This is a genomic window from Streptomyces sp. ISL-66, assembly GCF_018614135.1.
Lineage (GTDB): Bacteria > Actinomycetota > Actinomycetes > Streptomycetales > Streptomycetaceae > Streptomyces.
Genome location: NZ_JAGGOW010000065.1, coordinates 57,424 through 115,094, shown reverse-complemented (window position 1 = coordinate 115,094; position 57,671 = coordinate 57,424). Strand labels below are relative to the sequence as shown.

At 70.8% G+C, this 57,671-nt stretch carries 45 protein-coding genes and 4 pseudogenes (1 of these 49 running past the window's edge); 33 read left to right on the top strand and 16 right to left on the bottom strand.

Translation table 11 applies throughout. From position 1 onward, the window contains the following. Nucleotides 1–122 precede the first annotated feature (122 nt). The 13 genes and pseudogenes from J7E97_RS13760 to J7E97_RS13700 form a co-directional block, all read left to right on the top strand. The gene (locus tag J7E97_RS13760) at nucleotides 123–908 is read left to right on the top strand and encodes a hypothetical protein (RefSeq protein WP_251054417.1); all 786 of its coding nucleotides are present in this window, start codon (nucleotides 123–125) and stop codon (nucleotides 906–908) included. Nucleotides 909–1,006: 98 nt separating this feature from the next. Next, nucleotides 1,007–1,656: pseudogene (locus J7E97_RS13755) on the top strand (thymidine kinase). 987 nt (nucleotides 1,657–2,643) lie between these two features. Then, nucleotides 2,644–3,261, top strand: a complete 618-nt coding sequence (locus J7E97_RS13750; protein WP_374224151.1) for a hypothetical protein — start codon at nucleotides 2,644–2,646, stop codon at nucleotides 3,259–3,261. Between the two features lie 667 nt (nucleotides 3,262–3,928). Further along, complete coding sequence (locus J7E97_RS13745) at nucleotides 3,929–4,087, top strand: hypothetical protein (RefSeq protein WP_215026539.1); 159 nt, start codon at nucleotides 3,929–3,931, stop codon at nucleotides 4,085–4,087. Between the two features lie 179 nt (nucleotides 4,088–4,266). Next, entirely contained in the window at nucleotides 4,267–5,427 is a 1,161-nt protein-coding gene (locus J7E97_RS13740) for a cytochrome P450 (protein ID WP_215026536.1), read from the top strand. 94 nt (nucleotides 5,428–5,521) lie between these two features. Beyond that, nucleotides 5,522–6,823, top strand: a complete 1,302-nt coding sequence (locus J7E97_RS13735; protein ID WP_215026533.1) for an MFS transporter — start codon at nucleotides 5,522–5,524, stop codon at nucleotides 6,821–6,823. 1 nt (nucleotide 6,824) lies between these two features. Then, a complete protein-coding gene (locus J7E97_RS13730; protein WP_215026530.1) occupies nucleotides 6,825–8,090 on the top strand; it encodes a glycine amidinotransferase in 1,266 nt (421 codons plus the stop codon). A 13-nt stretch (nucleotides 8,091–8,103) separates the two neighbouring features. Beyond that, nucleotides 8,104–9,420 carry an acetyl-CoA carboxylase biotin carboxylase subunit family protein gene (locus J7E97_RS13725; protein WP_215026527.1) on the top strand — a complete coding sequence of 439 codons (1,317 nt, stop codon included), beginning with the start codon at nucleotides 8,104–8,106 and terminating at the stop codon, nucleotides 9,418–9,420. Next, nucleotides 9,417–10,724, top strand: coding sequence for a hypothetical protein (locus J7E97_RS13720; protein ID WP_215026522.1), 1,308 nt, complete (start codon nucleotides 9,417–9,419; stop codon nucleotides 10,722–10,724). The genes J7E97_RS13725 and J7E97_RS13720 overlap by 4 nt, the downstream gene beginning before the upstream one ends. Then, a complete protein-coding gene (locus tag J7E97_RS13715) occupies nucleotides 10,714–11,793 on the top strand; it encodes a serine O-acetyltransferase (RefSeq protein WP_215026521.1) in 1,080 nt (359 codons plus the stop codon). Before J7E97_RS13720 ends, J7E97_RS13715 begins: the two co-directional genes overlap by 11 nt. Nucleotides 11,794–11,798: 5 nt before the next feature. Continuing rightward, nucleotides 11,799–12,761, top strand: coding sequence for a PLP-dependent cysteine synthase family protein (locus J7E97_RS13710; RefSeq protein ID WP_215026518.1), 963 nt, complete (start codon nucleotides 11,799–11,801; stop codon nucleotides 12,759–12,761). After that, nucleotides 12,758–13,546, top strand: a complete 789-nt coding sequence (locus tag J7E97_RS13705; RefSeq protein WP_215026516.1) for a methyltransferase domain-containing protein — start codon at nucleotides 12,758–12,760, stop codon at nucleotides 13,544–13,546. Before J7E97_RS13710 ends, J7E97_RS13705 begins: the two co-directional genes overlap by 4 nt. Nucleotides 13,547–13,725: 179 nt before the next feature. Further along, a pseudogene (locus J7E97_RS13700) lies at nucleotides 13,726–14,103 on the top strand (thymidine kinase); the annotation flags it as partial. Nucleotides 14,104–14,130: 27 nt separating this feature from the next. On the opposite strand, the gene J7E97_RS13695 reads toward J7E97_RS13700, so the two are convergent. Beyond that, complete coding sequence (locus tag J7E97_RS13695) at nucleotides 14,131–15,261, bottom strand: hypothetical protein (RefSeq protein WP_215026513.1); 1,131 nt, start codon at nucleotides 15,259–15,261, stop codon at nucleotides 14,131–14,133. 109 nt (nucleotides 15,262–15,370) lie between these two features. Between J7E97_RS13695 and J7E97_RS13690 the strand changes: the two genes are divergently transcribed. The 8 genes and pseudogenes from J7E97_RS13690 to J7E97_RS13655 all read left to right on the top strand — a co-directional run bounded on the left by J7E97_RS13690 (nucleotide 15,371) and on the right by J7E97_RS13655 (nucleotide 25,660). Continuing rightward, a complete protein-coding gene (locus J7E97_RS13690; protein ID WP_308346491.1) occupies nucleotides 15,371–16,228 on the top strand; it encodes a hypothetical protein in 858 nt (285 codons plus the stop codon). A gap of 22 nt (nucleotides 16,229–16,250) precedes the next feature. Next, a pseudogene (locus J7E97_RS13685) lies at nucleotides 16,251–16,528 on the top strand (thymidine kinase); the annotation flags it as partial. Nucleotides 16,529–17,002: 474 nt separating this feature from the next. Further along, entirely contained in the window at nucleotides 17,003–18,166 is a 1,164-nt protein-coding gene (locus tag J7E97_RS13680; RefSeq protein WP_215026509.1) for a hypothetical protein, read from the top strand. A gap of 172 nt (nucleotides 18,167–18,338) precedes the next feature. Then, nucleotides 18,339–19,388 carry a nucleoside-diphosphate kinase gene (locus J7E97_RS13675; RefSeq protein ID WP_215026507.1) on the top strand — a complete coding sequence of 350 codons (1,050 nt, stop codon included), beginning with the start codon at nucleotides 18,339–18,341 and terminating at the stop codon, nucleotides 19,386–19,388. Continuing rightward, nucleotides 19,378–21,858, top strand: a complete 2,481-nt coding sequence (locus J7E97_RS13670; RefSeq protein WP_215026504.1) for an aminotransferase class I/II-fold pyridoxal phosphate-dependent enzyme — start codon at nucleotides 19,378–19,380, stop codon at nucleotides 21,856–21,858. The genes J7E97_RS13675 and J7E97_RS13670 overlap by 11 nt, the downstream gene beginning before the upstream one ends. Beyond that, nucleotides 21,855–22,454 (top strand): hypothetical protein, encoded by a 600-nt coding sequence (locus J7E97_RS36980; protein ID WP_215026501.1) that lies wholly within the window; start codon nucleotides 21,855–21,857, stop codon nucleotides 22,452–22,454. The genes J7E97_RS13670 and J7E97_RS36980 overlap by 4 nt, the downstream gene beginning before the upstream one ends. 384 nt (nucleotides 22,455–22,838) lie before the next feature. Next, a complete protein-coding gene (locus J7E97_RS13660; protein WP_215026498.1) occupies nucleotides 22,839–23,885 on the top strand; it encodes a M4 family metallopeptidase in 1,047 nt (348 codons plus the stop codon). Between the two features lie 272 nt (nucleotides 23,886–24,157). Next, entirely contained in the window at nucleotides 24,158–25,660 is a 1,503-nt protein-coding gene (locus tag J7E97_RS13655) for a M4 family metallopeptidase (protein WP_251054450.1), read from the top strand. A 559-nt stretch (nucleotides 25,661–26,219) separates the two neighbouring features. Here J7E97_RS13655 and J7E97_RS13650 read toward each other — a convergent pair. Genes J7E97_RS13650 through J7E97_RS13620 form a run of 7 tightly spaced genes read right to left on the bottom strand, consistent with a single transcriptional unit; the run spans nucleotide 26,220 to nucleotide 33,056 of the window. Continuing rightward, nucleotides 26,220–27,200, bottom strand: a complete 981-nt coding sequence (locus J7E97_RS13650; RefSeq protein ID WP_215026495.1) for an SIS domain-containing protein — start codon at nucleotides 27,198–27,200, stop codon at nucleotides 26,220–26,222. 55 nt (nucleotides 27,201–27,255) lie between these two features. After that, the gene (locus J7E97_RS13645; protein ID WP_215026492.1) at nucleotides 27,256–28,050 is read right to left on the bottom strand and encodes a methyltransferase domain-containing protein; all 795 of its coding nucleotides are present in this window, start codon (nucleotides 28,048–28,050) and stop codon (nucleotides 27,256–27,258) included. Beyond that, nucleotides 28,043–28,618, bottom strand: coding sequence for a DUF4178 domain-containing protein (locus J7E97_RS13640; RefSeq protein WP_215026489.1), 576 nt, complete (start codon nucleotides 28,616–28,618; stop codon nucleotides 28,043–28,045). Before J7E97_RS13640 ends, J7E97_RS13645 begins: the two co-directional genes overlap by 8 nt. Then, nucleotides 28,618–29,856, bottom strand: a complete 1,239-nt coding sequence (locus J7E97_RS13635) for a hypothetical protein (RefSeq protein WP_215026486.1) — start codon at nucleotides 29,854–29,856, stop codon at nucleotides 28,618–28,620. Before J7E97_RS13635 ends, J7E97_RS13640 begins: the two co-directional genes overlap by 1 nt. Continuing rightward, complete coding sequence (locus tag J7E97_RS13630; protein ID WP_215026484.1) at nucleotides 29,841–31,013, bottom strand: FAD-dependent oxidoreductase; 1,173 nt, start codon at nucleotides 31,011–31,013, stop codon at nucleotides 29,841–29,843. Before J7E97_RS13630 ends, J7E97_RS13635 begins: the two co-directional genes overlap by 16 nt. A gap of 19 nt (nucleotides 31,014–31,032) precedes the next feature. Continuing rightward, entirely contained in the window at nucleotides 31,033–32,691 is a 1,659-nt protein-coding gene (locus J7E97_RS13625) for a methionine--tRNA ligase (RefSeq protein ID WP_215026481.1), read from the bottom strand. Between the two features lie 14 nt (nucleotides 32,692–32,705). Continuing rightward, nucleotides 32,706–33,056 carry a cupin domain-containing protein gene (locus tag J7E97_RS13620; protein WP_215026478.1) on the bottom strand — a complete coding sequence of 117 codons (351 nt, stop codon included), beginning with the start codon at nucleotides 33,054–33,056 and terminating at the stop codon, nucleotides 32,706–32,708. 356 nt (nucleotides 33,057–33,412) lie between these two features. On the opposite strand from J7E97_RS13620, the gene J7E97_RS13615 reads away from it, so the two are divergent. Then, nucleotides 33,413–35,374 (top strand): NAD(P)/FAD-dependent oxidoreductase, encoded by a 1,962-nt coding sequence (locus J7E97_RS13615; protein ID WP_215026589.1) that lies wholly within the window; start codon nucleotides 33,413–33,415, stop codon nucleotides 35,372–35,374. Between the two features lie 25 nt (nucleotides 35,375–35,399). Here J7E97_RS13615 and J7E97_RS13610 read toward each other — a convergent pair whose 3' ends face one another. The 3 genes from J7E97_RS13610 to J7E97_RS13600 form a co-directional block, all read right to left on the bottom strand. After that, nucleotides 35,400–37,340, bottom strand: coding sequence for an NAD-binding lipoprotein (locus J7E97_RS13610; protein ID WP_215026475.1), 1,941 nt, complete (start codon nucleotides 37,338–37,340; stop codon nucleotides 35,400–35,402). Between the two features lie 285 nt (nucleotides 37,341–37,625). After that, on the bottom strand, nucleotides 37,626–38,075 hold the full coding sequence (locus tag J7E97_RS13605; RefSeq protein ID WP_374224150.1) for a hypothetical protein: 450 nt from the start codon (nucleotides 38,073–38,075) through the stop codon (nucleotides 37,626–37,628). 118 nt (nucleotides 38,076–38,193) lie between these two features. Beyond that, complete coding sequence (locus tag J7E97_RS13600) at nucleotides 38,194–38,697, bottom strand: hypothetical protein (protein WP_215026472.1); 504 nt, start codon at nucleotides 38,695–38,697, stop codon at nucleotides 38,194–38,196. 276 nt (nucleotides 38,698–38,973) lie between these two features. Here J7E97_RS13600 and J7E97_RS13595 point away from each other — a divergent pair, with 276 nt between their 5' ends. From J7E97_RS13595 to J7E97_RS36600, 3 genes and pseudogenes are all read left to right on the top strand, one after another. Continuing rightward, nucleotides 38,974–41,631: a tetratricopeptide repeat protein gene (locus J7E97_RS13595; protein ID WP_251054440.1), complete on the top strand. Its 2,658-nt coding sequence runs from the start codon at nucleotides 38,974–38,976 to the stop codon at nucleotides 41,629–41,631. Between the two features lie 58 nt (nucleotides 41,632–41,689). Next, a pseudogene (locus J7E97_RS13590) lies at nucleotides 41,690–42,072 on the top strand (6-pyruvoyl tetrahydropterin synthase family protein). Nucleotides 42,073–42,139: 67 nt separating this feature from the next. Beyond that, nucleotides 42,140–44,647, top strand: a complete 2,508-nt coding sequence (locus J7E97_RS36600; protein WP_215026466.1) for an MDR family MFS transporter — start codon at nucleotides 42,140–42,142, stop codon at nucleotides 44,645–44,647. Nucleotides 44,648–44,690: 43 nt separating this feature from the next. Here the strand turns inward: J7E97_RS36600 and J7E97_RS13580 are convergent, their stop codons facing one another. Beyond that, nucleotides 44,691–45,476 (bottom strand): VOC family protein, encoded by a 786-nt coding sequence (locus J7E97_RS13580; RefSeq protein WP_215026464.1) that lies wholly within the window; start codon nucleotides 45,474–45,476, stop codon nucleotides 44,691–44,693. Between the two features lie 185 nt (nucleotides 45,477–45,661). Between J7E97_RS13580 and J7E97_RS13575 the strand changes: the two genes are divergently transcribed. After that, nucleotides 45,662–46,513 (top strand): sulfurtransferase, encoded by an 852-nt coding sequence (locus J7E97_RS13575; RefSeq protein ID WP_215026461.1) that lies wholly within the window; start codon nucleotides 45,662–45,664, stop codon nucleotides 46,511–46,513. A gap of 220 nt (nucleotides 46,514–46,733) precedes the next feature. On the opposite strand, the gene sepH is transcribed toward J7E97_RS13575, so the two are convergent. Next, nucleotides 46,734–47,747, bottom strand: a complete 1,014-nt coding sequence (sepH, locus tag J7E97_RS13570) for a septation protein SepH (RefSeq protein WP_215026459.1) — start codon at nucleotides 47,745–47,747, stop codon at nucleotides 46,734–46,736. A gap of 532 nt (nucleotides 47,748–48,279) precedes the next feature. Here sepH and J7E97_RS13565 point away from each other — a divergent pair. Further along, on the top strand, nucleotides 48,280–49,155 hold the full coding sequence (locus tag J7E97_RS13565; RefSeq protein WP_215026456.1) for a hypothetical protein: 876 nt from the start codon (nucleotides 48,280–48,282) through the stop codon (nucleotides 49,153–49,155). Between the two features lie 12 nt (nucleotides 49,156–49,167). Here J7E97_RS13565 and J7E97_RS13560 read toward each other — a convergent pair whose 3' ends face one another. Both J7E97_RS13560 and J7E97_RS13555 read right to left on the bottom strand, forming a co-directional pair. After that, a complete protein-coding gene (locus tag J7E97_RS13560) occupies nucleotides 49,168–50,502 on the bottom strand; it encodes a D-arabinono-1,4-lactone oxidase (RefSeq protein WP_215026453.1) in 1,335 nt (444 codons plus the stop codon). Continuing rightward, entirely contained in the window at nucleotides 50,447–51,709 is a 1,263-nt protein-coding gene (locus tag J7E97_RS13555) for an MFS transporter (protein WP_215026585.1), read from the bottom strand. The genes J7E97_RS13560 and J7E97_RS13555 overlap by 56 nt, the downstream gene beginning before the upstream one ends. A gap of 169 nt (nucleotides 51,710–51,878) precedes the next feature. On the opposite strand from J7E97_RS13555, the gene J7E97_RS13550 reads away from it, so the two are divergent. Continuing rightward, nucleotides 51,879–53,054, top strand: coding sequence for a ferrochelatase (locus J7E97_RS13550; protein ID WP_215026451.1), 1,176 nt, complete (start codon nucleotides 51,879–51,881; stop codon nucleotides 53,052–53,054). An 18-nt stretch (nucleotides 53,055–53,072) separates the two neighbouring features. Further along, nucleotides 53,073–53,882, top strand: coding sequence for an inositol monophosphatase family protein (locus J7E97_RS13545; RefSeq protein WP_215026449.1), 810 nt, complete (start codon nucleotides 53,073–53,075; stop codon nucleotides 53,880–53,882). A 193-nt stretch (nucleotides 53,883–54,075) separates the two neighbouring features. Here J7E97_RS13545 and J7E97_RS13540 read toward each other — a convergent pair whose 3' ends face one another. Next, nucleotides 54,076–54,249 carry a hypothetical protein gene (locus J7E97_RS13540; RefSeq protein ID WP_215026447.1) on the bottom strand — a complete coding sequence of 58 codons (174 nt, stop codon included), beginning with the start codon at nucleotides 54,247–54,249 and terminating at the stop codon, nucleotides 54,076–54,078. 245 nt (nucleotides 54,250–54,494) lie between these two features. Between J7E97_RS13540 and J7E97_RS13535 the strand changes: the two genes are divergently transcribed. From J7E97_RS13535 to J7E97_RS13520, 4 genes are all read left to right on the top strand, one after another. Then, nucleotides 54,495–55,148, top strand: coding sequence for a response regulator transcription factor (locus J7E97_RS13535; protein ID WP_030008767.1), 654 nt, complete (start codon nucleotides 54,495–54,497; stop codon nucleotides 55,146–55,148). A 5-nt stretch (nucleotides 55,149–55,153) separates the two neighbouring features. Continuing rightward, nucleotides 55,154–56,401, top strand: a complete 1,248-nt coding sequence (locus J7E97_RS13530; RefSeq protein WP_215026445.1) for a HAMP domain-containing sensor histidine kinase — start codon at nucleotides 55,154–55,156, stop codon at nucleotides 56,399–56,401. A gap of 384 nt (nucleotides 56,402–56,785) precedes the next feature. After that, a complete protein-coding gene (locus J7E97_RS13525; protein ID WP_215026443.1) occupies nucleotides 56,786–57,082 on the top strand; it encodes a DUF4193 domain-containing protein in 297 nt (98 codons plus the stop codon). 12 nt (nucleotides 57,083–57,094) lie between these two features. After that, nucleotides 57,095–57,671, top strand: partial view of an EcsC family protein gene (locus J7E97_RS13520; RefSeq protein ID WP_215026441.1) — the 5' portion only. 341 nt of this gene lie beyond the right edge of the window; the window shows 577 of its 918 coding nt (coding positions 1–577); the start codon lies at nucleotides 57,095–57,097; the stop codon falls past the right edge of the window.

Sequence of the window (57,671 nt, the reverse complement as noted above, 5' to 3'; positions counted from 1 at the left end):
GCCAACCTTGGCAGGGCGCCACGCCCGGTACGCACCAGCAGTACCCGTCCGGCGCGCCGACTCCGCCTCCCGGACCGGCGCCGCGTTCCGCGCCCCGGCGTAAGGCCGTCGTGGCGATATCGGTGACGGTGGCTGCGGGGGTGGCCGTCGCGGTGACCGCCGCGGTCCTCTTCCGGGACGGCGGCAGGGCGGACGGCGCCGGGGGGTCGGCTTCCCCTGCACCCGCCTCCGGTTCCCCGTCCGCCTCCGTGACCTCGGGCGCCCCGGGCACCGTGAAGTCGACGGTCAAGGGCTGGAAGGTCGTGGTGAATCCGGCGCACGGCACCGCCTTCGACGTACCGCCGGACTGGGAAGTCCTGGGGCCGCAGATCTTCAGCGGCTTCTCGGACGACAAGGACCCCGACAAGCCGGTGATCGGGCACACCGCGCCCGCCTTCTTCAAGAAGAAGTGGTGCAGTCTGGATGCCAACGGCGACGGCTACGTCAACGACATCGCGCTCGCGTCCACCGGTACCAAGGGCGCCGACGGCGCAAAGACCACCGACGAGGTCGCCGAGAAGACGGCGACGGCCTGGGCATACTCCGCGTTCGCGTCCCCGGACAAGGAGGTCGTCAGGTGGGACAAGCCGGTGGCCTACACAACCAAGGCCGGAGTCAAGGGGAGTTACGTGAAGGCCCGCACCGAGGGCGCCAAGAAGGACCACAAGTGCGCGGGGGACGGATGGGCGATCGCCTTCGGCTTCAAGAATTCCAAGGGCGACTTCGTCGCCTGGGACTTCTACGGCCGGTCGGGCGTCCAGGGAGCCGTCCGCGACGACCTGGTCATGCGCATCCTCAGCACGGTCCGCCTCTCCGGCGACCCGGTCCCAGACCCCCTCCGCAAAGAGGCCTCCCCTTCGTCTCCGTGAGTCTGGAGGCAACCCCGGCGCTGGACCTCTACGCATGTGTGGTGGAGTGCCTGTCGCGGGCACGGCAAGGTCGACTACGTGGTCGCGGAGTGCTGGATGTGGTCCCGCCGGCAGGGGATGGTGGACCCGGACATGGTGGATGGCCGAGCAAAAGGACACTGGCGCTCCAGATCGCCCACAACCGCGACGCGCGGGGGGCTTCAGGGCGTCATCTTCCCCCGTGACGACCGTGCGGGGGAGGGCAAGCTGTCCTCCCGCCTGGGCCTGGTGACGGAGGCGGTGGAGGCACCGGAGGGCATGGACCTGTACGCGTACCTGGTGGCGCAGCTCTCCAAGGGCGGTAAGGCGGACTACGTGATCGTGGACGAGGCCCAGTTCCTCGCGCCGGAGCAGATCGACCAGTGGGCTCGGATCGTCGATGACCTGGGCCTGGACGTCTTCGCCTTCGGCATCACCACGGACTTCCGTACGAAGCTCTTCCCGGGCTCGCAGCGCCTGATCGAGCTGGCGGACCGCCTGGAACAGCTCCAAGTCGAGGCCCTGTGCTGGTGCGGCGCCCGCGCCACGCACGGTGGGCGGGGAGATGGTGGTCGAGGGCGAGCAGGTCGTCGTCGGTGACGTCAACCGCTCCCCGGAGGAAGTCGGCTACGAGGTCCTCGGCCGCCGTCACCACCGCCGCCACATGACCAGCGCCGCCGCCCACGCCGCCGCCATCTCCCCGGACGTCCTCCCAGTCAACCACGCCTGACACAACCCCTGCGCCCTTGGTTGTGTCAGGGAAGGGGCGCTTTACGCGGAAACTCTGGGGGACCGGCGCGGGAGATCGGCTTCGGTATCGGTGCATCAGATACCTTCCGGGCCGGTGCCCACTGGCCGTCGCAGGTATTCGGCCGTCCGCTGTCGTTCCGTGCATCGGACCGCGCGTCCCCGAGCCTCAGCCCGGCGTCCCATCCCGGGCGCCAAGTCCGGCAACGCCGTGGGCTCCCCCTTCGGCCTGGGCGCCTTCTTCGGCTTCGCGTCGAACCCCGGGCACTGACCCGCAGGTGCACTACGACGCCGGGTCGAGCCGCTTCCATGCCTACTTCGAAGATCGGCGATCTCGCCGCCGGCGGCACCCCGCTGACCGCGAACGTAGCGCCCGCAGGGGCAGGGCACGGTGGACGTCACCGTGACCACCCCGAACGGCACCAGCCCCATCTCCGCCGCGGAAAAGTTCACCTATGACGCGGGCGTTTCCGCGCCGACTGTCAGCGCGAGCACCCCGCCCCCGCCGAACGGCGCCGGATGGAACCCGCCGCGCGGCGGGAACAGCACGAGTCCGATCAGGCTGCGGATCTGCGACGCGTTCCCACCAGGGGGCTGCGGGCCGGCGGCTACAACCTGCGGTTCACCATCAGCGGTGCCAGCGCCTTGTTACAGGTCCTTGGGCTGTCACTCATCGGTCGGACGCCGTGCGGTGCCCGGTGTGCTGTGATGCCAAGGCCCTCTCCCTGAGGCGAAGTCAAGGCTGCTGTCGAGGGGCGCCGAGTGTCGCCGACGCGTAGCCTTGAAGTGGATATCACCCCAATTATTTCTTTCGTGCAGGGTGTGGTCGACAACCGACTGCCGAGGAACAGTGACCCGTCTTATGCCTCGCACGCCTGACAGTGATCGGCCGCAGGGCCGTCGTGCCCAAGGTTCCGCGCTGAGTGAGCAGGCGGCGCGTGCCGAACGCCGCCGCCGACTGCGGTTCGCAATGATCGTGAGCATCGTGGTGGCCGCGGTCATCGCCGGGCTCACGATCGCGGTGCTCTCCACAGGAGGCGGGCCGTCCCGGTCCACGGCTCCCGAGGCGGGCATACCGGTCACTCCGATGAAGACCGCCTCGGGCCGTGTGACCAGCCCGCCGTGGCCCGCGCCAAACGATGCTTCCGCGCGGGCCGCGGCAGCGGGGCTGCTGATGCTGGGCGAGGAGGGCAACGTCGAGCACATCCACACCCACCTGGACGTCATCGTGAACGGCAAAGCGGTGGTTGTCCCCGCGGACATCGGCATCGACCACAAGGCGCAGCAGATCAGCCCGCTGCACACCCACGCGGAGAACGGCGTGATCCATGTCGAGTCCCCGGTCAAGGCCACTTTCTCCCTCGGCCAGTTCATGACCGAATGGGACCTCGCCCTCACGTCGGACTCCATCGGCGGGCTGAAGGCCGGCGGCGCCAACGAATTCCACGCCTACGTGAACGGCAAGGAGCGCCCCGGCAACCCGGCCGCGATCGAGCTTCGGGACCACGACGAGATCGCGCTCGTATTCGGACCGGCAGACGTGAAGGTCGACGTGCCCAGCAGCTACGACTGGCCGAAGGGCAAGTGAGCAGCGGCTACCGGTAGGGGGCCAGGGCGGCGGCGGTGATGCGGGGGCCGTACCGGGCGAGCGCCGTGATACGCGGGTCAGGGCGGCCCGGCCGCCGCGGAGCCGACCGCTCCAGCCGCAGAGGGGTCTCCCTCGCCACCTGCCGCACGCAGCGCGCCGCCGGGCGCCAGCAGGCCGGAGCGAAGCCAGGAGGCCGTCCGCGCCGGCAAGGCGGGCGCGCCCGCGTCGTGCGCGGGCCTTGGTGGGGCAGGGAAGGCCTCAGCCTGGCAGAAGGCGGGCTTGGCTCGCCCTGACGGCGAGGCCGTCGTGCACAACCGGGAAGACGAGTCGGCAGAACGCCATGCGGAACGACGGCGTGCCCCGTACCGAGATCTGCGATCTGCGATCTGGCCACGTTCGTTCTCGCTGGAGGCAAGGCCGAAGGGGTCGGCCGCGCGATATCCGGTCCCGTCCCGCGTTCGCAGCGTGATCCATGGCTCATATCCGGATTCCGCAAGGGTGTCAAGTCACGCTTTTCAGTGGCGTGACCCGTCTTGCCCGGTCGGGTTTATTTGAAGCCATGGCCTCACCACACCAACTCCTACTCATAACGAATGCGAGGCCGAGCTTTCATCTCATTTCTGGCGGGCCAAAAGAGAAAGCCCCGCATAACTCAAGGGAGAGTCTGATGAATGGGTATTCCTGGACACGTCGTCTGTTGTTCATGGCCACGGCCACCGTGGCCCTGGCCGGCACCGTCGTGCTGGTCCCGGCGGCGGCCTTCGCATCGCAGGTAGAACACACCAAGGCGATTCCGTCCCTCTCCTGCCGCTACGCCGCAAGGTAGGCCGGGGCTTTCTGCGCCCCGGTCGCGCGAGTCCGCGGCCGATGTTTCCCACCGGAAAGGAGGGGTTGCCATGCGGTACGACCACTGCCTCTAGTTCGAGCAGGTCGGGCCCGGGTGACGCCGGGCCCGACCTCGCTTCACGCATGATCCGCCGTGACCTAAGACAGGAACGAAGGCCAATGACGACATCCATCAGCTACAACCCATTGGACTGGGCCACGATTGTCGACCCGTATCCGGTCTATGCCGAGTTGCGCGCCCGTGCGCCGGTGTTCTGGCACGAGCAGATGCAGTCCTGGGTGCTCACTCGATACCGCGATTGCCGAGAGGTGTTGCGCAACCACGAGTTGTGGGCTCGGGACTTGCGCCGCGTCGGGGCCGACGTTCCCGAGGGGCGAATGAACATCCAATACCAGGACCCGCCGGAGCAGGCGAAGTTGCGTGCTCTGATCGTCAACGCCATGCGGGCACCGGACACCCGGGACATCTGCCGGCGCGCCCGACCCGATCTCGAGGGGCATTTCGAACGGCTCCGCGATCGCGACGAGTTCGACCTCATGAGCGAGGTCGCGGCCCCACTCGCGCTGCAGATCACCTGTGACCTGGTTGGCGTGGAACCGCCGGCGCTGGAAACCTACGTGAGGATCTTCGAAGGGCTGACCCGGCGGATGGACAGCGGGCTCGAGCCGAGCCACACCGAGCCCGGGGAGGAAGTGGGACTCGAACTTCACGCGATGATGAAGGCGTGGTTCGTGAAGACCCGGCTTCCGGGAATGATCGCGAGCCTGCGGGAGAGTCCGCACACGAAAACGATGCCGGACGCATACGTCCGGAACACGGTGAGTGCGGTTTTCAACGCCAGTTACAGCACGGTCTATGCATCGACCGGAGCCGTCGTCCTGGCTCTGCTGCAGCATCCACACGTACTCGATCAGCTGCGCGATCGCAGTCTGATGGCTACGGGGGTGGCGGAGCTGATCCGCTTCTGCAGCCCGGCCCAGGGCACGAGCCGGGTGGCGACCGAGCGAACGAAGATCGGCGACACCACGATCGAGCAGGGTGAGGCCGTCGTGACCCTTTTCGCCGCTGCCAACCGGGATCCGGAGTACTTCGCCCAGCCGGATGAGCTCATTCTCGACCGTTCACCCAACCAACATCTGGGATTCGGATGGGGTCCGCACATCTGTGCCGGCGCACAACTCGCAACGGACTGGCTGTATGAGCTCATCGACTTCCTGAACGAGCGGCCGTCGGAATTGACCTTGGCAGGCGAGCCCAGATATATGCGCTCCGCGACGCTTCGCAATCTGAAAGCGCTGCCCGTGAGCCTTCGCCATTGATCCCAAGCGGGCGCGCAGGCGTGGTGTCGAGAATGCATTGCGTCTGCTCGACGCAACCGACCCCTATTCACGAGCGAGGAAGGATCTGGACGGCATGGACAGGAAGCTGACGCTCGACGTGACGCCACTGCGGCAGTCGCCGGAATTCCGCCGGCTCTGGTTCGGGCAAGCCGTTTCCGGTGTTGGCGGGCAGATGACCGTTTTCGCCGTGGCGCTCCAGGTCTATCTGCTCACGAAGAGCACTCTGGCGGTCGGCGTCATCGGTTTGTGCACCGTGATTCCCATGCTGTCCATGGCGCTCGTCGGAGGCACGCTCGGCGACACGTACGACCGCAGGAAGATCGTCCTTTTCGCCGGTGGCGGCCAGGTGGCGGTGTCGCTGGCATTCGCCGTGCAGGCCATCGCCGGGAACGACCGGCTCTGGCTGCTGTACGTCCTGTGCATCGCGCAGTCGACCCTCGGCGCCGTCAGCGTCCCGGCCAAACGGACCTTCATGGCGCACCTGCTGCCCAAGGACCAGATCCCGGCAGGCGCCGCCCTCACCATGCTCACCATGCATTTCGCCGGGATCGCAGGTCCGATCCTCGCCGGTGCGGTCGCCGGGGTCTGGGGACTGCAGGTGTGTTACGCCGTGGACGCTCTCAGCTTCATCGTTGCGATCTACGTCGTCGCGAAGCTCCCGGCCATGCCGCCGCAAGGATTGATCGCCCGCCCCGGTGCCAAGGCGATCGTCGCCGCCCTGCGCTACATCCGCGTGAACAACGTCCTCAGGGGTGCGTTCCTCACCGATCTGAGCCTGACTCTGCTCGCGACCCCGACCGCTCTGCTTCCGGCGATCAATGATCTGAATCTGGGGGGCAAAGCCGAGACGCTCGGCATGCTGATGGCGGCGCCGGCCGTCGGAGGCGTCCTGGGATCGCTGTTCTCCGGGCGGGCCTGTCGGGCCACCCACAAGGGCCGGGGCATGCTGCTCGCGGCTGGCGCATGGGGAACCTGCATCGCGATCTTCGGGCTGGTCCAGGTTCCGGTACTCGCGATCGCGCTCCTGGTTGTCGCAGGTATGGCGGACGTCATCAGCGCCGTCTACCTCACGACGATCGTCCAGACCACGGTGGACGACAACTACCGGAGCAGGGTGAGCGCGGTCGAATTCGTCGTGGGCGCCGGAGGTCCACAGCTCGGCGGTATGCGCGCCGGCGCGCTCGGCGCGATCACCTCACCCGGCCTGTCCGCCGTCATCGGCGGCGCGACATCCGTTCTCGCGGCAGCGTTGCTGGCCGTTGCCTTGCCGAAGTTCGTTCGGTGGCAATCCGAGTCCTCGGACCGGGCGACCACCGAGGAACTCGCCAGGGAGCCATCTGAAATCAAGGCACATGCCGACTCGGAGAGGGATTGACATGACTTTGGAGATCTTTTCGCCGCAGCAGGCGGACATCGACGCCGACGTGTCGAGGGTGACCCGGCCAGGCGCGTCTGCCGGCCCGATCGTCAATTCGTGGAACGAATGGGACCCGCTCGAGGAGATCCTCATCGGCCGCGCGGACGGAGCCTGCTTCGAACCGACCGAATCCGGGTACCGCCCCCAACTCCGCGGGACCCCCAGCGGTCAGCGCTTTCCCACCGGGCCGAAGTCGCCCGATGTGACAGCCCGCGCGAACGAGGAGCTCGAAGGGCTTGCCGAGCTCCTGCGCACGCTCGGGGTGACGGTTCGCCGTCCCGACGCCGCTGATTTCACAGCGGCCGTGAAGACGCCGTCCTTCGAGGTCGCGAACCAGTACTGCTCTGTCTGTCCTCGCGACGTCCTCATCACGGTGGGAAACCAGATCATCGAGGCCACGATGTCGCGGCGGGCCAGGTTCTTCGAGTACCTGCCGTACCGGAGCCTTGTCTACCGCTACTGGACCGCCGACGAGCGCGTGGTGTGGACCGCGGCGCCGAAGCCCTCCATGAGCGACACGATGTACCGCCCGGAATTCTGGGAGCTGACCCTGGCCGAGCGGCACGCGAGGATGCACGACTTCGAGTTCTGCGTCACGCAGGACGAAGTGCTCTTCGATGCGGCTGACATCACCAGGGCGGGCCGCGACATCTTCGTCCAGGAATCCATGACGACCAACCGGGCGGGTATCCGCTGGCTGCGAAGAGAACTCGAACCTCGCGGTTTCCGCGTCCATGTGCTGCATTTCCCGCTCGATCTCTTCCCCTCCCACATCGACTGCACATTCGTCCCGCTGCGACCAGGGCTGGTGCTCACGAACCCGGACCGGCCGCTCGAGGCCGACGAGCGGGAGTTCTTCGTCCGCAATGGATGGCGACTCGTCGACGCGCCGACGCCGGCGTATGGCAATGACGAGATGCCCCGCTACAGCCAGTCCTCCAAATGGCTGTCGATGAACCTGCTGAGCGTCGCTCCGGACGTGGTCGTCTGCGAAGCGAGCGAGAAGAACCTGCACGAGCTGCTGCGCGGGCTGGGGTTCGAGGTCCTCACGGTCCCGTTCCGCAACGTCTACGAGTTCGGCGGCTCGCTGCACTGCGCGACCTGGGACGTCCGCCGGACCGGCGAGTGCCAGGAGTACTTCGCCGTTGCGGATCGCACCCCGCCGCACGCGCCCGGTGGCGACCTGGGCGTCCGCACTCACCACGACCCGATCACCCACTCTTGACGGAGGAAAGACCATGCATGTTCTACACATCGGCGCACATCCCAAGGCGATCCGCGGGCTCTACCGCGGCGGCCACGAGATCACGGTGCTGTACGAGGCGGCGGACGGGGACCGGATGTACCGCACCCCCGGGCTCAGGGAACTCGCGACGCGCGCCTGCGCGGTCGATTCCTACCGCCATGTGGAAGCGCTGTGGTCGGCTCTGCACCACCTCGGACCGATACCGAAGGTGGACGCCGTACTGACGACCAACGAGTACGGCGTCGTCGGTTCCGCCTTCCTCGGCAAGCAGCTCGACGCCATAGCCCTGGACCCCGCCGTCGCACTCGCCTGCCGGGACAAGGCCCTGCAGAAGACCAAGTGGCGCGAGGCAGACGTCCCGACGGCAAAGTTCGTGGTCCTACCGGAGGCGGCGACGCAGTCCGTCGACGCCGTGCGGACGCTGCTGGCCGCGGCCGGCCTCGAGTTCCCGGTCGTCGTCAAGCCCCCGGCCGCCGGCGGCGCGGAGTCGGTGTCCGTCGCAGAGACCGCCCACGACATCGTGCGGGTCGCGAGGCACAACCCTCAGCTGCGCAGGGTTCTCGTGGAGGAGTTCATCGACGGCCCGGAATGGCACTTCGACGGCATCATCCAGAACGGATCGATCGGCAGGTTGATGGTCTCCCGGTACGGCGAACCATTGCTGTGCACCAAGCAGGGCGAGCCGACCCGGTCGATGGGCCTGCCTCCCGCCAGGCATCGCGGCACGTACGCCGCCGCGAACGAGTTCGCGACGCGCGCGCTCAAGGCGCTCGGCCTGGAGACCGGCGTCTTCCATTTCGAGGCGTTCGGCCACCCGGGCGAGTTCGTCGCCAACGAACTCGCCTGCCGACCCGGCGGCAGCGGGTTGTGGACGGTGGCTGAGAAGACGATCGGCCTCGACCTGTTCGCTGCCGCCACGCAGCTGTTCACCGGAGACGAGGTGGAAACGCTCACGGCGTCGCCGGACAAGGTCCACGGATGGGTTCACCTGCCGTCGGTGGCCGGGTTCCCGAACACCGTGCACGAGGCCGACATCAGGGCCATCCCGGGCGTCGACGGCGTCGTTCTCGTTCCCCTGGGCGTGCCGATGCGGGACATGTCCGAGACCTCGTCTGCCGGGATCGGGTACGCGACCGTCGCCGCGGCGGACGAAGCCGAGTGCTGGCACGTCATGGCCGAGGCCGTGGCCCGGGTACGAGCGATCCACGACGAGCGCGGCCGCGCCGCACTCCAGGCCAGGAGCACGGTCGCCTCGGTCGGCGCGCCCCTCCGCCTCACGCACCGAGCACCGGCGATGGGAATGCGATGAGACTCTTGATTGCGAACGACATCGACGACACCCTCTTTCTCCGGCCGGACCCCCGAGCCTGGGCGCAACGCGTGTTCTGGTTCGCGGAGGAAGGCGATCTCGTCCTCGTCTCAGACACGCCGGATCCGGCCTTCGTCCAGCACGTCGGCAGGATCAAAGGCACCGACATGTCCCGGGTAGACGTCCGTCTGTGTCCCGAGGGCCTGCACGGCAGGCGAAGGATCGACTTCCTCGCGCTGTTCGACCGGCGGTTCCTCGACTCGATCGCCCGGGACGTCGCCTGCGTCACCGAGGTGTTCAGCCTGTTCCCGTCCGCCCAGTTGAGCGAGTTCGCATCAAAGCTCGGCATCCGGGATCGCCTGCCGGGAGTCGACTTCTTGGCCCAGGGCGGCGGTGAGCTGGCCAACAGTAAGTCGACCTTCCGAGCTTTGGCCGCAGGTAGCGGGGTGCGCATCGCGGCGGGGTCGGTGTGCCGCAGCCGGCTCGAGGCGACTGCGGCGACCCAGTGGCTGCTGGATGCCGGCCACGACGTGATGGTGAAGATGGCGCACCACGGGGCCGGGTCCGGCAACGAGATGGTCCTGCGGCCAGGCAGGCACGCACCCCATCACGTCGGCGCCCGGACCGTGCACGAGTTGGACAGCCGGCAGGACGCCGTGGCGGGGTACTGGCGTGACCGGTGGGACTGGGCATCCGCGGACGGCAGGTACGCAGTCGTGGTCGAGCAACTGCTCGATTCCACCGATAGCTACTACGCCGAGTACGCCGTGACCGATGCAGGGGTCAAGCTGGGGGGCGTCGGCTGCCTGTCCTTCGTCGACCGGAGGCTTGCCTTCGAGACGTTCCCGGCGCGCTCGCTGACCGAGTCACAACATCTGGAGCTGGTCTCCGGGGCCGAGACCCTTGCCCGTACCTACCACGGCATCGGATACCGAGGGCAGCTCTGTGCCGACGCGGTGGCCACCCGGGACGGGCGGATCGCCTTCACCGAGGTCAACGCCCGGACGACGACGTCCACTCACCTCTACGACATCATGGCGGGCCTGTCGCCCGACGAGATGACGATGCTCAGCCAGCGGCTCACCCCCGCGACCTGGAAGCCGATCTCCACCGTGGGCTTCCTGGAGACCGTGGCCGATGCCGGCCTCCTGTTCGACCGTGATCGACGGCGCGGCGTTCTCATGACGATGCCCGTCTCGCAGGCATCCGGGAAGGGCGGGTTCCTGTACGTGATCGTCTGCGGGGGCCCGGCGGAGGAAGCGGCATACCAACGTGAGCTGGGGAGGTTGTTCGATGAGACGTAGCCGTTCGTTGACGAGAAGTAGCCGTTCGCCGGGCGAGGCCGCCGCGACCCGGCTTCCGCACCTGATCACCGTGGGCGATGTGGAAGCCCGGCAGCGGCACGCGGCGCTGGCTGCCGCGCTGCGGGACGTCGCGCGTCCGCGGATGCGCCAGATCCGCTCGATGCTCGGGGCGTGGAAGCCGTGCTCACCGGAGCTCGTCGACCTGGTGGAAGGCGACCTGCTCGCCTTCACGCAGCGAGATCCCGCAGCCCACGGCTCATGGCGTGAGGTCGTGGGTTCCTACCGATGCTTCCGGGCAGTGCTGAGCCATCGGCTGGCACATTCCATCCTCGGCGCGCCCCTGCGCTCCGATGCCGACGGCAGTCGCCTGCGGATGCTCGCGCGCTCCATTGCCGAGCAGGCCACGGTGGAGACGGGGGTCGAAATCCACCCGGCGGCCGTGATCGGCAGGAGATTCGTGGTTGATCACGGCATGGGGACGGTCATCGGCGAGACAGCGAGCCTGGGCGACGACTGCTACGTCCTGCAGGGTGTCGTCCTGGGATCGACGGGAATCGCGGACAATCCGCGAGGCCGGCGGCACCCGGCCATCGGCTCGCGAGTCGAGATCGGCGCGTTCGCACGCATTCTCGGCCCGGTCGAGATCGGTGACGATGTCGTGGTCGGATGCCATGCCCTCGTGCAGTGCGACATCCCGGCAGGCGCCCGGGTGAGCGTGTTGAACCAGTATCAGGAGATCCGGGGCGGAACCACCATCGGCGTCACCGCCATCGAAGTGATCGGCGAAGGCCTCCTCCTGGTGCGCGGCAGCGGTCTGGCCCATCCCGGCCTCCGCGTGGAGGGACTGTCCGGACGCTACCGGAACGCCACGCCGGTGGTGGTACTCGACCGCGGCAACCGGCATCTGCTGCTCGGGCTGGACGCAACGGCCGGCAAGCCCCCTGCGCATGTCCGGCTGACCGTGCCCGACGGCACCAGTGTGTCGATCCTGGTACCCCGCGCCGCCGGTGTCCGGCGAACGCGCGACGATGGAGTCGGCTCCACCGCGTCACAGGCCGGGTCGAGGTGATGGACATGGTCACGCCCGTGATCGCCTCGTCGGTGCTGGATCTCATCGGCCGGACGCCGCTGCTCGAACTCCGACGGCTGACCGCAGACCTGGACCGGACCGTGTACCTGAAGCTGGAGATGCTGAACCCGGGCGGAAGCCACAAGGTACGGATCGCGCTCAACATGGTGCTGGCCGCCGAACACGAGGGGTTCCTCGTTCGCGGCTCCGGGCAGACCATCCTCGAACCCACCGGTGGCAACACCGGCATCGGGCTCGCGATGGTCACCGCATCGCTCGGATACCGCCTGGTCCTCGTCATCCCGGACAACTACAGCCCGGCCAAGCAGCGGCTCCTGCGAGCGTACGGTGCCGAGATCGTGCTGTCCGACCACCGTCTGGGCGGCAACTCGCACGGTGAGAAGGCGCTGGAGCTGCAGTTCGAGCACCCGGACTGGATCCTGCTCAACCAGCAGGCCAACCCCGCGAACCCGGCCGTGCACGACCGGACCACCGCCATCGAGCTGTTGGAGGCATTCTCCGGCGAGCTGCCGGACGTGATGATCGCCGGGGTCGGGACCGGCGGGCATCTCACCGGAATCGGCCGGACTTTGCGCCGACACCGACCGGATCTGCGGATCGTCGCGGTCACGCCTCCAGGATGCTCCTTCACGCAGAACAGGTTCACCACGCACCGATTGCAAGGTCTGGCCGTCGGACTGGTGCCCGCCAATCTCGACGTCGCGCTCATCGACGAGGAGATCGTCGTCACCGAGGACGAGGCCGCGACGATGATGCGGACACTGATGCGGGTCGAAGGCCTTGCGGTCGGTTTGTCCTCCGCGGCGAACGTCGTCGCCGCACTCACCTGTGCGCGGACCTGCCGCCCCGGCACACGGATTCTGACCTTCGCCTACGACTCTGCCCAGGACTACCTCGCCGAGCTCGCGGAGCCCGGCGAGACCACTCACCCGAGGAGCACATCATGACCGACATGCTCACCTTCAACGCGGAAGCGGCACGTAGGATCGAGCGGACCTACCGCACACCGGATGTCGTCGCGCAGCGCCGCACAGTCCTCGACACCCTCGAGCTGCGGCCCGGCGAGCGGGTGCTCGACATCGGGTGCGGACCAGGTCTGCTGGCCGCGGAGATGGCCACGGCCGTCGGCGCACACGGTCACGTCATCGGTGTCGACGTGAGCGAAAGCATGCTGGCGCTGGCTCGATCCCGGGCTGTCGTGCCGGGCGGGGCCAAGGTCGACCTGCGACCCGCGGCGGCGGATCGCTTGCCGTGCGCCGATGCGAGCGTCGACGTGGCAGTGTCGACGCAGGTCCTGGAATACGTCGTGGACGTGGCAGGCGCGCTCGCCGAGATCCACCGGGTGCTCGTGCCGGGCGGGCGCGTCGCGGTGCTGGACACCGACTGGGACTCCCTCGTGTGGCACTGCACCGATCGGCCACGGATGGCCCGGATGCTCGCGGCATGGGATCAGCATCTCGCTGATCCGCACCTCCCCCGCACCCTTCTCCCGGCGTTGCGCCGGGCTGGTTTCGAGACGTCCCCACCACTTGTCATACCGCTCCTCAACGTCGGCTACCGGCGCGACACATACAGCGCCGGTCTGATCGACATCGTCGCCTCGTACGTCGTCGGGCGCAACGGACTGACCGATGACGAGGTCGCCGCCTGGTCGAACGACCTGCGTCGACTCGGCGACGACTATTTCTGCAGCCTGAACAGGTACCTCTTCACCGCCACGAAGCCTTCCTGAGACGGGGATTGCGCCTCCGGCCGGGGCAACCGGCAAGGGCTCGGCACGGGTTGGCTTCCGAAAGGAAGGGAGGGATCCCCATACGCGCAGTGACACCCTGGTGCGCTACCCACACATGGCAAATGCCCAAGCAAAAGGACCTTGGCGCTCCAGATCGGACACAACCGATCTGCGCGCGGGCTCCCGAGCAGATCGACCAGCTGGCCCGGATCGTCGACGACCTCGACATGGACGTCTTCGCCTTCGGCATCACGACGGACTTCCGCACGAAGCTCTTCCCCGGCTCGCAGCGGCTGATCGAGCTGGCGGACCGGCTGGAGCAGCTCCAGGTGGAGGCCCTCTGCTGGTGCGGGGCCCGCGCCACGCACAACGCCCGCACGGTGGGAGGGGAGATGGTCGTGGAAGGCGCCCAGGTGGTGGTCGGTGACGTGAACCGCCCGGCGGAGGAGATCGGCTACGAGGTTCTCTGCCGCCGCCATCACCGCCACCGCATGACCTCGGCCGCGGCCCACGCCGGCGCACTCTCCCCGGACGTCCTCCCGGTCAACCACGCCTGACCGTCTTCTTCCATGCCGGCGGCCGAGTTACCGGAGACCGTGACTGTCGAGACGGTGGATGAGGCCGGGCCGGCTCCGGTAGGTGTCGCGCAGGAGCCCCAGACGCTGCTGGAAATCGACACCGTGTCCGGCGTGAGCGCAGGCATCGCGCAGGTCACGAAGGAGGGCGACAGCCGCGTCGTAGGCACTGGTCTTCTTGGAGGCGATGTGTGCTTCGGCCTGGTTCCAGATGACGTCCGCTTCGGCGGCGAGTGCGGTCAGGCGCGTGGCGCGGGCTCGCAACCGGTCGCGTTCGGCGTGCCCGTGGCGCTCGGCGCGGCGGGTGTGCGCCGCATCCAGCAGCCGGGCGGCGGTCCGGCGACCGGGTGCGGTCGCCGGGGCGCAAGTTTCCCGCAGACGGTGCACGAGTTCGCTGTGCAAGTGGGGTTCCGGGCCGAGGGCGAGGCGCACCAGTAGGGCGTCCTTCTCGTCGTCCGGGAGGGCGGAGACGAGTCGCGCGAGCTCCTTCCGTGTCAGACGGGCCGCGGGTTCCGGCGCCGCGGTGCTGCTCTGTGCGGCGACAGTGAGCAGGTCGGTGTCGACGCGCAGGAAGTCCGCGAGCGCGCTTTGCGGAGCCGTGAGTTCGCCCAGGCCGGCGGGGACGGGAGGCTCCAGGGAGGACTGGTACTCCTCTTCGTCGTCGTCCTCGGCTTCCCGGGCAGAGAGGGCGGAGAGCCACGCCAGATAGAGGGGCCGCATATCGCCGGTGGCGAGTTCCTCGCGTACTCCGATGACCGAGGCCAGGGAATCGTCGGCTCCCTCGACCCAGTCGCCGCCCTCGTCCTCGCTGGTCAGGTCGAGGAGAAGGTGGGTTCGGGTGGCCCAGGTTTCGACGTGGTGGCAGAGACCGTACGGTTGGACGCTGCGCAGGGCCAGGCGCTGTAGAGGCAGGCGAAGCATCAGCCGGCGTGTGCCCCAGCTGGCGACGTACAGATGGGCGTCGAAGTACCGCTCCACCAGGGTTCGCGGATTCCCCCGCAGGTCGCCCCAGTGGTATTCGTTGGTGAAGCTGGTGGCGGTGATCCTGGCACGGCTGGAGACGCTCCGCAGTGCTTCCCGCTGGTCGCCGCTCAGCGGCCGGTCGAGGGCCTGAAACTCGTAGTACTGGTACTCGCTCACCGGAAGCACCCTACTGCTGACGGTGGTGCGAGAGGGTAGGTTCGGCGAGGCGGCGAGGGCACGGAACGGAGCGGTTGTGGACGAGTCTCATGGAAAGACAGTGGGACAGGTGCGGGAGTTGGTCGGGTGGATCGGCGCCGGACGGAAATTGACGCAGACCGGCCGCATCACTCTCGCGGACGCCCGGACCTTGGTGGAGCTGCTGGGCACCGGCGACCAGATGGACCCGGTGATCGGTGACCGGAGGTTCAAGACGAAGTCCAGCGAGGAGCTGTACCACCTCAACCTGCTGGCGGAATGGGCCAAGGCCGCCCGACTGCTGAGGGTTGCCGGTGGCCGTCTGCTCCCGGTGAAGAAGAACGCCCGGCTGCTCGACCGGCCCGACGGCCTGTGGAACGCCCTCTTCGAAGCGGTACCGCGCATCGGGAGTGCCGTACTGGTCTCGGGGTGGCTTGAGTCGGTCTTCTCCCAGGAGTATGCCGCCGGCCTGCGGACGCTGCTGCATCGGCTGTACGCGGCTCGCGGCCCGGTCGCCGGCGACGCACTGCGCAGAGCGGTGTGGCAGGCGGTGACCGCTCCCTACATTCTCGACGATGTGCCGCCCGAGCGGCTGTGGGCCTGGCGCGGTAGCAACGACCGTGACGTGCGGCTGTTGCTCGAAGCCCTCGCGGCCCTCGGGGCCGTCCGAAGCGATGACGACACCGTGGAGCTGACCGGTCAGGGCAGGCGGGCCGTGGCCGCCGAGGCGGACCGGAGCTATCCCGTCTGCGTAGCCGGTTCCGGCGCCTGCCCTCCTGAGGACTGCGGAGGCGCCGGGGCCTATGAAGACCTCAAGCGGACGCTCGCCGATCCGACGCGGACGGAGCACGCCGACCTCGTGCGGTGGCTTGGCCTTGACTCCGGGGTGGGGTTCGACCCGGCCCGGTTCACCCCCGGCGAAGCCAATGACAGACTCCAGCAGATGTGACCCACCCGTCCCGGGGGCAACCCCCGGCTCGCAGCGGCTGATCGAGCTGGCGGACCGGATCGAGCAGCTCCAGGTCGAGGCCTTGTGCTGGTGCGGCGCCCGCGCCACCCACAACGCCCGAACGATAGACGGCGAGATGGTGGTCGGGGCGCCCAGGTCGTGGTCGGCGACGTGAACCGCCCGGCGGGGGAGATCGGCTACGAGGTCCTGTGCCGCCGCCACCACCGCAAGCGCATGACCTCGGCGTCCGCCCACGCCGGCGCCCTCTCCCCGGACGTCCTCCCGGTCAACCACGTCTGAACCTCTCTACTTTCTTTGCAACGTGTCCGTCCCGTGGTCGTCTCTGGGAACGAGCACCTCTGGCGCACTCAGCCGCTGAACCGAGCCACAGTCTCGGGGAATACCCGTGCTTGTCCTGCGGTGTACTCGTCTGGCCTGTGGGGGCCAGGACGGCATACGCGCCGCGTGAACTGAGGGCAGGGTGCCGTCGCTGCGGTAGTTCCGTACGTCCGCTACCACTCGACCACCTGGTCTCCGCCCGCCGACCCGAGATGACGGTGACCGGGCCCCGGTTCCCCCGGCGAACCTGAAACGCCGCGCGGGCCACGTACCGCAGTCCCGCCCCTGCAGCCGCCCGCCGCGAGCGCGCCGGTCCGGCGATACACGCCCTCGTGTATCGGGTGAGTACGGGCTGTGGATCGCCCGTTCCTAATGTTCGGTTCATGCCCCGGTCGCACACGGAGGGGGCGGAATCGGACAGGGAAGGGACGCGAGATGCAGACGGTGGAGCGGGACGCGACGAGCGCGGAGACACCCCCCGGAGGGAACGGGGTCCGGGCAGTGCCGGACGTCCACCTGAGCGAGGCACACCTGGCCGCGGCACGGGCCGTGCTGGACGAAGCGGTGGGCCGGGACAACGTCCGGCTCGCCTTCGTCAGCGGATCGCTGGCCGCGGGCCTGGGCCACGGCCTGTCGGACGTCGACCTCTACGTGGTGACGACCGACGACGCCCCGCGCCCCGAAGTGTCGTACGAACGCGACGGGTTCGTCGTACAGCTGACGCCGGTGTCACACGCGGAACTCGACCGCATCGTGCGGATCTGCCGCGGCTACACCGACACCGCGACCGACCGGTGGCAGACGGGTCTGAGTGATGTGGAGCTCCAGCGCGCCGTGCGGTTCTCGATCGGCACCGTGCTGGCCGACAACGGCAGCGGGGTGCCGGAAGCCGCGCAGGCCCGGCTGACGGTCCGGCGGGTCCTCATGAACCGCAGCGCCTACCAGCTCAACAGCTACGCCGAGGACGCGTTGGGGGCACTGCAGGTGGGCGACACGCTCACCGCGCTGCAAACCTCGCTGATCGCGGTGGAGCTCTCTCTGGAGTGCGTCCTGAGCGGCGTGGGCGACGTGTACCTGGGCCGCAAGTTTCACCTGCGGCGCGCTGCCCGCTCCGCAGCGCTGCGTGAGGTACTGAACGACGTGTGGGAGTCCCTGCGCCAGCCCGCCGACCTGGGATGCGCGCAGACCGCCCGGCAGATCGTGGTCCGCCGACTGCTGCTGGTCTCGCACCTCGTGGCCCACGCCCTCCTCGGTGGTTGGGAGGCCCCGCTCGAACGGGTTCCCGGGTTCGCCGACCGCCGTGCCGAGGGCGGTCCGGTGCGCAGCCCTTGGGTGACCCCCGTTCGCTTCTCCGACTCGTGGGGGATGTCGGGCCCGGACATCGGCTACCGCGTGACGGAGGCCATGGTGCGCGTGTGGGCGGCCCTGGACGGGCGCCCCCGCGAAGAGCTGTCCACCGCGGCGCAGGACACGTTCCTCCAGGACGTTCCCCAAGAACTTCTCGACGCCGCGGTGACGCGGCTCGTCGAGAGCGGTGCCGCCGTACCCGATGGCGCACCGATCCGGATCGAGAACAAGGAAGGAGGTGTCCGACTGTGAAGAACCAGCTCGAGATCGTCGTCGACAAGTCGTACGCGGCGCACCGCGTCACCTGAGGTCCCTGACGCACCACGCGTCCGAGGTCGCACACCCGCCGGGACCGGCCCCGTGCCGGTCCCGGCGGGAAGCCCGCGCACGGCACCCCAGCACCGAAGAAGAGGAGGAAGTGCGCATGCCCCCGCACATGTCCGTGCCGACCACCGCGCCGACAACCGTGCCGGCACCCGGTACGACGCCCCGCGCCCGCGACTGGCCGCGGCTGACCACCGTGCCGGAGAAGATCCACTACTACATCGACGACCTAGCCTTCCGGGACGGATGGGCGACCGCCCGCAAGGCTCTCGGCGACCAGTGGGCAACGGCCCTCCAACGGACCGCACTGCTCACCCTGCGGCCCGACGGCATCGCGCACGAAGCCCTCGACGGCACTCTGGCCTTCCTCGCCGGCCAGGGGTTCGACGTCATTGCCGCGCACTCCGTGCGCTACGGGGCGAACCGGGCCCGCGAACTGTGGCGCTACCAGTGGAACGCGGCCACCGCCGACCGCCTCGCGGTGACCCGCGAGGTGCTGGACGCGGGCGACGGGCTGCTGATCGTGTGCTTCGCCGCCGGACCTCTGACCACGCCCGCGAGCTCGCTGTTCGCCCGGACCAAGGGCTCCGCCCTGCCCGAGGCACGCCTTCCCGGCGACCTGCGGACCCTCCTGGGCGCTCCCAACCGCGTGCTCACCCTGGTGCACGCCGCCGACGAACCCGCCGACGTGCTGCGCGAGCTGCCCATCGTCCTGTCCCGCACCGACCAGGCCGCGACCTGGCGCGCCGTCCGCGCAGCCGACGACGCCCGGCGCGCCGGGCGGCCGCCGCGGACCGTGCGTCCCGTGGGGCCCCCGGCCCGGGGGCCGCTGCCCGAGCTGCCGGCCGCCGTACGCACCCTGCTCCGCCACACCACGGAGCACCACCACTGCGCGGCCCGACGGCTGGGCGCCCTGCTGGACGCGCTGGTCCGCACCCCCCACGACGCCCCGCAGCACTGGCGGGAACACGGCATCGACTGGGAGCTCTGGGCCACCGCGCTCCACTCCTGCGGAGCCGACCACCGGAGCTGGGAGTCGCTGGTGGTGGCGAGCCACGCCGTGGTGTCCAACCTCGCGGCGGACTCCCTGATCCGGGGAGCCGGCCGGAGCCGGTGGCTGAACGGGGAAGGAGACTTCGTTGCTGCCTGAGCCGAGCGGCGCCCGTGCCGTACTCCTGTCCGACCCCCCGCGCCCGGTCCTCGTTCCCGACGCCGGGTCGCTCGAACGGAGCGTTCACGACGCGGCCGCGGCCGACCGGATGCGACTGCCCCTCAACGCCAACGAGAACGGCCTGACCGCACGTACCGCGCGCGTCCTGGCCACTCCGCTGGGCCAGCGGTACCTGATGGACGTCGAACGCGAGGTCTGCGTCTTCGGGCGCAACGCCGCCTTCGCCGGGATGCCCGCAGTGGGTGGCCCCGTGAAGGCCGGACGCGACGCGCTGCGGCGGATGCTGGGCGCGGACCGGGTCACGCTGGACTGCCTGTCCGGCGTGCACGCCATGACCAGCGTGGTGCTCGCCGCCACCCGGCCCGGAGACACCGTGATGACGGTCCCCTCCGATCAGGGGGGCCACCACTCGACGGTGCCGATCCTGGCCAGTGCCGGACGCCGCCACGCGGTCACCCGCTACGACCGGGCGGCCGGCGCCTTCGACGTGGCCGGTACCGCCAGGGCCGCCGCGCAGGAGGGCGTCACGGCGCTGTACCTGGACACCTCGGTGCTGGTGGAACCGGTTCCGGTACGGGCGCTGCGGGCCGCGCTCCCGCCGCACGTCACGATCGTGGTGGACGCCAGCCACCTGCTCGGTCTCGTCCTCGGGGGAGCCTGCCCCAACCCCCTGGACGAGGGCGCCGACATCCTGTGCGGCAGCACCCACAAGACGTTCCCCGGACCGCAGAAGGGCATCGTCGCGGTGCGGGACGGCCGGCGGTTCGGTGCCGCCATGGACCTCATCGAGGGCGCCTTGGTGTCGTCCGTACACACCGCGTCGACGTTGGCGCTCGCGATCGCGCTGGTGGAGTTCGAGGAGGGGGCTGGCCGTGCGCACCACCGCGGGGGGCCGGTTCTCGCGCACGCACCAGGTGCACTGCCGCATCGAGGACGACCGCGCCACCGCCTTGCACCGGTGCCTGGCCAACGGCATCACCACCAGTGTGAGCGGCGCCCTCGGCGACCACCGCTTCCTGCGCCTCGGAGTGCAGGAAGTCACCCTGCGCGGCATGCGCGAGGACGCCATGGAAGACCTTGCCCGACTGATACGCACCGCACTGGACGGCGGCGACTGCCGCGCGGACGTCGAACGGACCGTGCGGCGGTTCCCGGCAGCGACTTACGGAGCATCATGAGCACCACCGTGACCCTGGGCGGTACCGACACCCTCGGCACCGCCGCATACGGAGCGTTCCGCTCCTACCTCGACTCCACGTACGGGATCAAGGCCGAGCGGACCGTCGCCGGGCTCTCCGTGGGATATCCCACCGCCCGCGCGCTGGACCTGCCGCACGCGGCACTCTCCACCCTCGCCCCGTTCAGGGACGGCCAGGCCGTCCCGCGGCCCGGCTACGGCTGGGAGCAGGGGTCGGCCGAACTCCGTGCCGACCTGCTGGAACTGGAGAACCTGCGCACCGGATTCGGCTACCGGCCCGAGAACATCGCGGTCTGCGCGGGTGCCACGTACGCGGTGAACCGGGTGGTGGAGCACATCTTCGAGACCTCCGGACCCGGTCACGTGCTGGCGATCGCACCGACCTTCTACCGGATGCTGGGCCGTCTGGTGCAACGCGGCGAGCTGCGTTCGGTCATCGGCGGCCCCGAGGACGGCTACGTACCCGACCCGGTGCGGATCGAGGCCGCGCTGACCGCGGAAACCCGGGCGCTATTCCTGGTCAACCCCTCCAACCCGTTCTTCCAGTACTACGGGGACGACTGGCTGACCGAGGTGGTGGCGCTCGCGGGTCGGCACGGCGTGCCGGTCGTGGTCGACGAATCCGGCGACGTCTTCCCGCGTGACGGCCGCTTCCACCGCAACCCGCCCGCGCTCGGCGCCGACCACGTCATCCGGATCGTCACCGCCTCCAAGCGGTACCTGATGGCGGAGTACCGCCTGGGCTACGTCCTCGCGTCGGCCCGCGTCATGGGCTCCAAGCTCCACGGCCTGGTGCGGACCCTGGGCGACGACATGGGCAACCCGCCGCTGGCCGGGAACACCCTGTGGTCGCACCTGGTGCGGCACGAGGCGCTGCACGACAGGGGCGGGTCCTGCCCGGAGCCCGGGTGCGACGAGGCCGAGGTGTGGCGGCGCAACCGGAGCTGGCTGGCCGACCGGGCGGCCCAGGTCGCCGAGTTCTGCGCCCGCAACGCGGACCTGGTCGACCAGATTCCCGCGGACTGCAACTACAACACCACGGTCAAGCTGCACGCTCCCGGATTCGCCACCGACCTCGCCCTGCAGGAAGAGCTGCTGCAAGGCCACGGCGTCGCCCTGTGCCCCGGCTCGGGTTTCGGACTGCCCGCCGCAACCCTGCACTTCCGTATCACCCACGCCATCGACGAGGGCGAACTGACCACCGGACTCCGCGGGCTGGAGTCCTTCTTGCGAAAGGAACGCACGTCGTGACCAGTGAGCTGCTTCAGCTGCACACCCAGGTCAGCACCGAGCTGCAGACCCCGTTCGGAGGCTTCACCGTCTCGGTGCCACCGGGGGAGCCCGGCCTGTCCGACCGGACGTGCGTGGCCCTGCACCGCGGGCCCCTGGACCAGCCGGGCACCCTGGTGCGGATCCACTCCGCCTGTCTGTTCAGCGAGACCTTCTCCTCGATGGACTGCGACTGCGCCGACCAGCTGCGCAGCTCGATGGAGCTGATCGCCCGCGAGGGGCGCGGCGTGATCGTCTACCAGTACCAGGAGGGCCGGGGCCAGGGCCTGGAGGCGAAGATCCGCGGCATGGCGGTGATGGACCGGCAGAACCTGACCACCGCCGGTGGGTGGAACGGTCCACTTCGAGGGTCTGGCGCAACCGCCAGGCGTACGTGCGGAGATTGGCCAGAGCGGAATCGGGGGCATCGTCTCCCCAGATGGCCCCGATCAGCTCGTGGGCCGCCGCGCCGCGCCCCGAACGCAGGAGCAGCGCGCACAAGAGGGCTTGCTGCTGAGGTGAATTGCCCCCGGCCGGAATGCCGTCGCGCTCGATCCGAACCTCACCGAGGAGAGTGAAATAGAGCTCTTCCACGACACCACCACTATTCCGTATCGCGAGCCGAGGACCCTGCACGGAAGGATTACGGATGCCCTGACGGGAGGTGGCGACTGCGATGATCGAACTGAGTTACGTAGATTAACCGATCGGCGGAAGAAGCCGAGCATCTCCACCGCACCCCCGCCGAGCAGGGAAGACGCTGCTCCCGGGCTCGATGATCGGGGCATGGACAGGAGTCCCGGACGGCCTGGGCGGAGCACGGGGACGCTTCTGAACTTCCCCGCGAGCGAGATGCCGCGGGCCGGGGTCTGGTCAAAGTCCGCCCGGTTGAGCAAAGATCGCGTCCGCACCGCGCCACTTACGAATCTTCGGTACATCACATCCATCACAGGAGGATGTTCATGCTCCGCCGTTCCCCTCGCGGCCTGACCGCTGCCGCCACCGCCGCCGTCGCACTGTTCACCCTGGCCGGACCGGCCTCGGCGTCCGGGCCCGCCCCCGCCGCCGCACCCCTGCCTCAGGGCCGCGTCTTCATGGTCAACCCCGTGCAGTCCTCGGGCGATCAGACGCTCACCGATGCCAAGGACGCCGTTGACGCCGTGCCCGCCTCGGCCTACACCACGGCCGCCTTGCGCAACCTGGACGGCAGCGGCGGGCTCTCCGGGAAGTGGGCGTACGTCAGATCGGAGACGGGTGCCTCCGCGAAGGTCGCGGAGGCGGCCGGGTACAACCGCTCCGACGACCAGTTCGAGCAGGTCATGGCCTACTTCTGGGTCAACGAGGCGCAGGAGTACCTGCAGGGCTTGGGCTTTGGCAGCGAGCTCCCCGGGGCCAACGACAGGGCCCAGCCGGTCCGCCTCAATCAATACGGCGCCGACAACTCCTTCTTCACCGACAAGAAGGCCGAGATCCGCTTCGGCAAGGGAAGCGTCGACGACGCCGAGGACGCCGAGGTGATCGTCCACGAGTACGGACACGCGGTGCACAACGCGCAGGTCCCCGGCTTCGGCACCTCCCCGGAGGCCGGCGCGATAGGCGAGGCCTTCGGCGACTACCTGGCCGTCGAGGTCGGTGCCCACGCGGACGCCGTCTACGGCTGGCCGCGGAAGGCGGACCTGGCGTGCGTCGCCGACTGGGATTCGGTCTCCTACAGCGCCGCCCCGCACTGCCTGCGCCGGATCGACGGGACCAAGGTGTACGCGGACAAGGTGGGCGAGGTCCACGCGGACGGTGAGATCTGGTCCCGCGCCCTCTTCGACATCCGGGGTGCCCTGGGGGCCCGCGCCGCCGACCGCGTCATCGTGAACGCGCAGTTCGGCTTCGCGCCCGGCACGAGCTTCCAGGACGCGGCGCTGACGACGATCGCCACCGCTCAGCGCATGTACGGCGGAACCGCGGCGGACGCCGTCCGCGCCGCCTTCAAGGCCCGTCAGATCCCCGGCGTTTGACCGGTGTCCGCTTGGTCCCGGATGTCAACTGGCCCGGGGCCAAGCGGAATGTTCCGTTTTTGACCGTTGAGCGGACACGAAAGTCCTCTCTCCGGACAACAACAGGTAAATTCTTGTTGCATACCTGTCAAACACTCGCTCCTTCCTGGCAATCTCGCAGCCGCCCCCACGGCAACGAAGGAGAACGAGTGATCCGCCACATCTCTTCATCCCCCACCTCCCGCAGCCGGACCCGTGTGCTGCGCACCGCTGCTGTCGTCGCATCGGCGGCGATGGTCGTGCTCGCCGTCCAGAGCGGTTCCGCCAACGCGGCGGCCGAGCGCGAGGCGGGAGCCACCGCCCTCACGCTGTCGACCACCGCACGCGCCCAGGCGATCTCCGCCGCGCAGACCGAAGCGGCCGGCACCGCGCGCGCCATCGGCCTCTCCGACCAGGAACGGCTCGTCGCCCGCGATGTGATCAAGGACGCCGACGGCACGGTCCACACCCGCTACGAGCGCACCTACGCCGGCCTGCCCGTCCTCGGCGGCGACCTGGTCGTCCATCAGAAGAAGGACGGCAGCCGGAAGGCCACCAAGGGCACCGAGGCGCGAATAGCCCCGTCCGCCGCCCGCTCCCCGAAGGCCGCGCCCGCCGGCTCCCGCCAGGTGGTCTGGGCCGCGTCCGGCACCCCGGTCTTCGCCTACGAGGCCGTCGTCACCGGCACCCAGCCCGACGGCACCCCCAGTGAGCGCCACGTCATCACCGACGCCGCCACCGGCGCGGAGATCTACTCGTACGAGGCCATCGACACCGGCACCGGCACCAGCGAGTACTCCGGCCCCGTCACGCTCGGCACCACCCTGAGCGGATCGACGTACAGCCTGGCCGACGCGGGCCGCGGCGGCCACAAGACCTACGACCTGAACGGCGCGACGTCCACCGCGACCGGCACGCTCTTCACCGACGCCGACGACAAGTGGGGTGACGGTTCACCGACGAACCGCCAGACCGCCGCCGTCGACGCCCATTACGGCGCTGCCGTGACCTGGGACTTCTATCGGGCCGAGCTCGGCCGCAACGGCATCGCCGGTGACGGCAAGGCCGCGTATTCCCGTGTCCACTACGGCAATGCCTACGTCAACGCCTTCTGGTCCGACAGCTGCTTCTGCATGACGTACGGCGACGGCGCCAACAACCTCAAGCCGCTGACCTCACTGGACGTCGCGGGCCACGAGATGAGCCACGGCCTGACCGCCGCCACCGCCAAGCTGAACTACAGCCGCGAGTCCGGCGGCCTCAACGAGGCCACCAGCGACATCTTCGGCACCTCGGTGGAGTTCTTCGCGAACAACTCCTCCGACATCGGTGACTACCTCATCGGCGAGAAGATCGACATCCGCGGCAACGGCACCCCGCTGCGCTACATGGACAAGCCCAGCAAGGACGGAGCCTCCGCCGACTACTGGTCGAAGACCGTCGGCCGGCTCGACGTGCACAACTCCTCGGGCGTCGCCAACCACTTCTTCTACCTGCTCTCCGAGGGCAGTGGCGCGAAGACCATCAACGGCGTGTCCTACAGCTCGCCCACCTACGACGGCTCCACCGTCACCGGGATCGGGCGGACCAAGGCCTACAAGATCTGGTACAAGGCGCTCTCGACCTACATGACGTCGACCACCGACTATGCGGGGGCGCGCACCGCGACCCTGCAGGCGACGGCCGACCTGTACGGCTCGACCGGCACCGAATACCAGCAGGTGGCGGCCGCGTGGAAGGGCGTCAACGTCAACTGACGCGCTGACAGGTACCCGAAACGCAGGCAGGGGGCCTGATCCGCTGAGTGGATCAGGCCCTCGCCCCGACGGAACGAACGAAGGCCATCCAGCTCTCCGTGGACCGTTGCCAGGTCGGTGCGGGTGTACAAGGTGTGGGAGTGCTCGAGGCCGAGCACGGACTCGGGCGCCGCGATGACGTGGCGGCGCAACTCCTCGGCCTCCTGCCATCCGTGCAGCCGGAGCAGGACCGTCGCCCGCAGGTGACGGGCCGCGAGGGTCCGGGAATGCTCTGGCCCGAACACCTCCCCGGCGGCCAGGGCTGTTTCCCGGTCGAGGGGCTCCGCCTCGTTCCCATCGCTCCTCGCCGGCCACGGCCCAGGCATGGGCGAGGCGGCTGAGCACGGTGTCTCCAGCTCGGCCGGGGAGGCACCGCGATCCGCCGCGATACCGATCGGTTACGGCGGGCTCGTCACGGGCGGTCCGCGCCGTCCTGATGCTGGTGGCGGCCGGCAAGGGGGGCGCCCTCACTGCCCCGCCCGCGCAGCCACTCGTACTCCGGCCGCTTGCCGATGGCGGGTCAGACCGTGGGGGCGCCCAGGGTCCACAGGTGCTTCTCCGCCCAGGCGCCCACGATGGCCACGTCGGGGTCCTGGCGCCGTATCCCGGCGAACCGGTCCGCGAGGAGCTGGAGCCGGGCGGTCATCGGCAGCTGGGCCAGGACCGGCGGCAGGTCCTCCGTGCCGTCGGCGAGGGTGCTGACGGTGATGCCCTCCAGGCGCGCGGCCTCGCCGAGCGCGGCGACCAGCCCGTCCGGGTCCCGCGCGGGCTCCAGCAGGACCAGCCCGTCGGAGGTGCCGAACGGGACCGCCGAGCCGTGGAGGTAGTTCTCCGCTTCGAAGCCCTCCGCGAGGGTCCGCGACGCCTCTCGGATCTTGAGGGCGCCCTCGCGTGCCGTGACGCCCCACGGGCCGGCACCGATCACGGCCAGGGAGCGGGCCGGGAAGGCGATCTCGTCGATCCCCGGGCCGGCCACCGCCGCCCGTACCGCCTCGGCCGTACGCCGCAGGGCCTGGGGGCCGTACTCCTCGGCACCCAGACGGGCGGCGATGCCGGCGAGGACGGCGAGCGCGGCGGTGTAACTGGCGGTGTACGTCTCGGATCGTTCGCGCTCGACGGTCTCGACGGCATCGGGCCAGCCGGACCCGTTGCCGGTGACGGAGACGACCGGCACTCCGGCGGCCAGGGCCTGTTCCCGGCAGGTGAGGGCGAAGGCGGTCTCGGCGGTGTGGGTGATCACCACCATGGCGTCACCCTTTCGCAGCGGTGCCCCCCAGCGGGCGAACTGGGCGGCGGAGGACCAGCGGGCGTCGATCCCGGCGTGGCCGAGCATCATGGCGCCGAGTTCGGCGGCGTGCTGGCTGGTGCCGGTGCCGATGAGCAGGACGCGCCGCGCTCCGGCCAGCCTCTCCGCGGGACCGGACAGGTCGGTGTCGGCCAGCCGTGTGAGGGCGTCGGCCTGGGTACGGATCACGTCGGACAGGGCGGTCGTCGAGGTCACGTCGGTTCACTTCTCTCTCGTGGAAACGCGGAATGAGCAGCAAGGGAGGGGCGGTTCAGGCTCGGCGGGCCGTGATGATCAGGTGCGGCGCGTGCACGTGGAAGGGGCTCAGGTCGTAGTCGCCGTACACGTCGGTGACCTGGAATCCGGCCCGGTCCAGCAGCCGGCACAGCTCGTGCGCGCTGTAGACCCGGTAGTCGGCGGTTGCGGAGCGTTCCGGGGCGGTGCCCGCGGTGCGGATGTGCCAGCGGATCCGGCTGGTGAGCGGCGAGAAGCGCTCCTCGTACAGATGGGTGACCGGCCCGTCGACCTCGAAGTTACGGACGATGAACTCGCCCGGCCCGACACCGAATGACTCACCGCTCTGGCTGAGGAACCAGTCGCGGTTCATCACGTCGATGAGCAGCCTGCCGCCGGGGGAGAGAACGCCACGGACCTGTTCGAGGACGGCGAGGTCCGCCTCTTCGGTGTCGAAGAAGCCGAAGCTGGTGTGCAGGCTCACCACCGCGTCGAAACCGCCCTGCGGCAGGGGGCCGAGGTCGCGCATGTCCGCGCGGACGAACCGTGCGGTGCTGCCCGCCGCGAGGGCCCGGGCCCGCGCCCGCTCCAGGTAGGGCTCCATCAGGTCGACGCCGGTGACGGTGTAGCCCGCCGCGGCGAGCGGAACGCTGTGGCGTCCCGTACCGCAGGCCAGATCGAGCAGGCTCGCGCCCGCCGGAAGCCGCAGGGCGTCGGTGACGCACCGGACCATGGCGTCGGTGGTCCGGGTGTCGCGCAGTTCGAGGTCGGAGTCGGTGTAGATGTCGGTGAAGAAGTCGGTGATCCAGTCCGCTGCGGCCGTGTCAGGCACGGGTTTCCTCCTTGAGATCGGGGGGCTCCACGGGGTCGGGGAGCTCGGGAAGCTCGGAGTCCTCCGGGGGAGCCTCGATGGTCAGCCCGGCAGGCGGTACGACGTCCGTCCGGGTGCCGAGGAGCGCCGGGGCACCGGGCCCGAGCCACTCCAGCGAGGCGTGCACGCCGTCCCCGGCGTAGTCGACGAACCTCAGCCGCCCGGCCGGCGGCAGGCCGGGCAGTGCGGACAGATCACCGGTGGCGGTGAACTCTGCCTCACCGCGTTCGGTCTCCACCAGGGGTACCCCGCGTGCCGCGGGCCGCTCGGGATCGAAGCCCGTCGGGCCCGCCTCGGTCCGGACCCATCGGGAGAGGCGTACGGAGCCCTGGGGCAGCGCCTCGACGGCCAGCCACCGGCCGGCCCGCGGGCCGTCCAGGAGGTACTCGGCCCAGCGCTGGGTACCGCCGTCCACCTGCACGGCGGTGCGCACGGTGTGCGGTGTCCCCGCGATCCACAGGCGGGTGCCGGGCCGCAGACGCAGCAGCGGGTGCTCGGCCGGGATCGAGGGCGGGTCGGCGGCGGCCATCAGAACACGAGCTCGGTGCCGGAACGGGGCTCGGGCTTCCACGGTGCGCCGTGTGCCTCGTCCGGCGGGATCGGTATGCCGTGCAGCAGGGCGGCGTTGTGGTAGGCGGGGGTCTCCCCGGCGGTGAAGTAGTCGAGCATCATCGTCCATTTCTCGATTCCCGGGGGGAGGCTCGCTCCGGTCAGCGGCTCCGGGTCGGCGTACAGCGAGTTCACGGTCACGTCGATGTGGTAGAGCGACCCGTAGCGTTCCGGGTCGGAGTCCGGAGGGACGTAGCCGGGGCGGCGGGGGCTGTCGAGCGGTTCGTTGCTCCCCCCGGGTCGCACGTGCCAGGTGCTGCGCAGCCTGTCCGGGTGCCCGATGCCGCCGTTGCCGACGGATCGGCGAGCGGTGTCGCGGGAGCGGCGGACCGCTGCGCCACGGTTGGGGAACTGGCCGGTGTCGTAGCTCGCCGAGGTGTGGTGGCCCACGGCGTTGATGTTGAGCAGGACACCGCCCGGGACGCGGTGGTCGTGTGTCCTGGTCAGGTGCGCGCCGGTGAAGAAGGTGGTCATGCTGGCCGCGTACAGCTCCAGCGCTCCGTCCGGCCGGCGCAACGGGATGCCGTCGAGACAGATGGTGTCGGCCTCCAACGGCGCCCACTCGGGCAGGTACAGGCCGGTCAGGATCAGCATGACGTCGACGAGTTCGGGGCCGGCCGGTGTGTGGGCGAGCCGTGCGCTGTTGAACATCACTTGGAGGCTGCTGGTAAGGCCCTCGGTGGCCCGCCGTTTCCAGGCGGCGCGCGCCTCCTGGAGCCGTTGCCAGACGTGGCCGGCGCCCCGGTCGAGGTCGGTGTCGTCGATCCAGCAGACGTCGAGCGCCGGGTGGGCGTTCGCGCGGGCGGCGACCTTGGCGAAGACGCACGGCTGGTGGCGGCCGAACCAGAGCATCAGCGCGGCCTTCTTCTCGTCCACGGCGGCGTCGGAGAGCAGCACTTGGTGTGCGTGATCGATGTCCTCGCCGTAGCCCTCCGGGCGCTCGGACCGTGGCAGACGAGCCAGTGCCGTGAGCAGCGGGTCGTCCGTCGGGTCGGCCGTGATGTCGTCCGTGATGTCGCCCGTCGGATGGTCTGCCGGGTCGTCCGAAGGGTGGTCCGAAGGGTGGTCCGTCGGGTCGCCCTGTGGATCGTCGTCCCGTGGGCAGTCCTGCGGGCGGGTGCCGTCGGGGCCCGGAAGGTGGGCTAGTGCAACCGCCACCGGGGATGCACCGTCGTCGTGCCGTCGATCGCGTCGCATACGTACTTCCCCCAAGCAGGAGCGTTCTTGAAGCCGTGGCCGGAATCGCCTCCGACCAGCCATACGTGTTCGTGTGCCGGATGCCGTCCGAGGACGAACTCCTCGTCCGCCGTGGCCGCGTAGCCGCACTCCTCCACCGAGGCCACCGGGAGCCCGGCCAGCGCGGGGAACCGTCGCCGCAGGTAGGCGGTGGTGCCGTCGGGCAGCGCCGGTGGCGGGCCCGCGCGGTGGCCGCCGGGAGGCGGCTCGGCCTCGAGGGGCGTCCCGACGTCCGGGACGACCTTGGCTCCCCGGCCGTCGAACGCTCCGATGCCGTACACGGCGTGGTTGCGGTCGATCCAGGCCGGGGCCGGTGCCAGAGCCGGTGTCAGAGCCGGCGCCGGAGCCGGTGTCGTGCGGGCGGCCGAATCCGCGGCCAGGTAGTAGGCGACCTGGGCCGTGGCGCGGGCCGAGGTCAGCCCCGGGTGGAGCGCGGGCAGGGCCGTCCCGACGGCCCAGACCACCGTGTCCGCCGTGCACGCCACTCCGTCGACGAGCACCGCACCTGCCGCCGGCGTCGCGGTGCCCCGTACGAACCGGCAGCCACGGCGCTCGGCCGACGCCGCGAGCGCCCGCACGGCCCGCCGGGCGCGGAGCACGCCGGAGGCGGGCTCGTGGAGGACGAAGTGAAGATCCGCCGTGCCCAGACCGGGGAACCGCCGCCGGGCCGATCCGGGGCTCAACCGCTCGGCGGGGATCCCGAGTTGCCGCAGGGCGGAGTGGGATTCCTCCTCCCACTCCGGTCCCGCCGTGCCGTCCGGCCCGGTGGAGGCGAGGCTGAGGACACCGCGGGTGACGAGCAGCTCCTCGCCGGCCTCCCGCTCCAGTTCCCGCCAGTACCGCACGGACTCCCAGGACAGGGCGGAGTACCAGGCCCGTGATCCGTAGGCGCAGCGCAGGATGCGGGACTCGGCGGCGGAGGGGCCGGTACGACCGGGTGGGTACCGGTCGACCACCGTGACCGACCGGCCCCGGCGGGCCAGCTCGCGGGCGGTCGACAGGCCGACCACCCCCGCCCCGATGACCAGGACGTCGTGCTGGACGTCGTGCTTGACGTCGTGCTTGACGGTGTCCCTCATGCGGCTGCGGTCCGGTCGGTCACGCGCCCATCACCTTGGCCTCCAGGTCGGAGGGGAGCGGCGTGAAGAAGGTGATCCCGGCAGTGGTGAGCCCGCCGGAGGGCAGGGTGCCCACGGGGCGGCGCGCGGGTTCGCCGGTGCGGCCGAGGGCCCGCCACAGGCGCGCGCCGAACTCCGGCATGACCGGCGTGGCGAGCTGGGCGAGCAGGTGGGCGGCCGCGGCCTCCGCGGCGAGCGCGGCGCCGGCCTCCGGCGAGCCGGGCCGGCTCTCGTACAACCGGCTGTGGGCCGCCGCGAAACCGCGCGCGGTCGTCACGATGTCGGTGAGGGTCCGGGCGGCGAGCTGGGGGGAGAAGCCTTCGGCCCCGTACGCGCGGTCACCCCGCTCGGCGAGGGCGGCGAGGTCCGCCAGCAGGCGGCGTTGCGCGGGTGTGGCCGGGAACGCCTCCGGTATCCGTCCGTCGAACTGGGTGGCCAGGCGGTCGAAGAGGCTCTGGAGCCACGGCTGCCAGCGGCCCGCGAGCTCTCCGTCGGCGAGCTGGCGGAACCGGGGCCAGGTGAAGTCGGTCCGTTCGTCCTCCGGCCGGTCGTGGGCGAGGACGAAGCGGGCGACGTCGGCGGGGAGATGGGTGAGCAAGTCGGACGCCCAGATGGCGTGCCGGCGGCTGGTGGAGAACTTGGCCGCTTCGAGCAGGTAGAACTCGTTGGTGACGAAGGAACTCGGCAGCCGCAGCGTCTCGTCGTACGCCATCATCAGCGCGGGGTGCAGCACGGTGTGGAAGTAGCCGTTGTCGAAGCCGAAGAACTGCACCAGTTCGGTGTCGGGATGGTTCCACACGCTCCGCCAGTCGGCGCTCTCGCCGCTCCCGGCGCCCAGGGCCTCGATGAAGGAGGCGAAGTAGCCGGGGACCATCTCGGCCCAGACGTAGATCCGCTGGTCCTCGAAGCCCTCGACGGGAACCGGCAGGCCCCAGTCGGTGGGGTGGCTGATGGGAATGTCCGGCAGCCCGTGCTCCAGCATGTTCTGGCACAGAGCCTGGAGTTGGGGGCTCATGGCGGTGCGCCGGTGGTAGGCGGTGAGCCGGTCGGCGTACTGGCCGAGGGGCAGTACCAGCCTCTCGTACTCCCGGTGGGACGGCTCGGCCCCGCACGTGGTGCAGTGCGGATCGACCAGGTCGGCGCAGACGTTGGGCCGGGCGCAGTGCTCACAGGAGTTGCCGTCGCTCGTACGCCCGCAGACCGGGCAGCCGCCGACGACGTACGCCTCGAAGAGGTACCGCTCACAGGTGTCGCAGTACAGGCACTGCTCGGTGCGCCGCTCAAGGCGCCCGCGCTCGAACAGGGTACGGATGAACGCGGACACCGTCTCCCGGTGCAACGCCGAGTGCTGGGGGCGGACGTAGGAGTCGACGGCGAAGCCGGCGGAGGCGAAGATCCCGGCGATCTCGTCCGCGAACCCCTGGGCCATTTCCAGCGGTTCGGCTCCCAGCGCCCGGGCCTTGGCCGGGACGTAGCTCTGGTGCACGTCCGAGCCGGTGGCGAAGACGCTGTGACGGCCGCGCAGCCGGCAGGCGCGTGCGTAGATGTCGGCACCGGAGTACGGGCCCGCGAGGTGCCCTAGGTGGAGGTCGCCGTTGGGGGTCGGTGGAGCCGCGGTGACGATGCTGAGCCCGGACATGCGCTGTTCACTCCTCAGAGTTCTATGTGGCCCTGGTCCGCGGGCCAGTAGATCGACAGGAAGACCAGGGGGTCGGTGCCTGCGGTGTTCCGGATGTGGTGCGGGCTGTGGCCGGGGATGAGCACGGCCATGCCGGGTGCGACCGATCGGCGCTCGTCGCCGATGACCATCTCCCCGCTGCCTTCCAGGATCAGGAAGACCTCGTTCTCCTCGTGCTCGTGCGGGTCGGTGACCCCGCCCGGCTCGACCACCGCGCGCCCGAAACCCCACGGGGCGAGCTCCTCGCCCCCCTGCGGGTAGATCTGCTGGTAGCGGATGCCGTACGCGTCGGTGAGCTCGGACTCGGTCATCGAGCGGATCAGCACTCGTCTCACCTCCAGGGCTAGGTTCCACGAAATGGGTTGCCAGGTGTGCTCTGGTTTGCTGATTGCGTTGTTACAGCCATGAATCCCCGCTGATTTCGTTGAGATCATGGTCTGGAGCCACGGGGCTGTCAAGGGGCCGGGGAGCAACGGTGCCACTCGCAACAGATGCCCCACGCGCCCCAGTTGCCCAGGAGGCCGTGGGAGCCCGTTCGAAAAAACGGGGGCGGCGCCGCCCGTACGAAACCCAGTTCGTCAGCACGGGACGGCTCGCGACGCACGTCTGGGTGGTACTTGCCCGCGCGGGGGCGTTCTGGCCGGTCGGGCCCGCGCGAGGGGCAAGAGTGTGGGTCATGATCATGGAACCCGATGCCAACTCCGAGCCCCCCGAAGCTCCTGGAACCCCTGCGGGCCCCGCGTCGGCGCCGTCCCACCGGCCCTCCCGCCGGACGGTCATCGCAGGCGCGGCCGCCGTCGCGGGCGGGGGCGCGCTGGCGGTCGCCGTCGGCTCCGCCCAGACCTCGCAGGCGGTCCCCGGCGCCGCGGTCACGGACTGGGGGACCTGCCTGACGATCGCCCGGGCCATCCTCGTAAGGGACGACGCGGACCAGCCGCTCGTGCCGCGCTACGCCGACATCCTCCTGAAGAACGGCCTGCCCCGCTCGCGCCGTTCCGGCAAGAAGGTGCTGATCGTCGGCGCCGGGCCGGCCGGCCTCACCGCCGCCCACCTCCTGCGCGAGGCCGGCCACCGGGTCACCGTCATCGAGGCCAACGCCAACCGGGTGGGTGGTCGGATCAAGACCTTCCGTACCGGCGGCCACGAGAACGCCGCCCAGCCCTTCGCCGACCCCAAGCAGTACGCCGAGGCCGGCGCGATGCGCATCCCCGACAGCCACCCGCTGGTCACCGGACTGATGGACGGCCTCGGCCTCAAGCGCCGGCGCTTCCACCTGGTCGACGTCGACGGAGCCGGCCGCCCCGCCTACCGCACGTGGATCCACGTCAACGGCATCCGCGTCCGCCGCGCCGACTACGCGCGCGCCCCGCAGGTGCTCAACCGTTCCTTCGGAGTGCCGAAGGCGTACGAGTCCGTCCCCGCCCCGCAGATCGTCCGCGACGCCTTCGCCCCGGTGCGCAAGGAGATCGAGGGCAAGAAGGACAAGGAACTCGTCGAGGGCTGGGCGCGCGTCATCCAGCGCTACGGCCACATGTCGATGTATCGCTTCCTGACGGAGGAGGCCAAGCTCGACGAGCGGACCATCGACCTGATCGGAACCGTCGAGAACCTGACTTCCCGCCTGCACCTCGCCTTCGTCCACAGCTTCATCGGCGCCTCCCTGATCAGCCCCGACACCGCCTTCTACGAACTGCCCGACGGCACGGCCACCCTGGCCGACGCTCTGTACGCCCGCGTCAAGGACCTCGTACGGCTCGACCGCCGTGCCACGCGCATCACCCACGGCGAGGGCAAGGTCACCATCGAGACCGTCTCCGAGGGCCGCGGCGGCAGTCCCGTGCGGCGCGAGACCTTCACCGGCGACACCGCCATCATCACCGTCCCCTTCTCCGGGCTGCGGCACATCCCCATCACCCCCGCGCTCTCCTACGGCAAGCGGCGCGCGGTCACCGAGCTGCACTACGACGCCGCCACCAAGGTGCTGCTCGAATTCAGCCGCCGCTGGTGGGAGTTCGACGAGGCCGACTGGAAGCGCGAGCTCGAGGCCGTGCAGCCCGGCCTCTACCGGAAGTACCAGACCGGGCAGACCCCGGCGAACGGAACCCTGCTGGGCTCCCACTCCTCCGTGCCCGAGGGCCACATCTCGGCGGGCCAGCGCTCCCACTACGCCGCCAGCCGCGTGGTCACCCGCGACCAGCCCGAGGCGGCCGGCGTCATCGGCGGCGGCTCCGCCACCGACAACCCCAACCGCTTCATGTTCCAGCCCTCCTACCCGGTCGAAGGCAGCCCCGGCGGCGTCATCCTCGCCTCCTACAGCTGGTCGGACGACGCCCTGAAGTGGGACTCCCTGGACGACGAGGAGCGCTACCCGCGCGCCCTCGCCGGAGTCCAGGAGGTGTTCGGGCAGCGCATCGAGGTGTTCTACACCGGCGTCGGCCGCACCCAGTCCTGGATGCGCGACCCGTACGCCTACGGCGAGGCGTCCGTACTGCTGCCCGGCCAGCACACCGAGCTCTTCCCCCACGTCCGCACGGCCGAGGGCAACCTGCACTTCGCCGGATGCCACACCTCCATCAAGCCCGCGTGGATCGAGGGAGCCCTGGAATCCGCGGTGCGCACCGCCCTGGAAGTGCACACGGCGTAGCGGCGCAGGGCGGGCGGGCGGCGCCTCAGCTCTCGGCGAGCACGATCAGCCAGTCCTCCTCGGAGAACCGGACCCGCTGCCGCTTGTCCGGGTTGATCCGCACCCCGTAGTCGGGGCCGGTGGCGCTCCGCGCGCGCAGCCGGTAGCCGACCGCGCATTCCCGGCGCCGCCGCGCCGACTCGACAGCGGTGGCGAACGAGACCTCATGCCCGGCCCGGACGTAGTCCGCGGCCGGCTTGAGATGGAACTCGTGTCCCGCCGCCGTGAACAACTCCTCGAAGACCGCGGCCAGATACCGGCTCTCGGAGATCTGCGTCATCAGAAGGCTGATCAGCCTGCCGCTCACGATGAAGTCCGCGCCCTCCCGGGCGGGCGCGAGGAGCCGGTTGCCGTCGTCGGACATCTCGGTGGTGAGCGAGAGTTCACGCTGCGCGGCCTCCCCGATGGCCCGCAAGTGCAGCAGGGCGACCAGCGTCCTGTCGTCCGCCCGCGCCTGCGGATCCGACACCGGGGCGAGGGCGCCGACGGGCACGTCCGGGACCTCGGGCTCCGTCTCACCGATCACGATCACACCGTCGTACGAGGGCACGTCCAGCTTGGCCAGGGTGCACGGGTCGGTGATGTCCCCGTCGTGGAAGGTCACTTCGAGGCAGGACCCGACGGGCTCGACGGCGCGGACGCCGTGCGTGGCCGCGCACGCGCCGAGTGCCACGACGTCCAGGGTGGTTCCCGGGGTCACGTACTGGTCGAGCTGCTCGATGACGAGCGGGGCGCGGCGGTTCCAGCCGAGCAGGAGCAATCGCTCCGCCCGGGCGGTGCGGGGAGCGCCCGTCACGATGGCGTCCTCCTCGACATGGGAGGCCACGTCCACCGGTAAGACCGTGTCGTCGTCGCGGGAGATGACGATGATCCGGTCGGCCGGGCCGATCGTGGCCCCCGGATCCGGATTGAGGGTGACGCTCCCGTCGGCGTGCAGCAGACCGACCGCCGAGGACGTGGCGAAGCACAGCAGCACCTCGCCGAACGTACGCCCCACGAGGCCCTCGGCGGCGGCCGGGTAGAACTCGTCGCCCTCGAAATCCAGCAACTCCGAGTAGACGAGCGAGAGACCGGGCTGCCGGGCCGTCTGGACGAGGAGCCGGGCGACGATGTCGTCGACGCACAGGACATGCCCGAAGGGCCCCGCGGCCAGCCTGGCGGTCACGTGGTTGCGGGAGTCGCGGACGGCGGCGATCACCACCGGTGCCTCCTCGCCGGGCCCGGGGACGGCCGCGTCGAGGGCGAGCAGCGTCTTGACGACATGAGCGTCCCCGGTGTCCCCCGTGGGAGGCAGCACCAGCACCGCCTTCGCCGTTCGCGGACTCACCCGGCCCAGCTCCGTGGGGTCGGTGGTGCTCCCGTTGCGGCAGATGATCCGCGTCCTGCCGCTGTCGCCGACGCGCGCGGAGATCTCGTCCTCCATCCACACCTTGTCCTGCGGGGCGAGCACGGCGATGGCGGAGCGACGCTGGTTCGCGTGGGCGGCCACCAGCTCGCCGATCACGGGGAACACCTGGTCCGACCAGCCCAGTACGACGGTGTGCCCGGTCTCCAGCACGGTGGAGTGACCGAGGCGCAGCGACATGATGCGCCGGTTGATGCCCGTCGTGATCAGACCGACCAGGGTCGACACGAAGAGCAGCGCCACCAGCGCGAGCGCTACGGACGCCAGCACGTAGAGCGGGGAGCCGACCGCGCCCCCGATCTTCAAGGTCTGACCGACGCTGACCCACACGGCGGTGAGCCGGCCGGAGAGCGTCGCCGGAGCGGCCCGGTCGGACCAGACGAGGACCATGCTCGCCGGAACGACGACGGCGAGGCAGGCCAGGGCGAGCCAGCCGATGAGCGCGGTCGTTCCCCCCGAGACCAGATGGTCGAAGCGGTACCGGAGGCGGAGCCGGAGTGACGCCGTGTGCTGCTGCGCCACACGAACTCCCGTACATGAGTCGACGCGCCGATCGGAGCGGCTGCCCGCCACCCCCGGAGTCACCCTAGGCAGAACTCCGCTCCCGCCCCCCTCGAACCCCGCCGACCTCACCCAGAGGTATGAACCCGCCACGGGCGCGTGCCCGGTGATGACGGCGGCCGAGGGGGTTGCTGCTCGCCGGGGGGCTTTCGGGCGCGGTTCACGGCGGGGCGACGGCGCGCCGATTGCCGGGGTCTCGCCCCGGCAATCGATGGTGCGGCGCGCGGCCGCGGTGGGGATTTCCGATCAGGCCGTGGTGGGACGGCCGTTGCTCGTGCCCGTGCACAGGGCCCAGATGACGAAGGTGCCGATGGCGATCGAGATGAGTGCCCAGATCGGCGTGTAGGGAAGCCACATGAAGTTGAGGATGATGTCCAGCGCGGCGATCGCCACACCCGCCATCCGGGCCCATGCCACACCCTTGAGGATGCCCGCGCCGACGACGGCGAGCACGATGCCCACGATGAGGTGGATCCAGCCCCACGCCGTGACGTCGAATTTGAAGGTGTAGTCGCCGATGCGCGTGTAGACGTCGTCCTCAGCGATACCGGCGATCCCCTTCAGGATGCCGAGGACGCCTTCGACGAGCATCAGGACACCGGCGAACATCGTGCCGCCCGCTGCCCACGCACTGTGCCCGGCCGTGGGGTCCTGACTTCGGGGGGCTCTGCTGGGGGGCGTCGTTGTCTGTGCCACGAGAAGCTCCTTCGTCGGGCGGGACGCCGTGGGTCCGGCGTCCCGCCCAGCGTCCGCGGGGGGAGCGCGCAGCGACATCGGAGCGCAGCCGTTCGGGTGAATCCTTCGCCGCGCGGGCTCAGTAGCGCAGGGCCTTCCCGGTCTCCGCCTTGACCGTGCCCGACAGGGTGTGGGTGCTGCGCGCGGTGCCCTCGCCGGTCGCGTTCGCGGCCACGTCGGAGACCGTCACCACCACGGTGTCCAGAAGCTTGCCGCCCTCGTCCTTGAAGTCCACCTGCACGGCGAAGGACTTCGGCGAACCTTCCGTGTTCTTGGCCGAGACCGACACCGTGGTGCGACCGTCCGCGTCCTTCGCGGGCGCACCCAGCGTGACGTCGTCCTTCGCGTCGATGCCGTCCTTGACCTCGGACAGCTTGTCCTTCGCGACGGCTGCCGCCGATTCGACCGCGTCCGACGCCTCGGAGGCGGCCGAGGAGACCACCGCGCCCGCCGATGCCACGGCGGACGCTGCCTCCGAGGCCGCCGCGGACGGACCGTCCCCGTCCGAACAACCCGCGGCGGCCGACACCAGCACCACCAACCCCACACCGGCCGCCAGCCCGCGCCCGCGTACACCCGCCATCACGCCTCCCTGATCGTTCGTCTCCCTCCAGTCAAGGCCCGCAGGGACCGGCCCGCCCGCCCGGCCCGCCATCCGAGTGAGGACCCGTACGGTCAGGCCGTTCATCGTCAGCGGTACACCTCCTCGGAATGCGTCGATTTCGCCGAGCCGCGGGCGGCCCGGGCCCGCATGATCTACCGTGATCAGCGCGTGCCGATGTGGGCTGGGAAGCTCCGCGCGAGCCATGGGACGGGGGGACGTGTGGTGCCGATCGGATTCGTCGATCGCGTGGAACACATGGAGGAACTGCGCTCGGTCCTGACGGCGCTTTCGGAAGGCCGTGGCGGCCGGGCCCTCGCCTTCGACAGCGTGTCGGGAATGGGCAAGTCCGCACTGCTGAGGGCGTTCGAGGCCGAGACCGCCGCGTCGCCCGGTGCCGCGAGGCACCGGATCGTCTCCACCACCTGCCAGCCCGGAATCGGACCGGACCTGATGTACGGGCCGGTGCTCGATCTGCTCCTGAAGCTCGGCGAGGACCAGGAACCCAAGCGGCGCGGCGTCTTCCGCAGGATGCTCGGCGCCACCGGACAGGGAGTGGTCCGGTCCGCGCCGGAGGTGCTGTCCGCGATCGTCCCCGGCCTCGGCGCGGTGTTCACCCTGGGCAGGGAGATCACCGAGGCCTCGCTCGATTCCGGGTCCATGCCCTTCGACAGCCTGTTGCCCTTCCGGCACGCGGCCGCGCTGCGGATCGTGGACGGTCTGCTGGAGGTGGTCCGGCAGGGGCCGCCGACCGTACTCGTGATCGACGACGTCCAGCACATCGACGAGAGCAGCCAGTTCGTCCTCGACCAGCTCCTGCGCAAACTGCCGCAGGAGCAACTCGCCCTGGTGCTCAGCCACACCAGCGACGGGGCGTACGCGGACGGCCGGGAATCGAAGGTGGAGGCGCTGCTGCACCGCTGGTCCACCGAGGGACTGCTCCGCCGCAGGACGATGCGCGGGCTGCCCGAGGACGCCATCGCCGAACTCGTCGCCCAGCGGCACCCGGCGGCCCCCTCCGCCCTCTCGCACCGGCTCGCGGAGCTGACGGGGGGTCATGCCATCTTCGTGACGCTCTGCCTGGACGAGTGGAGCCCCGACCACGGGGCCGACGTGGCCCTGCCGCCCAGCCTCGCGCGGGTGGTGGAGGAGCGGTTGCGCACGCTCACCGACCAGGACCGCGCACTGCTCGCCACCGGGGCCGCCCAAGGGGACGTGTTCCTCTCGGGAACGGTCGCGGAGGTCACCGGCCTGTCACACGACGTCGTGATGGAACGGCTGCGTCTGATCGCCCGGGACCACCGACTGATCGTGCCCGAGTCGCCTCCCGGATGGGCGCGCTGGGAATCGGCGGACTGCTACCGCTTCGAGCACCGCGCGCTATGGCGCGTGGTCTACGGGCAGCAGAGCGCCGAGCAGATGCGCTCGCGGCACGCGCGCATCGCGGCGGCACTGGGCCGGGCGCGACCGGAGACCGCCTCCCTGGAGCGGCGGCTCGAGATCGCGCGCCACCTCAGGCGCGGCGGTCCCGCCTGTCTCAAGGCCTCGGCCGACGCCCACTTCGCGCTCGCCCGCGACGCGGCCACGGACGGGCTGTCGTTCTCCGAGGCCGAGCGGCACTGCGAAGAGGTGATCAAGGCCACCCGTGAGCTGCCGACGGGCGCCGAGGGCCGGGACCGCCGTTTCGTACAGGCGGTGGAGCTGCTCCTCTCGCTGACCGAGGTGCGCTGGCGAGGGCAGAGCCGGCCCGCGGGCGGTCCGGACATCGACGACCTGGCCGCCGAGGCGGAGGCCGCGGCGACCCGGTGCGCGGAGCCCGGACTGGCCGTCCGGGCGACCCTGCTGCGCGGCAAGACGCTGCTCGCCACGCAGGGACTCGTACCTTCACTGGCCAAGCTGGCCGCCGCCGTGGAGCTGGCCGAGCGGCACGGGGACCCGGTCGCCCTCTTCGTGGCCCGCGTCGAATACGGCCGCCAGGTCTCCAAGCGCAACCTCGCCGAGGGCCTGGCGCAACTCCGGGAGGCGGAACGCATGTACGCCTCGGACCCGCGCCTGGGCGGCAGCGGCGAGCCGGTCCTGCAGCACGCCCGCAACCTGGGGGAGATGCAGCTCGGCATCACCCTCTTCGACAGCGGGCACCTGACCGAGGCGCTGACGAGGCTGACCCGGTGCGTCGCGCGGCTGCGGAACGAACCGCTGAAGGCGGAGCTGCCCATAGCGCTCAACTACCTCGCCCAGGTGTACGTGGGCCTCGGCGACCACGGCAAGGCGGAGGAGGCGCTGCGCGAAGCGCTCGCCTTCGAGGCGGACCGCGGCGGTGACAGCGCCTGGCACGCCTACAACGTCGCGCTTCTCGCGCGCCTGGTCACGCGCCGCTCGCAAGGCCGGGACGAGAGCCGCCGGCTGATCGTCGAGGCCTGGGCGGAGACCGAGCGGACCTGGCTGGCCAATCTGGTCCCGATCGTGCGGAACCTCTACGCGGAAGTCCTGCTCGACCACGCGGGCGCGTACGGGGAGCAGCTCGACGAGGCGGAACGGCTGGCGGTCGCGACCTGTGTCGAGACGCGGCGCAGCGGCATGGTGCGCAGCGAGATCGCCGCGCATTGCCTGCGCAGCCGGATCCTCGTGCGCAAGGGCGACGTGGAAGCGGCCGAGGAGCACGCGCGGGAGGCCCTGCGCATCCTGGACGAGGTCGGGGACATGCCCGCGCTGCGGACCGAGGAGGTCCTCTACCACTCGTCGCTCGTCCTCGCGGCGCGCGGCTCCGGGGAGGAGGCGCGCGCCCTGCTGGAACGCGCGCGGGACGTGGTCCTGCGCAAGGCCGACCTGATCACCGACGGTGCGATGCGGGAGCGCTTCCTGGTGGGCGTTCCCCTCAACCGCGCCATCCTGGGAGACGGCGAGGCCGATCGGTGACGCGCGAAGCACTCGTACCGGGAGGAGTTCCGCCACTCGCGGGCGGACTGGGGTGGCCATGCTGACGATCACCAAGGAGTTCCACTTCTCCGCCAGCCACGTACTCGACCGGCTGCCGGGCTGGCACCCGTGTGCCCGCATGCACGGGCACAACTACGTGGTGGTGATCGAGCTCCGCGGCCGCCGGGAGGAGCTCACGGAGGCGGGCTTCGTACGGGACTACCGGGATCTCGACGCGTTCAAGAAGTGGATGGACGAGACCCTGGACCACCGGCACTTGAATGAGTCGATGGGGGGGTCTCACCCTCGGCGGAGAACCTCGCCGTCTGGATCTTCGACCTCTGGGCGGAGCGGATCCCGGAGCTCACGGCGGTCAGGATTTCAGAGACGCCCAAGACCTGGGCGGAATACCGGCCCGAGGGCCGGCCCGGGTCGGGATGAGCTGATTCGCGTTACCCGTTCGGGTGAAGGGCCCCCTTCGCTTGGATAGTTGGACTATCTTTCCCTCGTGGATCAGCTGAATGCCGAAGACCCGACCCGCATCGGTCCGTACCGCCTCATCGCCCGGCTGGGCGCGGGCGGCATGGGCCTGGTCTATCTCGGGCGCTCCGAGGGCGGGCGCACCGTCGCCGTCAAGGTCGTACAGGCGGATCACGCGGGGAACCCCGAGTTCCGCAGGCGCTTCGCCCGTGAGGTGGCCGCAGCGCGCCGGGTGGGCGGGAGCTGGACGGCGGACGTGCTCGACGCCGATCCCGAGGCCGCCGTGCCGTGGGTGGCGACCCAGTACATCCCCGGACCCGATCTGCACACGGTGGTGGCCAAGGACTTCGGGCCGTTGCCCGAGCACTCGGTCCACACCCTCGCCAACCGCCTCGCGCTCGCCCTGCAGGCCGTGCACGAGGCGGGTCTCATCCACCGCGACCTCAAGCCGTCCAACGTCCTCGTCACCGTCGACGGCCCCCGCGTCATCGACTTCGGCATCGCGCGGGCGATGGAGAGCCTCGCCGGGGACAGCCTGCTCACCCGCACCGGCACGCTCATCGGCTCCGCCGGCTTCATGTCTCCGGAACAGGTCCGCGGCCTCGAACTCACCCCCGCCAGCGACGTCTTCTGCCTGGGCGCCGTCCTCGTCTACGCCGCCACCGGACGCCTGCTCTTCGGCGCCGGGGACACCGGGCTGAACGCCCACCTCTTCCGCGTCGCCGAGGAGGAGCCGGACCTGACGGGCGTACCGCCGACGCTGGTCGATCTCGTCCGCGCCTGCCTGCACAAGAACCCGGCCGAGCGGCCCACCCCCCAGCAGGTGGCCGCGCGCACGGCCACGGACCAGGCGCCGGAATGGCTGCCGGGCGCGGTGCTGGCCCAACTCGGCCGTCACGCCGCCCAGTTGCTGGACTACGCGCCCGCGACTCCGGCAGCGCCACCGGCACCCGCCGCGCAGCCGGACCCCCGGGTCCAGCCCGCGCAGTCCTACCCGCTGCCTCCCGCGTACGCCCCGACGGGGCTCCAACCCTTCGTCCCGGCACAGGGATTCGGGCCGCCCCCGGGCGCCGCCTGGCCCCCGGCTCCGTCCGCCGGTCCCTTCACGGAGCCGGTCCAGGACTCCCCGGCCCCGCACGCCCGGCGCTGGCGGGGCTTGGCGGTGGCCGTCCTGGTGCAGTTGCTGGTGATCTCCGAAGCGACGGTCTTCAACTTGGCGACGCCGTCCGTCCACGCCGACCTCGGCCTCGACTTCGACGCCGTGCGCGCTGTGTTCACCGTCTACGCCGTAGCCTTCGCGGCCCTGCTGCTGCCCGGCGGGCACCTCGCCGACCTCCTGGGGCGCAGAACGACATTGATCATCGGTCTGGCCGGATTCGCGGCGGCCTCCGTGCTCGGCGCCTCGGCCCCGAACTCCGCCCTGCTGATCTGCGCCCGCATCCTGCAAGGCGTCTTCGGCGCGCTGCTGACCCCGTCCGCGCTCGCCCTGGTGGTCGCGGGCTTCACCGACCGCGGGGAACGCCGCCGGGCCTTCGGGGTCTACGCCGCTTTCGCCGGCGGGAGTTCGGTCCTCGGGCTGCTCGCGGGCGGCTGGCTCCGCGAGTTCACGAGCTGGCGCGTGAGCCCGCTCGCGTCCGTCCTCATCACCGCCATCATCCTGGTCCTCACGCTCACCCTGCCGCGCGAGCACCACGGCCCGGCCCGTGTCCGCCCCGACGCCCCCGGCCTGCTGCTCGGCTCCGGCGCGCTCGCGGCCCTCGCCTACGGCCTCGCCGAAGGCGGGACGCGCGGCTGGGCCGTCCCCCTGGTCCTGGTCCCGCTGGTGGCCGGCGCCGCGCTGCTCGCGGCCTTCCTCGTGCGGCAGGCCGCGGCGTCCGGCCCGATGCTCCCGTCGGACTTCTTCAAGGACCGTGACCGCCTCGGCTGCCTGCTCGCCATGGTCCTGGCCGGCGCCGGCACCGTCGTCCTCTTCTCGTTCCTGAGCTCCTACCTGCTGTACGTCCTCGGGCACGCACCGACCCCGGCCGGTGCGCTCCTCCTCCCCCTCTTCGGAGCGCTCCTCGTCGGCGCCACCCAGGTCTCCGCTCGGCTGGCGCACCGGGCCGCGCCCGGGGTCCTGATCGCGGCGGGGCTGCTGCTCACGGCCGTCGGAATGGCGATCCTGGCCCTCCTCGAGGGCGGCGACGAGTACGCGGCGCAGGTGCTGCCCGGCACGCTCCTCACCGGCCTCGGCCTCGGTATGGCCCTGATGCCGATCCTCGCCACCGCGACGGCGGGCATCGCCCCGCGGCACGCCGGCGCGGCCTCGGCCGCGGTCCTCACGGCCCAGCAGCTGGGCGGAACCGTCGGTGGCCTGCTGTTCACCGCGGTCCTCGGCGCCTCCACGCACACCGGGCCGGTGTCGGTGAGCGGCTGGACCGACACCCTGTGGTGGGCCGCCGGCGGCATGGCCCTCGCCGCACTGATCGCCGGCCCGACGGTCCGGACCAATGAGCCCCGGGACGCCGTACCCCAGGCTGCCGCGCGGCCCCGGTAGCCCGCCGCGAACGGTGCGGCGGACCGGCCGGAGGGCCCCGCGGTCAGGGCCGGCCGTGCACCAGGGTGAAGACGGCGCCCTCCGGGTCCGCGACCGTGGCCAGGCGGCCGCTCAGGCCGTCGCGCGGCGGCTGGACGATCCGGCCGCCGAGCCGCACGACGCGGTCGGCGGCGGCGTCGGTGTCCTCCACCTCGAAGTACGTCATCCAGTGCGGCCCGCGGTCGTGCGGCAGGGACCGGCCGACCCCGTGGACGGCGGCCACCGGCCGCCCCCGGAGGAGCAGCGTGAGGTAGTCGAAGTCGGCGGAGGCGGTGGAGTGCTGGCGGGCCTCGTGGCCGAAGACGTGCTCGTAGAACTTGCCGACCGTCGAGGTGTCCTGCGTGATCAGCTCGTTCCACACCGGGGTGCCCGGGGTCCCGGCCCGCCGGGTGCCGAGGTGGGCCTCGGCCTGCCAGAGTCCGAAGATCGCGCCGAGCGGGTCCGAGCAGATGGCCACCCGCCCGGCGGCGCCCGCGTCCAGCGGTCCCACCGCGACCGTGCCGCCGCAGGAACGGATCGCCTCGGCCGTGGCGTCGGCGTCGTCCGTGGCGATGTACGTGGTCCAGGCCACCGGGAGATGGCGGTCCGGCGGCAGCTCGCCGATGCCTGCCACCTCGCGGCCGTCGAGCATGGCCCGGACGTACCGGCCCAGCTGGTCGGGGCCGGGCTCGTACTCCCAGCCGAACAGGTCGGCGTAGAACTCCTCCGTGGTATCGAGGCTGTGCACCATCAGGCTCGACCAGCACGGCGTGCCGGGCGTGCGCCGCGTTGCTTCCAATGCCTCGGTCATGTCAGCCGTCTCCTCCGTGGAAATGCTCGTGGGGCTTCCCGGAGCTGATGCTTGCACCCCGAGAGGATTGGCGCGCCCCGACCCGGCCGGGTTTCGCTTGAGCCGGGAGAGATGACCGAATCGGTGCGGCCCGTCGATGTCCGATTTGTTACGTGGGATGCCTCGAGGGGAGCAAAATGACCCGCATGACCGCGATCCCGAGCTCCCCGCTGCTCTCGGCAGCCGATCTGAAGACCGAGCTGGCCGGCCCCAGGCCGCCGGTCCTGCTGGACGTGCGCTGGCAGCTCGGCGGCCCGAACCAGCGGCCCGCGTACGAGGCGGGTCACCTGCCGGGGGCCGTCTACGTCGACCTCGACGCGGAACTGGCCGGTCCCGCGGGGTCGGGCGGACGGCACCCGCTACCGGATCCGGAGGAGTTCGGAGCGGTGATGAGGCGGGCCGGGGTCTCGGCGGGCGTGCCGGTCGTCGTGTACGACGGCGGCCAGGGCTGGGCGGCGGCGCGCGCGTGGTGGCTGTTGCGCTGGACGGGTCATGCGCAGGTACGGGTACTGGACGGGGGGCTGGCCGCGTGGACCGCCGCCGGCGGGTCGGTATCGGCCGGGACCGTGGCCGCGCGAGAAGGCGATTTCAAGCCAAATCCGGGTGCGATCGGACTGCTGAACGCGGACGAAGCGGCCGCGCTGGCCCGGTCGGGGGTCCTGCTGGACGCGCGGGCGGGGGAGCGCTATCGGGGCGAGGTCGAACCGATCGACCCGGTCGGGGGCCACATCCCCGGCGCGGTGTCGGCGCCGACCACGCAGAACGTGGGGCCGGACGGACTCTTCCTGGCACCGGACGTCCTGCGCGCGCGGTTCGAGGCCCTGGGCGCGGGCGGCTCCGCCGGGGTCGGCGTTTACTGCGGCTCCGGAGTCTCGGGAGCCCACGAGGTCCTGGCCCTGTCGGTGGCGGGCATCCCCGCGGCCCTGTACGCGGGAAGCTGGTCCCAGTGGTCCGCGGACCCGTCCCGCCCGGTGGCGGTGGGGCCCGAACGAGGCTGACGCGAATGCGGATACCGGTGGGGCCGGGCCGAAGCACCCGCCTCGGCCCGGCCCCCCGCGCCTCAATCACCGACGGGGCCGAACCTTGCCACCGCGCAGTGCGGGTCCGCTTCCGGGGGCCAGCCCCCGGACCCCCGCGCGTCAAACGCCGGCGGGGCTGGATCTGCCCAGCGCCGTGTCCGCCGTGCGGGTCCGTGCCGGGAGCCAGTCCCCGGGGCGGTTACTCCTGCTTTTTGCGGCGGGTGCCGAAGACGATTTCGTCCCAGCTCGGGACCGCCGCGCGCCGGCCGGGGCGGACGCCGTCGGCTTCCGCCTGGCGGTCCGTGGTGCCCGTCAGGCGGTCGCGGTGGCCCGCCACCGTGCGCGGCATCAGGACGTCCGCGTACGCGGTCCCCGCCCCGGCCGCCGAGGCCGCCGCCGGTTCCTCCGGCTCCGGTTCCTCCACCGGCTCCGGAACCACGAGGTCGCCGCGGAAGCTCGGTACCGCCTCCAGCAGGCTCGTCAGCGTGTCCCGTTCCTCCTCCGACTCCGCAGAAGGAGGAGGCGGCGGGGCGATCGGGCGTTCCAGCTGGCGGTCCAGCGCACGGTCCAGCGGCCTGTCCCGGGGCAGCCGCGCGATCCTCGGCACGAACGGGAAGCTCGGCTCCGGCGTCGCCGGCAGGTCGTCCGACTCGCCGATCAGGGAGCGGGCTTCGTCGTCCACGGCCACGACCAGCCGGCGCGGCGGGTCGTACGTCCAGCTCGCCGAGTGCGGTTCGCCCGCGACCCGGTACACCAGGAGGACTTCCCATGTGCCGTCGTCGCGGCGCCAGGAGTCCCACTGGACGGTTTCCTTCTCGGCCCCGCGCAGCGTCAGCCGCTCCTGCACGGCCTCGCCGAGCTGGGGTCCGGTGTTCTCGCCGGGCCGGCGCACGGGGGTCTTGCGGGCCCGCTCCGCCATGAACGCGCGCTCCGCGAGCACGGGACCCTCGAAGCGGCGTACCCGGTCGACGGGGATGCCGGCGAGCTGAGCGACCTCCTCCGCGGAGGCACCGGCCCGTATGCGGGCCTGGATGTCACGGGGGCGGAGGTGGCTCTCGACCTCGATCTCGATCTGGTTCAGGCGCGCACGGTCATTGCGCACGGCAGCCCGTAGACGCTCGTCGATCGGAAGCGTGTACTCCGTGCTGTCCGCAGCCTTGAGCACCAGTCGTGTGCCGTCATTTGAGACGGCCACGACACGCAGTTCGGGCATGGGGACCTCCCGGGTGGTGCCTGCCGACGTCACGTGCGTCGCTGCTTCCGCTAGTCGAGTGTGGCCTGCCCGGGTGCAGCCTGCCACTACCTTGCCGAGTTAAACCGGCGTGTCGGGCATGCGCCCTTGATCGCTGTTATGGCACGGTTACCTGTTGGGCACGCACAGTGACCGAACGATTACTGTGCGCAGCAGGATCCCGTGCAATACCGCGGCATCACCGGTCTCGAGTGCCGTTTATCCATCAGCCGGCCCCCTCTCCCGGGTCCGGACATCCGTAAGGAAGGACGGCCCCAGGGCTCGCCACAGTACTCCATTCGGGCCACCTGGGTGGACCGCCGCGCCGCCGAACTTGTCTCGGACGGCGGGAGTTGGGCTGCCCCGGAACGGGGCCGGATCCGTACTGACCTGGGCGTGTGCCCCTTTCCGGGTGTCCTGCTTCACAGAATCTCCGGAAATGGAACTATCTGTTTCGCTCAGGTGTCAGTAACTGGAGGAAGAGGCGAAGCGCGAGAGGCGGGACACGCACGGGATGGCGATGGGTCAGAAGGCGCTGCCGGACAACGGGCCGGAGCAGGAGAAGGAGAAGAAGAAGCTCGACCTGAGTGCGGCTCAGGTAGCGGGTTCTTCCCTCGCCACCGTCGCGGCGGCCCTGCTCGCCTCGCAGATGGGCGTCTACGGGACCATCCTCGGCGCCGGTGTGGTGAGCGTGGTGGCGACCGCCGGCGGCCCCGTCATCCAGCACTTCTTCCGGCGCACCGGCGACCAGTTGCGCGAGTCCGCCCGCCCGAAGAGCCGTCAGGTGGAGGTGGAGGGGCCGCGCGGGGAGCCCCGCGGGGCGCGGGTGCCCGACGGCACCATGGTGCTGCGCCAGGGCGCGCCCCCGCAGGCCGGGATCTCCGAGGAGTTCGGCGAGGCAACCGTGCACGGAAAGTTCGGCGAGGCCACGGTGCACGGAAGTCGCGTACGGGGCCGGAAGCGCACGGCGATCGCCTCCGCACTGGCGTTCGCCATCGCGCTGGGCGGCATAGGGGCCTACGAGGCCGTCGCCGACACCTCCGTCAGCAAGGGCGGCGGGACCGTCTTCTCCGGCGGCACCCGGAAGGCGGGCAACGACCGGCCCGCCGCGCCCGAGGGCGGGACCGGGGGCGGGACCGGCGGGGCGGGCGCGGGCGGGAAGAGCCCGGAGACCGGGAGCTCCCCGAGTTCCCCGCACCCGAAGGGGAGCCCGAGTCCGTCGCCCGACCCGGACTCCTCGCCGTCCCCCGGCACGTCGCCGAGCCCGACGCCGCCGAAGCCGGACCCGACGCCGAGCCCCACGCCCCCGACGTCCCCGACGCCGGGCACCGGCCAGGCGACACCGGGCGGCGGCGGCAGTACCGGCCCGGCCTCGACGCCGACCCCTTGAGGCGGATCCGGGTCAGTCTCCCAGTACCCGCCGCAGGTAGTCGTTGCCGAACACCCGGTCCGGGTCCAGCCGGTCCCGGAGCGCGGTGAACTCGCCGAAGCGCGGGTACACCCGGGCGAAGTACTCCGCGTCCCGCGTGTGCACCTTGCCCCAGTGCGGCCGCCCGCCGTGCGCCGTGAAGATGTGCTCGGCGGCGGTGAAGTAGGCCTGGTAGGGGGTGCCCTTGTACATGTGCACCGCGATGTACGCGCTCTCGCGCCCCGAGGCCGTCGACAGGGTGATGTCGTCCGCCGGAGCCGTCCGCACCTCCACCGGGAAGCTGATCCGCAGGTCGGAGCGGTCGACCATGGCCTTCAGCTCCCGTAGCGCCTCGACGACCCGCTCGCGCGGGAGGGCGTACTCCATCTCCACGAACCGGACCCGGCGCGGGCTGGTGAACACCTTGTACGGGATGTCCGTGTAGGTCCGCGCCGACAGGGCGCGGCTCGCGATCCGGGCGATGGAGGGGATGGCCGCCGGGACCGCGCGGCCGAGGGAGTTGACCGCCTGGAAGAGGCCGTTGGACAGCAGCTCGTCCTCGACCCAGGCGCCGACCGCTCCGGGCGGGGCGGCGGGGCCCAGACTGCGGTTGTTCCGCTTGGTGTTGCAGTTGCCGGTGTGCGGGAACCAGTAGAACTCGAAATGCTCGTTCTCCGCGTGGTGCTGGTCGAACTCCGCGGTCACCCGGTCGAAGGCCATCGGCTCCTCACGGGCGGTCAGGAAGAAGAGCGGCTCCACGGCGAAGGTGATGGAGGTGACCACGCCGAGCGCGCCGATGCCGAGCCGGGCGGCCGCGAAGACCTCCGGATTCTCCTTCTCGGAGCACGTCATCAGCCGTCCGTCCGCGGTGACCAGTTCCAGGCCGCGGATCTGGGCCGCGATGGAGGCCGAGTCGCGGCCGGTGCCGTGGGTTCCGGTGCTGGTGGCACCGGAGACCGTCTGTTCCATGATGTCGCCCATGTTCGTGAGCGACAGGCCTTCCTTGGCGAGGGCCAGGTTGAGGTCCTTGAGGACCGTGCCCGCCGCCACGGTCACGGTGCCGGCGGTCCGGTCGATCGCCTGGATCCCGGCCAGCGCCTGCGGGCGCACGAGCACCCCGTCGGTCGCGGCGGCCGCGGTGAAGGAGTGGCCGGTGCCGACCGCCTTCACCTTCAGCCCGTCCGCGGCGGCCCGGCGGACCGCCTCCTGGAGCTCCCCGACCGAGGCCGGGCTCACCACGCGCGCGGGCGTGGCGCTGACGTTGCCCGCCCAGTTATGCCACGCGGCGGTCCGTGGTCCGCTCTTGCCTGCTGTCCCCGTCGTCGCCATCGCTGACGCGCTCCTCCCCTTGCGCCGACCTCGTCAGCCGGCGGTAACCCGCGAACGCGACCGCCGCCGCGGCGGTCCCCGCCGAGATGGAGACGACGTACCCGGTCTTCGCGCCGGCCGCGTCGATGACCCAGCCGGCCGCGGAGGACCCGAGCGCGACTCCGACCGCGAGGCCGGTGCTGATCCAGGTCATGCCCTCGGTCAGCTTCGCGCGTGGTACGTGCGCCTCGATCAGGGCCATCGTGGTGATCATCGTGGGAGCGATGGCGAGGCCCGAGACGAAGAGCGCCACGGCCAGAAACGGAAGGTTCCCGGCCAGTAGGAGGGGGATCATACTCACGGCCATCGCACATATGCCCAGCACCCATCTGCGTTCGGCCTTGCCCTTGAGGTGCAGCAGGCCGAAGACGATGCCCGCGAGGCAGGAACCGACCGCCCAGATGGCGAGGATGAAGCTGGCGGCGGCCTTGTGGCCCTGTTCCTCGGCGAAGGCCAGGGTGACCACGTCGATGGAGCCGAAAATGGCCCCGGTGGCCACGAAGGTGGCCATGAGCACCTGGAGGCCGGGAGCGCGCAGCGCCGAGGTCCGGTCGGTGTCCTCGCCGCGCGGGTGAGGGGTCGGTTCGGTGGCGCGCTGCGCGGTCAGCCACCACACGCCGACCAGGAGGCAGACCCCGGCGACCAGCGGGCCGGCCTCGGGGAACCACGTGGTGGACAGCCCGATGGCGATGATCGGGCCGAAGATGAAGCAGACCTCGTCGAGGACGGACTCCAGGGAGTACGCCGTGTGCAGGTCGCGGGGGGAGTCCCGGTAGATGGCCGTCCACCGGGCGCGGATCATCGAGCCGACGCTCGGTACGCAGCCCGCCAGCCCGGAGAAGAGGAACAGGGTCCACTCGGGGGCGTCGTTGGCCGCGCAGAGCAGCAGGCCGCAGACGGCGAGGAGCGCGAGCAGGGTCGCGGGGCGCAGCACGCGCCGCTGGCCGTACTGGTCGACCAGGCGGGAGACCTGGGGGCCGATGACGGCGGCGGAGAGCGCGAGGGTGGCGGTGAGCGCGCCGGCCAGCGAGTACCGGCCGGTCAGCTCGGAGATCATCGTGAGGATGCCGACGCCGACCATCGACAGGGGGAGCCGGCCTATGAGGCCGGCGGCGCTGAACGACCGGCTTCCCGGGGCGGCGAATATCGCGCGGTAGGGACTGGGCAAGTTGCCCTCCGTAAAGGACGTCATTGGCCCATACAGGTTACGACCGCACGCAAGGCGCCCGCACGGGGAAGAACCGACAGCAAGTAAGGCTGACCTTACCTTCGTCGTCGGGAGTTGCGGCGCCGGGCCCGTTACCCGGCCGGCGTCGGCGGGTGGCAGGATTCGAACCATGTCCGACCAGCTCCGCGCCTCTGCTCCCGGCTCGGCCGAAGGCCCTGCCGCCCCCTACGACGCCCTCCTGCTGCTGTCCTTCGGCGGCCCCGAGGGGCCCGAAGACGTCGTGCCCTTCCTGGAGAACGTCACGCGAGGGCGGGGCATCCCGCGCGAGCGGCTCAAGGAGGTCGGCAAGCACTACTTCGGCTTCGGCGGGGTCAGCCCCATCAACGCGCAGAACCGCGAGCTGCTGGCCGCGCTGCGCAAGGACTTCGCGGAGCACGGACTGGACCTGCCCGTCTACTGGGGCAACCGCAACTGGGCCCCGTACCTGAACGACGTGATGCGCGAGATGGCCGCCGACGGCCGCCGCCGCATCGCCGTCCTCGCGACCAGCGCGTACGCCTCGTACTCGGGCTGCCGGCAGTACCGCGAGAACCTCGCCGACGCGCTCGCGCTGCTCGCCCGGGACGGCGTGCCCGAGGCCGAGCTGCCCAAGACCGACAAGCTGCGCCACTACTTCAACCATCCCGGCTTCGTGCAGCCCATGATCGACGGGGTGCTCGCCGCGCTGGAGTCGCTGCCCGCCGAGGTCCGCTCCGGTGCCCGGCTGGCCTTCACCACCCACTCCATCCCGATCGTGGCCGCCGACACCTCGGGCCCCGCCGCGGACCACACCGGCGACGGCGGGGGCGGCGCCTACGTCAAGCAGCACCTGGACGTCGCGAAGGTGATCGCCGACGCGGTCCGGGCCGAGACCGGCACCGAACTGCCCTGGGAGCTCGTCTACCAGTCGCGCAGCGGCGCCCCGCACGTCCCGTGGCTGGAGCCGGACATCTGCGACCACTTGGAGGCCCTGCACGAGGCGGGCGCCCCGGCGGTCGTCATGGTGCCGATCGGCTTCGTCTCGGACCACATGGAGGTCCTCTACGACCTCGACACGGAGGCGACGGCGAAGGCCGCCGAGCTGGGGCTGCCCGTCGCCCGGTCGGCGACGGTCGGCGCCGACCCCCGGTTCGCGGCGGCCGTACGGGACCTCGTGCTGGAGCGGGCCGCGGCGGAACGCGGCGAGCCCGTGGAGCGTTGCGCGCTCGGGCTCCTCGGAGCGAGTCATGATCTGTGTGCCGTGGGCTGCTGCCCGGCACGGGGACCCCGGCCCGCGGCCGCGGGCGTGGACAGTCCGTACGCGTAGGGAGTGGAGCCGGCTGTGATGTCCGAGATTTCCGAAGAACTGAAGACCGAGCTGCTGGACGTGGCCCTGGAGGCGGCCGCCCGGGCGGGCGCGCTGCTGCGGGACGGCCGGCCGGCCGATCTGGCCGTCGCGGCGACCAAGTCGAGCCCGATCGACGTGGTCACCGAGATGGACATCGCGGCGGAGAAGCTGATCACCGGGATCCTCGGCGAGCGGCGGCCCGAGGACGGGCTGCTCGGCGAGGAGGGCTCCGACACCGCCGGGACGAGCGGCGTGCGCTGGGTCATCGACCCGCTGGACGGCACCGTGAACTACCTCTACGGGCTGCCGAGCTGGGGCGTGTCCATCGCGGCCGAGTACCTCGGGGAGACCGTGGCCGGCGTGGTGGCGGCCCCGATGCGCGGGGAGACGTACCACGCGGTGCTCGGGCGCGGTGCGTGGATGGGCACGACCCGGCTCGCGTGCCGCCCCGCGGCGCCGCTGGACCAGGCGCTGATCAGCACCGGGTTCGCGTACGTGCAGTCCCGCCGGGCCCACCAGGCCGACGTGGTCCAGCGGATCATCCCGCTCGTGCGGGACATCCGGCGCGGCGGCTCGGCGGCGCTGGACCTGTGCGACGTGGCCGCCGGCCGCCTCGACGGCCACTTCGAGCGCGGGCTCAACCCGTGGGACCTGGCGGCGGGGGACCTCATCGCGCGGGAGGCGGGAGCCCTCACCGGCGGCCGGCCCGGGCAGCGCGCCTCGCTGGAGCTGACCCTGGCCGCCGGACCGGCGGTCTTCGCCTCGCTCCAGCCGCTGCTGGAGGAGGCCGGGGCCTGGCACGACTGAGCGGCCCCGGCCGCCACCAGGCGGCCGCCGCAGGCCCGTAGGGACGCGTGGAGACGCACGGGACAGGGCGTGAAGGAACCCCGGCGGCCGGATGGCGGCTGCCGGGGTTCGAGGGGTCCGGGGTCGAGGCGTCGGGGGTTCGAGGCGTCCGGGGTGTGCGTGCGGGCCTACCGGGGACCGGTCGGCCGGGTGGTCAGCAGGCGGGGACGGAGACGGGAACTCCGTGCTCGGCGGCGAGGCGCTGGAGGTCTTCCAGCTCCGCCTGTTCCACTTCCACGAGGAAGTCGTCGCCCGACTCGCGGGCCTGCCTGAGGTCCGACTGCGTGCTCCTGATGCGCTGCAGGAGTCCCGCGGTGAATGCGTCCATGGGGTTCGCCCCCTCTTCGTGGGTCGTCGGCGGCACGTGGCAGCCCGCCATCGGGGAGTGTTCGGGGTGTGCTGTCGTCCTCCCCGGCGCTCCGCGCTCAGAAACCTCATAGGGCGAGGGAATCCTCACTTCCGTCCCCGCGTACGCCCCGTGTGGCGTCTTACAGCCGGTTTACGGCCGAAAGGGGCAGGATGGACGACGCACCACACACGCCTGCCCTGACGGGCTCTGAGGAAGGAAACGACGTGCGCGTACTCGTCGTCGAGGACGAGCAGCTGCTCGCCGATGCGGTTGCCACCGGACTGCGGCGGGAGGCGATGGCCGTGGACGTCGTGTACGACGGCGCCGCGGCCCTGGAGCGCGTCGGAGTGAACGACTACGACGTGGTCGTGCTCGACCGGGACCTCCCGCTCGTGCACGGTGACGACGTCTGCCGGAAGATCGTCGAGCTCGGCATGCCCACGCGCGTGCTCATGCTGACGGCGTCCGGCGACGTGAGCGACCGGGTCGAGGGCCTGGAACTCGGCGCGGACGACTACCTGCCCAAGCCCTTCGCGTTCACGGAGCTGACCGCCCGGGTGCGGGCGCTCGGGCGCCGTACCACCGTGGCGCTGCCTCCCGTGCTGGAGCGTGCCGGGATCAAGCTGGACCCGAACCGGCGCGAGGTGTTCCGCGAGGGCAAGGAGGTGCAGCTGGCGCCGAAGGAGTTCGCGGTGCTGGAGGTCCTCATGCGCAGCGAGGGCACCGTCGTGTCCGCCGAGCAGCTCCTGGAGAAGGCGTGGGACGAGAACACCGACCCGTTCACCAACGTGGTGCGCGTGACGGTGATGACGCTGCGGCGCAAGCTGGGCGAGCCGCCGGTCATCGTGACCGTCCCGGGTTCCGGCTACCGGATCTGACGCGGATGGCAGCGACCCCGGTGCCACCAGCGGCGCCACCGAAACCGACCTGGGACCCCGGCCAGCCCGAGGGTCCTTTCCCTTGGCTGCGGCCGACCATCCGCATACGGCTCACGCTGCTGTACGGCGGGATGTTCCTGATCGCCGGCATCCTGCTGCTGTCGATCATCTACCTGCTCGCGGCGCAGGCGCTCAAAGAGGGCAACGCCGTGTTCAAGATCATAGGCGGGCAGGGAGACGTCCAGATCGTCAGCCAGAACTGCCCCGGCGTGGGCTCCGGCGCCCGGACGACGGACCAGTTCAACGCCGCGATCGCCCAGTGCGTCCTCGAACAGCGCAAGCAGGCGCTGGACGACCTGCTGAGCCGTTCGCTGATGGCGCTGATGGGCCTGAGCATCATCGCCTTCGCCTTCGGCTACGCGATGGCCGGCCGCGTGCTCTCGCCGCTCGGCAAGATCACGCGGACCGCCCGCCGGGTGGTCGGTTCCGACCTGACCCGGCGGATCGAGCTGGACGGGCCGGACGACGAGCTCAAGGAGCTCGCGGACACCTTCGACGAGATGCTGGACCGGCTGGAGCGGGCCTTCACGGCCCAGCAGCGGTTCGTGGCCAATGCCTCGCACGAGCTGAGAACGCCGCTGGCCATCAACCGGACGCTGCTGGAGGTGCACCTCTCCGATCCGGGGGCTCCGGTGGAGCTGCAGCAGCTGGGCAAGACGCTGCTCGCCACCAACGAGCGCAGCGAGCAGCTGGTCGAGGGCCTGCTGCTGCTGGCCCGCAGCGACAACCAGATCATCGAGCGCAAGCCCGTGGACCTGGCGGAGGTGGCCTCGCGCGCCATCGAGCAGGCGCGCGAGGAGGCCCACGCCAAGGGCGTGGAGATCCGCGGTGAGCGCGCGCCGGCCGTCGTCCAGGGCAACGGCGTGCTGCTGGAGCGGATCGCGCTCAACCTGGTGCAGAACGCCGTCCGCTACAACGTCCCGGAGGGCGGCTGGGTGGAGGTCACCACCGAGGCGGTGCACGGTCAGGCGGTCCTGTCGGTATCGAACACGGGTCCCGTGGTTCCCGCGTACGAGGTGGACAACCTCTTCGAGCCCTTCAGGCGGCTGCGTACGGAGCGAACGGGCAGCGACAAGGGGGTCGGGCTCGGCCTCTCCATCGCGCGCTCCGTGGCGCGCGCGCACGGCGGGAGGATCCAGGCCGTGCCGCGCGAGGGCGGTGGCCTCGTGATGCGCGTCACTCTGCCCTTGTGACGGCGGCCACCCCATGTTCGCTACCGGCTGAATGCTTGGATGGTGAAGGCAGTGACTTTTGTGCGATCGATCACAGTGTCGAGTGTCGAGCCATATGCGTTCGGTGACCTTGAAGGGGCCGGAAAGCCCGGGAAGTCCGGGTTTCCGGCCCCCCTAACGGCGGGAAATACATGGGGTGGCGTTTGTGCAAGACGGCCCCCGGACCGTGTACGGTCCCGGTCGTCATCCCAGCCAATCGCTCCTTCTGATGTGCGGCTGGGTGTCGATTGAGTAACAGACCTTGATGTGAGGCAAAATCTCCGCCTCAGGTCGGGCACAAGTCCGGCCTCTCGCGCGTTACCTGCGCTGAGACACCCGCTAAATCCCAGAGGGGGAGAGCGAACTATGGCAACGGACTACGACACCCCGCGCAAGACCGACGACGACGTAGACAACGACAGCATCGAAGAGCTGAAGGCCCGGCGCAACGAGAAGTCGTCCTCGAACGTCGACCTGGACGAAATCGACTCGGCGGAAGGCCTCGAGCTGCCCGGCGCGGACCTCTCCAACGAGGAGCTGGCCGTCCGGGTCCTGCCCAAGCAGGCCGACGAGTTCACCTGCTCGAACTGCTTCCTGGTGCACCACCGCAGCCAGCTGGCACGCGAGAAGAACGGTCAGTCGATCTGTCGCGACTGCGACTGAGAGGCGTCGGCCGTGACTGGCTCGACACCATTTCGAAAGCGCCGCTTTCGGAAAGCTGGTGATCCGGCGGAGACGCAGGCGGGAACCAAAGGCCTGGAAACGGGTCCTGGGGCCCCCGGCGTACCCGCCGTGCTCCCCGACGCCGCCGAGGCGGTGCCGTCGGCCTCAGAGGCCGGCGAGGGGTCCCGGAACGGCTTCGGGGTCCATCGGTTGCAAGCCGTCAAGAACGGTGTGCGCAAGGGCGGCGAAAATGCCAGGGCCGCCGCCCTCTACCTCACCGACCGAGTCATCGAGAACGCCCCGCGCGTTCCGGTTCGGGACCTCGCGACCCTGCGCGCGCAGTTCCCGGGCCTCGGGCCCGACCGGCTCGCCGACAAACTGATCGTCGGCGCCGCCAACGCGACGTCCACCGTCGGCGCGGGAATCGGTGCGGCCGCCATGCTGCCGGTGCCGCCCGCGATGCCGGCGGAACTCGCCGCCGAGATCACCGCGGTCGCAGCGATCGAGCTGAAGCTCATCGCCGAACTCCACGAGGTCTACGGCCTGCGCCCGCCCGGCAGCCTCAAAGAACGCAGCCTCGCCTACCTCA

What these genes read in the sequence shown, in the direction of transcription:
- J7E97_RS13680 (WP_215026509.1), top strand. Translation starts at nt 17,003, where the DNA reads ATGCAGACGGTGGAGCGGGACGCGACGAGCGCGGAGACACCCCCCGGA.
- J7E97_RS13710 (WP_215026518.1), top strand. Translation starts at nt 11,799, where the DNA reads ATGGTCACGCCCGTGATCGCCTCGTCGGTGCTGGATCTCATCGGCCGG.
- J7E97_RS13600 (WP_215026472.1), bottom strand. Translation starts at nt 38,697, where the DNA reads ATGGCGGGTGTACGCGGGCGCGGGCTGGCGGCCGGTGTGGGGTTGGTG.
- J7E97_RS13625 (WP_215026481.1), bottom strand. Translation starts at nt 32,691, where the DNA reads ATGTCCGGGCTCAGCATCGTCACCGCGGCTCCACCGACCCCCAACGGC.
- J7E97_RS13560 (WP_215026453.1), bottom strand. Translation starts at nt 50,502, where the DNA reads ATGGCGACGACGGGGACAGCAGGCAAGAGCGGACCACGGACCGCCGCG.
- J7E97_RS13640 (WP_215026489.1), bottom strand. Translation starts at nt 28,618, where the DNA reads ATGGCCGCCGCCGACCCGCCCTCGATCCCGGCCGAGCACCCGCTGCTG.
- J7E97_RS13575 (WP_215026461.1), top strand. Translation starts at nt 45,662, where the DNA reads ATGACCGCGATCCCGAGCTCCCCGCTGCTCTCGGCAGCCGATCTGAAG.
- J7E97_RS13655 (WP_251054450.1), top strand. Translation starts at nt 24,158, where the DNA reads ATGGTCGTGCTCGCCGTCCAGAGCGGTTCCGCCAACGCGGCGGCCGAG.
- J7E97_RS13565 (WP_215026456.1), top strand. Translation starts at nt 48,280, where the DNA reads ATGGCGATGGGTCAGAAGGCGCTGCCGGACAACGGGCCGGAGCAGGAG.
- J7E97_RS13675 (WP_215026507.1), top strand. Translation starts at nt 18,339, where the DNA reads ATGCCCCCGCACATGTCCGTGCCGACCACCGCGCCGACAACCGTGCCG.
- sepH (WP_215026459.1), bottom strand. Translation starts at nt 47,747, where the DNA reads ATGCCCGAACTGCGTGTCGTGGCCGTCTCAAATGACGGCACACGACTG.
- J7E97_RS13615 (WP_215026589.1), top strand. Translation starts at nt 33,413, where the DNA reads ATGGAACCCGATGCCAACTCCGAGCCCCCCGAAGCTCCTGGAACCCCT.
- J7E97_RS13745 (WP_215026539.1), top strand. Translation starts at nt 3,929, where the DNA reads ATGAATGGGTATTCCTGGACACGTCGTCTGTTGTTCATGGCCACGGCC.
- J7E97_RS13740 (WP_215026536.1), top strand. Translation starts at nt 4,267, where the DNA reads ATGACGACATCCATCAGCTACAACCCATTGGACTGGGCCACGATTGTC.
- J7E97_RS13530 (WP_215026445.1), top strand. Translation starts at nt 55,154, where the DNA reads ATGGCAGCGACCCCGGTGCCACCAGCGGCGCCACCGAAACCGACCTGG.
- J7E97_RS13540 (WP_215026447.1), bottom strand. Translation starts at nt 54,249, where the DNA reads ATGGACGCATTCACCGCGGGACTCCTGCAGCGCATCAGGAGCACGCAG.
- J7E97_RS13660 (WP_215026498.1), top strand. Translation starts at nt 22,839, where the DNA reads ATGCTCCGCCGTTCCCCTCGCGGCCTGACCGCTGCCGCCACCGCCGCC.
- J7E97_RS13750 (WP_374224151.1), top strand. Translation starts at nt 2,644, where the DNA reads ATGATCGTGAGCATCGTGGTGGCCGCGGTCATCGCCGGGCTCACGATC.
- J7E97_RS13525 (WP_215026443.1), top strand. Translation starts at nt 56,786, where the DNA reads ATGGCAACGGACTACGACACCCCGCGCAAGACCGACGACGACGTAGAC.
- J7E97_RS13550 (WP_215026451.1), top strand. Translation starts at nt 51,879, where the DNA reads ATGTCCGACCAGCTCCGCGCCTCTGCTCCCGGCTCGGCCGAAGGCCCT.
- J7E97_RS13720 (WP_215026522.1), top strand. Translation starts at nt 9,417, where the DNA reads ATGAGACTCTTGATTGCGAACGACATCGACGACACCCTCTTTCTCCGG.
- J7E97_RS13705 (WP_215026516.1), top strand. Translation starts at nt 12,758, where the DNA reads ATGACCGACATGCTCACCTTCAACGCGGAAGCGGCACGTAGGATCGAG.
- J7E97_RS13735 (WP_215026533.1), top strand. Translation starts at nt 5,522, where the DNA reads ATGGACAGGAAGCTGACGCTCGACGTGACGCCACTGCGGCAGTCGCCG.
- J7E97_RS13580 (WP_215026464.1), bottom strand. Translation starts at nt 45,476, where the DNA reads ATGACCGAGGCATTGGAAGCAACGCGGCGCACGCCCGGCACGCCGTGC.
- J7E97_RS13595 (WP_251054440.1), top strand. Translation starts at nt 38,974, where the DNA reads ATGGAGGAACTGCGCTCGGTCCTGACGGCGCTTTCGGAAGGCCGTGGC.
- J7E97_RS13545 (WP_215026449.1), top strand. Translation starts at nt 53,073, where the DNA reads ATGTCCGAGATTTCCGAAGAACTGAAGACCGAGCTGCTGGACGTGGCC.
- J7E97_RS13630 (WP_215026484.1), bottom strand. Translation starts at nt 31,013, where the DNA reads ATGAGGGACACCGTCAAGCACGACGTCAAGCACGACGTCCAGCACGAC.
- J7E97_RS13725 (WP_215026527.1), top strand. Translation starts at nt 8,104, where the DNA reads ATGCATGTTCTACACATCGGCGCACATCCCAAGGCGATCCGCGGGCTC.
- J7E97_RS13730 (WP_215026530.1), top strand. Translation starts at nt 6,825, where the DNA reads ATGACTTTGGAGATCTTTTCGCCGCAGCAGGCGGACATCGACGCCGAC.
- J7E97_RS13715 (WP_215026521.1), top strand. Translation starts at nt 10,714, where the DNA reads ATGAGACGTAGCCGTTCGTTGACGAGAAGTAGCCGTTCGCCGGGCGAG.